Origin of the sequence: Bradyrhizobium sp. (genome assembly GCF_035484855.1) — a bacterium.
Taxonomy (GTDB): domain Bacteria; phylum Pseudomonadota; class Alphaproteobacteria; order Rhizobiales; family Xanthobacteraceae; genus Bradyrhizobium.
The window spans coordinates 1-54,699 of the sequence record NZ_DATHOP010000026.1 but is presented as its reverse complement, the minus strand read 5'-3'; the positions used below and the strand labels follow the sequence as shown (position 1 = coordinate 54,699).

52 protein-coding genes are annotated in these 54,699 nt (G+C 62.7%); 21 read left to right on the top strand and 31 right to left on the bottom strand.

Translation table 11 applies throughout. From position 1 onward, the window contains the following. Positions 1-1,547, bottom strand: a 1,547-nt coding sequence (locus tag VK804_RS03085; protein ID WP_325367706.1) for an acetate--CoA ligase family protein, incomplete at its 3' end; no start/stop codon positions are given. Positions 1,548-1,881: 334 nt separating this feature from the next. On the opposite strand from VK804_RS03085, the gene VK804_RS03080 reads away from it, so the two are divergent. From VK804_RS03080 to VK804_RS03040, 9 genes are all read left to right on the top strand, one after another. Then, positions 1,882-2,574, top strand: coding sequence for a GntR family transcriptional regulator (locus VK804_RS03080; protein WP_325367712.1), 693 nt, complete (start codon positions 1,882-1,884; stop codon positions 2,572-2,574). 83 nt (positions 2,575-2,657) lie between these two features. Next, a complete protein-coding gene (gene oxc / locus VK804_RS03075) occupies positions 2,658-4,388 on the top strand; it encodes an oxalyl-CoA decarboxylase (RefSeq protein WP_325367704.1) in 1,731 nt (576 codons plus the stop codon). Positions 4,389-4,468: 80 nt separating this feature from the next. Next, positions 4,469-5,746: a formyl-CoA transferase gene (gene frc, locus VK804_RS03070; protein ID WP_325367702.1), complete on the top strand. Its 1,278-nt coding sequence runs from the start codon at positions 4,469-4,471 to the stop codon at positions 5,744-5,746. A 309-nt stretch (positions 5,747-6,055) separates the two neighbouring features. After that, the gene (gene oxlT, locus VK804_RS03065; RefSeq protein WP_325367700.1) at positions 6,056-7,366 is read left to right on the top strand and encodes an oxalate/formate MFS antiporter; all 1,311 of its coding nucleotides are present in this window, start codon (positions 6,056-6,058) and stop codon (positions 7,364-7,366) included. A gap of 248 nt (positions 7,367-7,614) precedes the next feature. Next, the gene (locus VK804_RS03060) at positions 7,615-8,049 is read left to right on the top strand and encodes a CBS domain-containing protein (RefSeq protein WP_325367698.1); all 435 of its coding nucleotides are present in this window, start codon (positions 7,615-7,617) and stop codon (positions 8,047-8,049) included. A gap of 200 nt (positions 8,050-8,249) precedes the next feature. Next, the gene (locus VK804_RS03055; RefSeq protein WP_325367696.1) at positions 8,250-9,245 is read left to right on the top strand and encodes a nitronate monooxygenase family protein; all 996 of its coding nucleotides are present in this window, start codon (positions 8,250-8,252) and stop codon (positions 9,243-9,245) included. Positions 9,246-9,433: 188 nt separating this feature from the next. Further along, on the top strand, positions 9,434-10,402 hold the full coding sequence (locus tag VK804_RS03050) for a zinc-binding dehydrogenase (protein ID WP_325367693.1): 969 nt from the start codon (positions 9,434-9,436) through the stop codon (positions 10,400-10,402). 250 nt (positions 10,403-10,652) lie between these two features. Beyond that, complete coding sequence (locus VK804_RS03045; RefSeq protein WP_325367691.1) at positions 10,653-12,011, top strand: cation diffusion facilitator family transporter; 1,359 nt, start codon at positions 10,653-10,655, stop codon at positions 12,009-12,011. Between the two features lie 224 nt (positions 12,012-12,235). Then, a complete protein-coding gene (locus VK804_RS03040; RefSeq protein WP_325367689.1) occupies positions 12,236-14,560 on the top strand; it encodes a PAS domain-containing sensor histidine kinase in 2,325 nt (774 codons plus the stop codon). Here the strand turns inward: VK804_RS03040 and VK804_RS03035 are convergent. The 3 genes from VK804_RS03035 to VK804_RS03025 all read right to left on the bottom strand — a co-directional run bounded on the left by VK804_RS03035 (position 14,557) and on the right by VK804_RS03025 (position 20,659). Beyond that, positions 14,557-15,894: a (Fe-S)-binding protein gene (locus VK804_RS03035; protein ID WP_325367687.1), complete on the bottom strand. Its 1,338-nt coding sequence runs from the start codon at positions 15,892-15,894 to the stop codon at positions 14,557-14,559. The two genes, VK804_RS03040 and VK804_RS03035, sit on opposite strands and share 4 nt — an antisense overlap. A gap of 335 nt (positions 15,895-16,229) precedes the next feature. Beyond that, positions 16,230-19,196 (bottom strand): bifunctional [glutamine synthetase] adenylyltransferase/[glutamine synthetase]-adenylyl-L-tyrosine phosphorylase, encoded by a 2,967-nt coding sequence (locus VK804_RS03030; RefSeq protein WP_325367685.1) that lies wholly within the window; start codon positions 19,194-19,196, stop codon positions 16,230-16,232. After that, positions 19,193-20,659, bottom strand: a complete 1,467-nt coding sequence (locus VK804_RS03025; protein ID WP_325367683.1) for a sensor histidine kinase — start codon at positions 20,657-20,659, stop codon at positions 19,193-19,195. Before VK804_RS03025 ends, VK804_RS03030 begins: the two co-directional genes overlap by 4 nt. A gap of 213 nt (positions 20,660-20,872) precedes the next feature. Here VK804_RS03025 and VK804_RS03020 point away from each other — a divergent pair, with 213 nt between their 5' ends. Then, the gene (locus tag VK804_RS03020) at positions 20,873-21,109 is read left to right on the top strand and encodes a type II toxin-antitoxin system RelE/ParE family toxin (RefSeq protein WP_325367681.1); all 237 of its coding nucleotides are present in this window, start codon (positions 20,873-20,875) and stop codon (positions 21,107-21,109) included. Positions 21,110-21,120: 11 nt separating this feature from the next. Continuing rightward, positions 21,121-21,627, top strand: coding sequence for a helix-turn-helix transcriptional regulator (locus tag VK804_RS03015; RefSeq protein ID WP_325367679.1), 507 nt, complete (start codon positions 21,121-21,123; stop codon positions 21,625-21,627). Between the two features lie 39 nt (positions 21,628-21,666). On the opposite strand, the gene VK804_RS03010 is transcribed toward VK804_RS03015, so the two are convergent. From VK804_RS03010 to VK804_RS02960, 11 genes are all read right to left on the bottom strand, one after another. Beyond that, a complete protein-coding gene (locus tag VK804_RS03010; RefSeq protein ID WP_325367710.1) occupies positions 21,667-22,347 on the bottom strand; it encodes a response regulator transcription factor in 681 nt (226 codons plus the stop codon). Between the two features lie 267 nt (positions 22,348-22,614). Next, positions 22,615-24,195 (bottom strand): Do family serine endopeptidase, encoded by a 1,581-nt coding sequence (locus VK804_RS03005; protein ID WP_325367677.1) that lies wholly within the window; start codon positions 24,193-24,195, stop codon positions 22,615-22,617. A gap of 197 nt (positions 24,196-24,392) precedes the next feature. Then, entirely contained in the window at positions 24,393-24,857 is a 465-nt protein-coding gene (locus VK804_RS03000; RefSeq protein ID WP_414642701.1) for a cytochrome c-type biogenesis protein, read from the bottom strand. Between the two features lie 44 nt (positions 24,858-24,901). Then, positions 24,902-26,884 carry a heme lyase CcmF/NrfE family subunit gene (locus VK804_RS02995; protein ID WP_325367673.1) on the bottom strand — a complete coding sequence of 661 codons (1,983 nt, stop codon included), beginning with the start codon at positions 26,882-26,884 and terminating at the stop codon, positions 24,902-24,904. Continuing rightward, positions 26,881-27,372 carry a cytochrome c maturation protein CcmE gene (gene ccmE / locus VK804_RS02990; RefSeq protein WP_325367670.1) on the bottom strand — a complete coding sequence of 164 codons (492 nt, stop codon included), beginning with the start codon at positions 27,370-27,372 and terminating at the stop codon, positions 26,881-26,883. Before ccmE ends, VK804_RS02995 begins: the two co-directional genes overlap by 4 nt. A 45-nt stretch (positions 27,373-27,417) precedes the next feature. Further along, entirely contained in the window at positions 27,418-28,524 is a 1,107-nt protein-coding gene (gene ccmI, locus VK804_RS02985; RefSeq protein ID WP_325367668.1) for a c-type cytochrome biogenesis protein CcmI, read from the bottom strand. Between the two features lie 141 nt (positions 28,525-28,665). Next, positions 28,666-28,935, bottom strand: a complete 270-nt coding sequence (locus VK804_RS02980; RefSeq protein ID WP_325367666.1) for a hypothetical protein — start codon at positions 28,933-28,935, stop codon at positions 28,666-28,668. A 70-nt stretch (positions 28,936-29,005) separates the two neighbouring features. Continuing rightward, positions 29,006-30,400, bottom strand: coding sequence for a hypothetical protein (locus VK804_RS02975; protein ID WP_325367664.1), 1,395 nt, complete (start codon positions 30,398-30,400; stop codon positions 29,006-29,008). A gap of 164 nt (positions 30,401-30,564) precedes the next feature. Beyond that, on the bottom strand, positions 30,565-31,941 hold the full coding sequence (locus tag VK804_RS02970; protein WP_325367662.1) for an ATP-binding protein: 1,377 nt from the start codon (positions 31,939-31,941) through the stop codon (positions 30,565-30,567). A 73-nt stretch (positions 31,942-32,014) separates the two neighbouring features. Next, positions 32,015-32,686 carry a response regulator transcription factor gene (locus VK804_RS02965; protein WP_325367660.1) on the bottom strand — a complete coding sequence of 224 codons (672 nt, stop codon included), beginning with the start codon at positions 32,684-32,686 and terminating at the stop codon, positions 32,015-32,017. 340 nt (positions 32,687-33,026) lie between these two features. Next, positions 33,027-33,698 (bottom strand): metallophosphoesterase, encoded by a 672-nt coding sequence (locus VK804_RS02960; RefSeq protein WP_325367658.1) that lies wholly within the window; start codon positions 33,696-33,698, stop codon positions 33,027-33,029. Between the two features lie 50 nt (positions 33,699-33,748). Between VK804_RS02960 and VK804_RS02955 the strand changes: the two genes are divergently transcribed. Further along, positions 33,749-34,171, top strand: a complete 423-nt coding sequence (locus tag VK804_RS02955; RefSeq protein ID WP_325367656.1) for a VanZ family protein — start codon at positions 33,749-33,751, stop codon at positions 34,169-34,171. 73 nt (positions 34,172-34,244) lie between these two features. Here VK804_RS02955 and VK804_RS02950 read toward each other — a convergent pair whose 3' ends face one another. The 3 genes from VK804_RS02950 to VK804_RS02940 all read right to left on the bottom strand — a co-directional run bounded on the left by VK804_RS02950 (position 34,245) and on the right by VK804_RS02940 (position 35,656). Next, positions 34,245-34,526, bottom strand: a complete 282-nt coding sequence (locus VK804_RS02950) for a hypothetical protein (protein ID WP_325367654.1) — start codon at positions 34,524-34,526, stop codon at positions 34,245-34,247. A gap of 205 nt (positions 34,527-34,731) precedes the next feature. Next, positions 34,732-34,884 (bottom strand): hypothetical protein, encoded by a 153-nt coding sequence (locus tag VK804_RS02945; protein ID WP_325367652.1) that lies wholly within the window; start codon positions 34,882-34,884, stop codon positions 34,732-34,734. A gap of 190 nt (positions 34,885-35,074) precedes the next feature. Next, positions 35,075-35,656 (bottom strand): cupin domain-containing protein, encoded by a 582-nt coding sequence (locus VK804_RS02940; protein WP_325367650.1) that lies wholly within the window; start codon positions 35,654-35,656, stop codon positions 35,075-35,077. Between the two features lie 427 nt (positions 35,657-36,083). On the opposite strand from VK804_RS02940, the gene VK804_RS02935 reads away from it, so the two are divergent. Both VK804_RS02935 and VK804_RS02930 read left to right on the top strand, forming a co-directional pair. Continuing rightward, positions 36,084-36,302, top strand: coding sequence for a hypothetical protein (locus VK804_RS02935; protein ID WP_325367648.1), 219 nt, complete (start codon positions 36,084-36,086; stop codon positions 36,300-36,302). 105 nt (positions 36,303-36,407) lie between these two features. Next, a complete protein-coding gene (locus VK804_RS02930; protein ID WP_325367646.1) occupies positions 36,408-38,006 on the top strand; it encodes a metallophosphoesterase family protein in 1,599 nt (532 codons plus the stop codon). A gap of 187 nt (positions 38,007-38,193) precedes the next feature. Here VK804_RS02930 and VK804_RS02925 read toward each other — a convergent pair whose 3' ends face one another. After that, positions 38,194-39,393, bottom strand: a complete 1,200-nt coding sequence (locus VK804_RS02925) for an autotransporter outer membrane beta-barrel domain-containing protein (protein ID WP_325367708.1) — start codon at positions 39,391-39,393, stop codon at positions 38,194-38,196. Positions 39,394-39,786: 393 nt separating this feature from the next. Here VK804_RS02925 and VK804_RS02920 point away from each other — a divergent pair, with 393 nt between their 5' ends. After that, a complete protein-coding gene (locus tag VK804_RS02920) occupies positions 39,787-40,407 on the top strand; it encodes a hypothetical protein (RefSeq protein WP_325367644.1) in 621 nt (206 codons plus the stop codon). Between the two features lie 60 nt (positions 40,408-40,467). On the opposite strand, the gene VK804_RS02915 is transcribed toward VK804_RS02920, so the two are convergent. The 3 genes from VK804_RS02915 to VK804_RS02905 all read right to left on the bottom strand — a co-directional run bounded on the left by VK804_RS02915 (position 40,468) and on the right by VK804_RS02905 (position 44,496). Further along, positions 40,468-41,412, bottom strand: a complete 945-nt coding sequence (locus VK804_RS02915; RefSeq protein WP_325367642.1) for a peptidylprolyl isomerase — start codon at positions 41,410-41,412, stop codon at positions 40,468-40,470. Positions 41,413-41,481: 69 nt separating this feature from the next. Next, on the bottom strand, positions 41,482-42,777 hold the full coding sequence (locus tag VK804_RS02910; RefSeq protein WP_325367640.1) for a hypothetical protein: 1,296 nt from the start codon (positions 42,775-42,777) through the stop codon (positions 41,482-41,484). 456 nt (positions 42,778-43,233) lie between these two features. Continuing rightward, on the bottom strand, positions 43,234-44,496 hold the full coding sequence (locus tag VK804_RS02905; protein ID WP_325367638.1) for a hypothetical protein: 1,263 nt from the start codon (positions 44,494-44,496) through the stop codon (positions 43,234-43,236). 418 nt (positions 44,497-44,914) lie between these two features. Between VK804_RS02905 and VK804_RS02900 the strand changes: the two genes are divergently transcribed. Further along, positions 44,915-46,036 (top strand): helix-turn-helix transcriptional regulator, encoded by a 1,122-nt coding sequence (locus VK804_RS02900; protein WP_325367636.1) that lies wholly within the window; start codon positions 44,915-44,917, stop codon positions 46,034-46,036. Between the two features lie 104 nt (positions 46,037-46,140). On the opposite strand, the gene VK804_RS02895 is transcribed toward VK804_RS02900, so the two are convergent. From VK804_RS02895 to VK804_RS02885, 3 genes are all read right to left on the bottom strand, one after another. Next, complete coding sequence (locus VK804_RS02895; RefSeq protein ID WP_325367634.1) at positions 46,141-47,229, bottom strand: helix-turn-helix transcriptional regulator; 1,089 nt, start codon at positions 47,227-47,229, stop codon at positions 46,141-46,143. Positions 47,230-47,617: 388 nt separating this feature from the next. Continuing rightward, positions 47,618-48,532, bottom strand: a complete 915-nt coding sequence (locus VK804_RS02890; protein WP_325367632.1) for an alpha/beta hydrolase — start codon at positions 48,530-48,532, stop codon at positions 47,618-47,620. A gap of 105 nt (positions 48,533-48,637) precedes the next feature. After that, complete coding sequence (locus VK804_RS02885) at positions 48,638-49,093, bottom strand: VOC family protein (protein ID WP_325367630.1); 456 nt, start codon at positions 49,091-49,093, stop codon at positions 48,638-48,640. A gap of 236 nt (positions 49,094-49,329) precedes the next feature. Between VK804_RS02885 and VK804_RS02880 the strand changes: the two genes are divergently transcribed. Continuing rightward, positions 49,330-49,836 (top strand): hypothetical protein, encoded by a 507-nt coding sequence (locus VK804_RS02880; protein WP_325367628.1) that lies wholly within the window; start codon positions 49,330-49,332, stop codon positions 49,834-49,836. A gap of 242 nt (positions 49,837-50,078) precedes the next feature. Further along, on the top strand, positions 50,079-50,429 hold the full coding sequence (locus tag VK804_RS02875) for a cupin domain-containing protein (RefSeq protein WP_325367626.1): 351 nt from the start codon (positions 50,079-50,081) through the stop codon (positions 50,427-50,429). Between the two features lie 234 nt (positions 50,430-50,663). Here VK804_RS02875 and VK804_RS02870 read toward each other — a convergent pair whose 3' ends face one another. Together VK804_RS02870 and VK804_RS02865 are read right to left on the bottom strand one after the other, a co-directional pair. Further along, a complete protein-coding gene (locus VK804_RS02870) occupies positions 50,664-50,912 on the bottom strand; it encodes a PilZ domain-containing protein (RefSeq protein WP_325367624.1) in 249 nt (82 codons plus the stop codon). 240 nt (positions 50,913-51,152) lie between these two features. Further along, entirely contained in the window at positions 51,153-51,449 is a 297-nt protein-coding gene (locus VK804_RS02865) for a hypothetical protein (protein WP_325367622.1), read from the bottom strand. Between the two features lie 437 nt (positions 51,450-51,886). Between VK804_RS02865 and VK804_RS02860 the strand changes: the two genes are divergently transcribed. Continuing rightward, complete coding sequence (locus VK804_RS02860; RefSeq protein ID WP_325367620.1) at positions 51,887-52,057, top strand: hypothetical protein; 171 nt, start codon at positions 51,887-51,889, stop codon at positions 52,055-52,057. A 105-nt stretch (positions 52,058-52,162) separates the two neighbouring features. Here the strand turns inward: VK804_RS02860 and VK804_RS02855 are convergent, their stop codons facing one another. After that, the gene (locus VK804_RS02855; protein ID WP_325367618.1) at positions 52,163-52,402 is read right to left on the bottom strand and encodes a hypothetical protein; all 240 of its coding nucleotides are present in this window, start codon (positions 52,400-52,402) and stop codon (positions 52,163-52,165) included. Positions 52,403-52,512: 110 nt separating this feature from the next. Beyond that, positions 52,513-52,665 (bottom strand): hypothetical protein, encoded by a 153-nt coding sequence (locus VK804_RS02850; RefSeq protein ID WP_325367616.1) that lies wholly within the window; start codon positions 52,663-52,665, stop codon positions 52,513-52,515. Between the two features lie 221 nt (positions 52,666-52,886). Between VK804_RS02850 and VK804_RS02845 the strand changes: the two genes are divergently transcribed. Both VK804_RS02845 and VK804_RS02840 read left to right on the top strand, forming a co-directional pair. Further along, a complete protein-coding gene (locus VK804_RS02845) occupies positions 52,887-53,846 on the top strand; it encodes a Ku protein (RefSeq protein WP_325367614.1) in 960 nt (319 codons plus the stop codon). Between the two features lie 18 nt (positions 53,847-53,864). Continuing rightward, positions 53,865-54,101 (top strand): hypothetical protein, encoded by a 237-nt coding sequence (locus VK804_RS02840; protein ID WP_325367612.1) that lies wholly within the window; start codon positions 53,865-53,867, stop codon positions 54,099-54,101. A gap of 16 nt (positions 54,102-54,117) precedes the next feature. Here the strand turns inward: VK804_RS02840 and VK804_RS02835 are convergent, their stop codons facing one another. After that, the gene (locus tag VK804_RS02835) at positions 54,118-54,282 is read right to left on the bottom strand and encodes a Flp family type IVb pilin (RefSeq protein ID WP_325367610.1); all 165 of its coding nucleotides are present in this window, start codon (positions 54,280-54,282) and stop codon (positions 54,118-54,120) included. Between the two features lie 109 nt (positions 54,283-54,391). After that, a partial coding sequence (locus VK804_RS02830; RefSeq protein ID WP_325367608.1) for a hypothetical protein occupies positions 54,392-54,699 on the bottom strand: 308 nt, incomplete at its 5' end.

Here is a 54,699-nt window from a genome sequence, read left to right as displayed (position 1 = left end):
ACGTCCTCATAGATCTTGTCGTTGCCGGCGAGCGCGCCGGTATGCGAACTCGCGGCCTTGGCGCCCGCCGAGGTGCGGCCGGCCTTCAGAACCACGATCGGCTTCTTCTTCGAGACGCGCTTGGCGACCTCGGCAAAGGCGCGGCCGTCTTTCAAATCTTCACAATGCTGCGCGATGATCTTGGTGTTGTCGTCCTGCTCGAAGAACGTCAAGAGATCGTCCTCGTCGATGTCGGACTTGTTGCCGAGGCCGACGATCGCCGAGACGCCCATTTTCGCCGAGCGCGAAAACCCGATGATCGCCATGCCGATGCCGCCGGACTGCGACGACAGCGCGGCGCCGCCCTTGACGTCATAGGCGGTACAGAAGGTCGCGCACAGATTGGCGGGGGTGTAGTAGAAGCCGTAGATGTTCGGTCCCATCAGGCGGATGCCGTATTTCTGGCCGATCGCCTGGATTTCCTCCTGCCCCTTCACATTGCCGGTTTCGGCATAGCCCGAGGGAATCAGGATCGCGCCGACCACTTTCTTCTCGCCGCATTCGATCAGCGCGCCGGCAACGAGGCTTGCGGGGATCGCAAATACCGCGATATCGACCTCGCCGGGAATGTCCTTGACCGACTTGAAGACCTTCTTGCCCATGATCTCGTCGGCCTTGGGGTGGATCGGATAGATCTCGCCCTTGTAGCCGCCATTGATCAGGTTCTTCATCACGGAGTTGCCGATCTTGCCGGTCTCGGCGGAAGCGCCGATCACCGCCACGGCCTTCGGCTTCATGATCCGGTTCATCTGGCGCACGATGTCGTCATGGTTCGGACGCGGCCGCGGCGGCTTTGGTTCGAAATCCACGACGATTCGGACGTCGGCGGCGACAGCCGCATCCTTGGTCGCGAACACCGGGTTCAAGTCCATCTCGGCGATCTCAGGAAAATCCGTGATCAGTTTGGAGACGTTGACGATGATGGCGGCGATCGCATCGCGGTTGGCCGGATCGGAGCCGCGCACACCTTTCAGCATCTCGGCGGCCTGGATGCCGTCGAGCATCGAGAGTGCGTCCTCCTTCGTCGCCGGCGCGAGGCGGAAGGTGATATCCTTCAACACCTCGACCAGCACGCCGCCGAGGCCGAACGCCACCAGCTTGCCGAACGAGCCGTCGGTGACCGCGCCGACGATGACCTCCTGGCCGCCGATCAGCATCTGCTGCACCTGGATGCCTTCGATCTTGGCGTCGGCTTTGTATTTCTTGGCATTGGCCAGGATGGTGTCGTAATTCTTCTCGGCCTCGGCCGCATTCTTCACGCCCACCACCACGCCGCCGGCCTCGGTCTTGTGCAGGATGTCGGGCGAGACGATCTTCATCACCACCGGAAAACCCATGTCGGTCGCGATCTTCGCAGCTTCAGTGGCCGATTTCGCCACGCCCTCTTTCGGCACCGGAATACTATAGGCGTCACAGACCAGCTTGCCTTCCGGCGCCGTCAGGCTCGTGCGCTTGTCCGCTTTGACGGATTCTAAAATCTTGCGGACCGCATCTTTGGAATTCGACATTGGCTTCCTCCTTGGCGTCTGTTTTTAATTCGTGGCGCCGCCCGCGGCATCGCGCCGCGATCGCTTGCGTGGTGAGTGTTCCCGGGTGTGGCAGACGCGGGTCCGCGTCCGCCGCAACTTCGTTTGCGGCCGCTGATGGCTCGTTATGGCATTTGGTATGCCAGGAGCAAAGTTGTCAAGGTATGACAAGGGCCGAAGTACTGAAAACATGGGTAACTTGACATTCTGGCATTTGGCATGCCAAAAATTAAGCGGAATATTTTTCTGTTGAAGACGGCTCCCACGGAGGAGACCTGTCGTGCCCCCGCGGAAACAACCCAAGGCGCAGTCCACCATGGCCGAGGCCGAGATTGCAATCGTCCGGATTGCCCCGGAGACGAGCTTCAAGAACAAGGCCTATGAGGCCTTGAAGGAAGCCATTCTCAAGATGGACATCTATGCGACGCCGGAACCGGTGATGCTCGACGAGCGCGCTCTGTCCGAGCGCCTCGGCGTCAGCCGCACCCCTATCCGCGAAGCCATCGCGATGCTGGAACAGGACGGCTTTGTGAAGACCGTGCCGCGCCGCGGCATCGTCGTGGTCCGCCGCACCAAGGCCGAGATCGTCGACATGATCCGGGCCTGGGCCGCGCTGGAAAGCATGGCGGCGCGGCTGATCACGACCACCGCGCGCAAGAAGGACATTTCGGCGCTGCGCGACTTCTTCAGGGATTTTGGCCGCGATCGCCTGCCGCAGGACCATGTCGAGGAATATTCCAAGGCCAACATCGCCTTCCACCAGGCCCTGATCTCGCTTTCGGAGTCGCAGGTGCTGGTCGACATGACCAACGACATCCTGCTGCATGTGCGCGGCTATCGCCAGTTGACGATCGGACGCAAGGATCGCACCGCGACCTCGCTGCCCGAGCACATGGCGATCATCGAGGCGCTGGAAGCGCGCGACACCGAGCTTGCGGAGAAGCGCGCGCGCGACCACACGCTCGGCCTTGCCGCCTATGTGGAAGCCCACGGGCAGGAACTGTTTTAGCCAATAACAGCCCTTCAAACCGGGCGACGATTTGAAGAAGACGACGAACGCGTCTCGTCAAGAAAAATCAGGGAGGCCAGCCGATGCTGAACACCGCGACCAAGACCGAGGCGACGGACACCCAGCAGGAGCTGACGGATGGCTTTCATCTCGTCATCGATGCGCTGAAGCTCAACGGCATCCATACCATCTACGGCGTGCCGGGCATCCCGATCACCGATCTCGGCCGCATGATGCAGGCCGAAGGCATCCGCGTGCTGTCGTTCCGCCATGAGCAGAACGCGGGCTACGCGGCCGCCATCGCCGGTTTCTTGACCAAGAAACCCGGAATCTGCCTCACCGTCTCGGCCCCCGGCTTCCTTAACGGCCTGACCGCGCTGGCGCATGCCACCACCAACTGCTTCCCGATGATCCTGGTCTCCGGCTCCTCCGAGCGCGAGATCGTCGACCTGCAGCAGGGCGACTATGAGGAGATGGACCAGCTCGCGGTCGCAAAGCCGTTGTGCAAGGCGGCGTTCCGTGTGCTGCATGCGGCCGATATCGGCATCGGCTTCGCGCGCGCCATCCGCGCCGCCGTCTCCGGCCGTCCGGGCGGCGTCTATCTCGACCTGCCGGCAAAGCTTTTCGGTCAGGTCATGAATGCCGACGCAGGCGCAAAATCGCTGGTCAAGGTGATCGATCCCGCGCCGGCGCAGATCCCGGCCCCATCGGCAATCAAGCGGGCGCTCGATGTGCTGAAAAGCGCGAAACGCCCGCTGATCATCCTCGGCAAGGGCGCCGCCTACGCGCAGGCCGATGAGGCGATCAAGAATTTCGTCGAGAAGAGCGGCGCGCCGTTCCTGCCCATGAGCATGGCCAAGGGATTGCTGCCGGACCTGCATCCGCAATGCGCGGGCGCGGCGCGTTCGACCGTGCTGAAAGACGCCGACGTCGTGATGCTGATCGGCGCACGGCTGAACTGGCTGTTGTCGCACGGCAAGGGCAAGACCTGGGGCGAAGCGCCCAAGAAATTCATCCAGATCGACATCGAGCCCAAGGAAATGGACTCCAATGTCGAGATCGTGGCGCCCGTGGTCGGCGACATCGGCTCCTGCGTTGCCGCGCTGCTGGACGGCATGGGCGGCAGCTGGCCGGCGGCGCCCGCCGACTGGCTCAATTCGGTCAAGGCCAAGCGCGAAGAGAACGTCGCCAAGATGGCGCCGCGGCTGATGAACAACAACTCGCCGATGGACTATCACGGCGCGCTCGGCGTGCTGCGCACCATCATCAAGGAACGGCCCGACGCCATCCTGGTCAACGAGGGCGCCAACACGCTCGACCTCGCGCGCGGCGTCATCGACATGTACCAGCCGCGCAAGCGGCTCGACGTCGGCACCTGGGGTGTGATGGGCATCGGCATGGGCTCGGCCATCGCCGCTGCCGTCGAAACCGGCAAGCCGGTGCTCTGCGTCGAGGGCGACAGCGCGTTTGGATTTTCCGGGATGGAGGTCGAGACCATCTGCCGCTACAATTTGCCGGTCTGCGTCGTCATCTTCAACAACAACGGCATCTATCGCGGCACCGACGTCAATTCGGCGGGCAGCGATCCCGCAACGACGGTGTTCGTGAAGGGCTCGCGCTACGACAAGATGATGGAAGCCTTCGGCGGCACAGGCGTGAATGCGACGTCGCCGGACGAATTGAAGCGCGCCGTCAACGCGGCGATGGACTCCGGCAAGCCGACCCTCATCAACGCGGTGATCGATCCGGCCGCCGGCTCCGAGAGCGGCCGTATCGGCAACCTCAATCCGCAAAGCGTGCTGAAAAAGAAGTGAGCTGACAGTCCAACGAGCGTTATTTCCCGCACGAACGGGCTCGCGGGAATGACGATAACACTATTCCAAGGAGAGTACCGATGACCAAGGCGCTGACGGGTGTTCGAATCCTCGATTTCACCCACGTCCAGTCGGGACCGACCTGCACGCAATTGCTGGCCTGGTTCGGCGCCGACGTGATCAAGGTCGAGCGCCCCGGCGTCGGCGACATCACGCGCGGTCAATTGCAGGACATCCCGAATGTCGACAGCCTGTATTTCACCATGCTCAACCACAACAAGCGTTCGATCACGCTCGACACCAAGAACCCGAAGGGCAAGGAAGTCCTGACCGCGCTGATCAAGAGCTGCGACGTGCTGGTGGAGAATTTCGGGCCCGGCGTGCTCGATCGCATGGGCTTTCCCTGGGAGAAGATCCAGAGCATCAACCCGAAGATGATCGTGGCCTCGATCAAGGGCTTTGGGCCCGGTCCTTACGAAGACTGCAAGGTCTATGAGAACGTCGCGCAATGCACCGGAGGGGCGGCCTCGACCACCGGCTTCCGCGACGGCCTGCCGCTGGTCACCGGCGCGCAGATCGGCGACAGCGGCACCGGGCTGCATCTGGCGCTCGGCATCGTCACCGCGCTCTATCAGCGCACCGTCACCGGCAAGGGGCAACGCGTCACCGCCGCGATGCAGGACGGCGTCTTGAATCTGGCGCGCGTGAAACTACGCGACCAGCAGCGGCTCGCCCATGGCCCGCTCAAGGAGTACAGCCAGTTCGGCGAGGGCATTCCGTTCGGCGATGCGGTGCCGCGCGCCGGCAACGATTCCGGCGGCGGCCAGCCCGGCCGCATTCTCAAATGCAAGGGCTGGGAGAACGATCCCAACGCCTACATCTACTTCATCACCCAGGCGCCGGTCTGGGAGAAGATCTGCGACATCATCGGCGAGCCCGGCTGGAAGACCCATCCCGATTACGCCAAGCCCCCGGCCCGGCTGTCGCGGCTCAACGAAATCTTCGCCCGCATCGAGCAGTGGACGATGACCAAGACCAAATTCGAGGCGATGGAGATCCTCAACAAGGACGACATCCCCTGCGGCCCGATCCTGTCAATGAAGGAACTCGCCGAGGACCCGTCGCTGCGCGCCACCGGCACCGTGGTCGAGGTCGATCATCCCGAGCGAGGCAAGTATCTGTCGGTCGGCAATCCGATCAAACTGTCGGACAGCCCGTCGGATGTGGTGCGCTCGCCGCTGCTCGGCGAACATACCGACGAAATCCTCCGCCAGGTGCTCGGCTTCACCGACCATCAGGTCGCCGAAATCCACGATTCCGGCGCGCTCGATCCGCCGCGCAAGGTCGCTGCCGAGTAAGCGACGGTAGCGTCGAGACCGCTTGGAGCGGCGCCCGGTTGCCGGCGGCTTCCGGTTTTGCCGGCATCAGGTTGCCTGCGACAAATTGCACACGCCGGGCGCGCCAAAACGAACTTGCCCTTCGGCGCGGCGCGATCCCAAGATGCGATCGGCCGAGACTGCACGCGTTGCAACGCACAACAAACCGCCGACAACTCCTGCGGCAAATTCGGCCTTGCGCATTGGAATATAATATACCAGAATTTCCAACGTGCAGCGCCGGAGCGGCCTAACGGGCCAGTTCTCAAGAGCGCGCACTGGGAGGATACAATGGTCGCCAACGCAGCCACCGCGCCAGGTCAGGCACCGTCAAACGGCTACCGCTGGACGCAACTCATCGTCGGCGTCATCTGCATGGCGATGATCGCCAACCTGCAATATGGCTGGACCTACTTCGTCGCCCCGATGGCGAAAGCGAATAGCTGGGATGTCGCGGGCATCCAGGTGGCGTTCTCCATTTTCGTCGCATTGGAAACCTGGCTCACCCCGCTTGAAGGATGGATCGTCGACACGCTCGGTCCGCGCGGTCCGAGGTTGATGGTCGCGGCCGGCGGCGTTTTTGTCGCGCTCGGCTGGCTCATCAACGCCAAGGCCGGATCGCTCGAAATGCTCTATTTCGGCGCCGTGATATCCGGCATCGGCGCCGGCGGCATTTATGCGACCTGCGTCGGCAATGCCGTGAAATGGTTTCCCGATCGCCGCGGGCTCGCCGTCGGCCTGACGGCGGCCGGCTTTGGCGCCGGCGCGGCGGTCACCGTGATTCCGATTCAAAAGATGATTGCCTCGATCGGATATTCCGACACCTTCTTCTGGTTCGCGTTGGGTCAGGGCATCATCATCTTCGTGCTGGCGTGGCTGCTGCGCCCGCCGCTGCCGGGCGAGATTCCGTCCGGATCCGCCGTCAAGGTATTGCAGTCGAAGAATTCGAGCACGCCGGCCCAGATGCTGGCTTCGCCGGTGTTCTGGCTGCTCTATGTGATGTTCGTGCTGGTGTCGGCCAGCGGCCTGATGGTGACGGCGCAGATCGCGCTGATCGCCAAGGACTACGGCGTCGGGTCGACCGTGATCCTGTTCGGCTTCACCACCCTGATCGTATCCGGCGTGATCGACAATGTCGCCAATGGCGGCGCGCGGCCCTTCTTCGGCTGGGTGTCCGACCAGATCGGGCGCGAATACACCATGGCGATCGCGTTTACCGCCGGCGGCCTCGCCTACTGGCTGTTGGGAACCGCCGGCACCACGCCATGGACCTTCGTGATCTGCGCGGCGTTGATCTTCTTCACCTGGGGAGAGATCTTCAGCCTGTTTCCCTCGACCTGCACCGACATGTTCGGCCCGAAATACGCCACCACCAACACCAGCCTGCTCTATACCGCCAAGGGATTGTCGGCCTTCGTCGTGCCGCTGGCGAACCTCCTGAAGAACTACACCGGCGACTGGCACGCGGTGTTCGCGGTGGCCGCGATCATGAACTTCATCGTGGTGGCGTTGGCGCTGTTCGTGGTGCGGCCGTGGCGGCTCTCGATCAGCGCCTCGGAAGGCAACAAGGGCGCGGTCGGACAGGTACACCCGGCTGAATAAGGGCGGCGGCAAGCCGCGCATCCAGCTGCGCCCTGCTTTGCTGTAAAGTGCAAGCCCCATGCCGGCTCGCGCCAAATGAAACCTGCGCCGCCCGGGGGAGTTCTGGATTCGCTGCAACGTCAGTAGCGCTGCTGGTTTTTTTGCATTTGGTAGCGGATGATACTTGATCCCAAATTGACAATTGGCATAATGTATACCAGAGTAACTTTCGACTGAAGCGCCCTGCGGTTCACATCAAGGAGGTTGCGATGCAAGTCGGAGACATCCTGCGCAATAAAACGGCCCGCGTTGCGACGGTGCGAATGAACGAAACCGTCGGCATTGCCGCGCAATTGATGCGCGCCAGCAATATCAGCGCGCTGGTGGTCAAGGACGTGGTCCGCACCGAAGGCAATACGGCGGTCGGCATGTTCACCGAACGCGATGTGGTGCGCGCCATCGCCGAGCACGGCGCCGCCGGCGTCAATCTGAAGGTGTCGCAGCTGATCTCGGTGCAGCAGCTGGTGTCCTGCAGCTCGACCGATACGCTCGAACATGCGCGCCACCTGATGAACCGGAACCACATCCGCCATTTGCCCGTGATCGACAATTTCAGCCTGATCGGCGTCATCAGCATTCGCGACATCTCGACCGCGTTCGACGACGCCGCCAACGCGGCTGCGCCCTCGGTCTCCGCGGCCTGACTGTTCGCTCCAGTCGTTCGCCACCACTCCGGGCGAAACGCAAGCGGGCTGAAATTCCGTCACCCGAAACGGGCGCGAAGGTCCCTCGCCCGCGCGGCCATGGACATTTGCCGGCCGTGACGGCATCCTGCCCCTGAAAATTCGAAGAAATCAGAACGTGCGCGGGTTTGCCCGCGCCGGGGAAACAATCAGGGTTCAAGATGATCAAAACGCGATTTACCGAACTGGTCGGCGTCGAACATCCGATCGTGCAGGGCGGCATGCAATGGGTCGGCCGGGCCGAACTGGTCGCCGCCGTTGCGAACGCCGGCGCGCTCGGTTTCATCACCGCGCTGACGCAGCCGACGCCGGAGGATCTCACCAGGGAGATCGCGCGGTGTCGCTCCCTCACCGACAAGCCGTTCGGCGTCAACCTGACCATCCTGCCTTCCATCAAGCCGCCGCCCTATGCGGAATACCGCCAGGCCATCATCGAAAGCGGCATCAAGATCGTCGAGACCGCCGGCAACAAGCCGCAGGAACACGTCACCGAGTTCAAGAAGCACGGCATCGTGGTCGTGCACAAATGCACCAGCGTCCGCCATGCGCTGTCGGCGGAGCGCATGGGGGTCGACGCGATCTCGATCGACGGGTTTGAATGCGCCGGCCATCCCGGCGAGGACGACACGCCGGGCCTGATCCTGATTCCGGTCGCCGCCGACAAGGTCAAGATTCCGCTGATCGCTTCCGGCGGCTTTGGCGACGGCCGCGGCCTGGTGGCTGCGCTCGCGCTCGGCGCCGAGGGCATCAACATGGGCACCCGCTTCATGTGCACCAGGGAGAGCCCGATCCACCAGCTGATCAAGGAGAAGATCGTCGCCAATGACGAGCGCGAGACCGAATTGATCTTCCGCACCATGCGCAACACCTCGCGCGTCGCCAAAAACGCGGTGAGCACGAAAGTCGTCGCCATGGAGAAGGAGGGTGCCACCTTCGAACAGGTCCGCGACCTCGTCGCCGGCGCGCGCGGCAAGATGGTCTATGCGTCAGGCGACGCCGATGAGGGCATCTGGTCGGCGGGGCAAGTGCAGGGATTGATCCACGATATCCCCTCCTGCGCGGAACTGGTGTCGCGCATCATGCATGATGCCGAAACCATCATTCGCAGCCGGCTGGAAGGCATGAGGACCGGTGCGCGCCGCCAAGCCGCGGAATAGACGGCTTGGCTTTACCTCTCCCGCTTGCGGGGGGTCGACGCCAACGGGTCGCGCGAATGCGCGCCCGATGACAGGCTCCGCGCCGGGTGGGGGAAACTCTCTCCACACGAACAGTCTGACTCGCTGCGCCACCCCCACCCCAACCCTCCCCCGCAAGCGGGAGAGGGAGCAAAAAAGAGAATGAATTCATGAAGGCCTATGTTTACGGCGCCAACGGCGCTGAAATAACCGACGTTGCAAAACCCGTACCCAAGGGCACGCAAGTGCTGGTCAAGGTGCACGCCTGCGGGCTCAACCGCGCCGATCTCGGCATGACCAAGGGCCATGCCCATGGCAGCGCCGGCGGCGTCGGTACCGTGCTCGGCATCGAATGGGCGGGCGAGATCGCCGAACTCGGCCCGGAGGCCAGGGGCGTCAAGGTCGGCGACAAGATCATGGGCTCCGGCGGCGCCGCATTCGCCGAATATACCCTGGCCGATCACGGCCGGCTGTTCCGCGCGCCTTCGAACATGAATTTCGAGGAAGCCGCGACGCTGCCCGTCGCGCTCGCCACCATGCACAACGCGGTCGTCACCAATGGCGCGCTGCAGCCGGGCCAGACCGTCATGATCCAGGGCGCGAGCTCCGGCGTCGGCCTGATGGCGATGCAGATCGCAAAGCTCAAGGGCGCCAAGCTCGTGATCGGCTCCTCGACGGATGCGATGCGCCGCGGCCGCCTGAAGGAATTCGGCGCCGATCTCGCGGTCGATTCGTCCGATCCCGGCTGGGTCAAGCAGGTGCTGGATGCAACATCGGGCGAAGGCGTCGACCTGATCGTCGACCAGGTCTCGGGCAAGGTGGCGAGCCAGAACCTCGCCGCCACCAAGATCAAGGGCCGCATCGTCAATGTCGGCCGGCTCGGCGGCACCCGCGCCGAATTCAATTTCGATCTGCACGCCGCCCGCCGCATCCATTACATCGGCGTCACCTTCCGCACCCGCACCATCGAGGAAATCCGCGAGATTTTCGACGAGGTCCGCCGGGATATCTGGGGCGCGGTCGAATCGCGAAAGCTGCAATTGCCGATCGACAAGGTCTATGCCTTCGACGACATCGGCAAGGCATTCGAGCACATGGAAGCCAACAAGCACCTCGGCAAGATCGTGGTGACGCTGTAGCTAACCAACTCGGGCTTTGCCCTCACCACGCTGTTCGGCGCAACGCCCAATCTGCCGTCGATGCGTTAGCCGCATTTCCGTTGCTGCTGGTTTGCCGCCGAGGCCACCAAACGCGCGGGCCTCAGGAGCCTGGTGAAGGCGCAGCCTTTAATCGGAACAATTCGCAACAGCTCCTAATATCCTGTTCGGTGCTTTGATCTTGCATGACGGGCTGCTAAACCCCGCCGCCATGCGCCCTTCCGATCAAACGATGAAATCCCGCGTCGCGGCAATCTCGGTTTTTGCCAGCGCCGGCATGGCCGCGGCCAAATTCGCGGTCGGCATCGCCATCGGCTCGCTCGCGCTGATTTCCGAGGCGCTGCATTCCTCCGTCGACGTGGTCGCGACCGTCATCACCTGGATGGTGGTGCGGGTGTCCGGCCTCCCGGCCGACGAGGAACATCATTACGGCCACGGCAAGTTCGAGAGCGTGTCGGCGCTCGGCGTCATTGCCATGCTCTATGTGCTGGCCGGCGGCATCCTGGTCGAATCCTGGAGCCGGCTGAGCGAAGGCGCGCCGCCGCCGACCATCACCGCGATCCCGTTCATCGTGCTGCTGGTGGATATCGCTGTGAACTTCTGGCGGGCGCGCGCGCTGCACCGCGCGGCGCGCGACACCAGGAGCCAGGCGCTGGCCGCCGACGCCCTGCATTTTGCCTCCGACGTGCTGGGCTCGGTCGCCGTCATCATAGGCCTTGCGCTTTCCGGACTGGGCTATCGCTGGGGCGATGGCGCGGCCGCCATCGCGGTCGCGCTGATGATCGCCCTGCTCGGCCTTCGCATGGCGCGCTCCACCGTGGAAACCCTGCTCGACCGCGCACCCGTTGGCGCCGCGGAGAAGGCTGCCGCCGCGATCCGCTCGGTGCCCGGCGTGGTCGGCGTCGAACGGTTGCGGGCGCGCATGGTCGGCCCGACGCACTTCATCGACGCCATCGTCGAGGTTCCCCGCACCTTTCCGATCGACCGCGTCGAGGAGATCAAGCGCAAGGCGCAGGCCGCGGTGACAAAGGCGCTCGACGACGCCGACCTGACGTTTACCGCGGTGCCGGTGGCGCGCGACAATGAGAGCATCCGTGAGCGCATCATGGTGATCGCGCGCAATTCCGGTCTCGCCATCCATCATGTCACCGTGCACGATCTCGGCGGCAGGCTGACCGTCAGCATCGACCTCGAGGTCGACGGCGAGATGGCGCTGACCGCGGCCCACGACATCGCCCAGGAACTGGAGCGCAACATCCGCGACGAATTCGGCGAGGACGTCGAGGTCGACACCCACATCGAACCGCTGGAGCCGGAATTGCCGTTTGGCACCGACGCCGCCCCCGACCGCGTCGCGGCCGTCGAGGCCGCGCTGAAGAGCTTCGCCGCCGATACCGCAATCCACGACGTCCACAGCGTGCGGGTGCGCGATACCGACGCCGGCGAAATCGTCAACTTCCATTGCCGTGCCGCGCCCGCGATGAGCGTGATCAAGGTGCATGAGAACGTCGATGCGATCGAGCGCGCGCTGCGCCGCGCGTTCCCGACCATCAAGCGCGTCATCAGCCACGCCGAGCCGCCGAACGCCTGACGTGGGATGAACGTCGTCGTGCGCGTTCTACTTTTGGACTCACTTTGTCGGTAATTTTGCGGAGGTTTGGAGTCGGAATTCTCCGTTGGACAAGATTTATTTGAATTAACGAATCGTTGACTCTCGACAGCCTGCGAAAACTGGATTCAAATCGCCGTGATTCGGAACACGGACTGGGGTCGTTCCGGATCGGGTGCAAGAAGTCTTCCGAGGGGGCCAACGGCATGGCGCGTGCGCATGCGGCGAACGCGTGCGTCCAATCCGATTCGATCAAGGGATTGGCGCAGTCGATCGCGAAACCGGCCTATCACCGGCTGCTGTTGGCAGAGCCCGCACTGCGCCGCGCGGTTCCCACCCTGATCATTGCCTTCCTGATCACCATTTGCCTTGGCGCCTTCGTGCAGGTGGTCGATCAGAGCCGGCAGAAGCGTGTCGCGATGAAGCGCGACCTCGCAGCCATCGGCGACCTGCTCGCCGAGCGCATCGACCGCATCGCCTCCACCCGGCAGGATCGGTCCGCCACCTTCGAGCGCCTGCAACTGCTGCTGCCCGGCCTGATCCCGTCATGGGCGGTCGCCGCCGGGCGGCACGTGATCGTCACCGGCGCGGATCAGCGCGTGCTCGCCCGCATGCCGGTCGAGGCCGGCTTCGGCGACACCTCGAGCGTTCTCGACGTCATCAGCGCCACGCTGCCGCTGACCATGCCGGGACAGCAGGCCGGCATCAGCGACATCACCCTGCCGAACGGCTCCAGCGCGCTGGCGGTCCGCCATATCGTCCGCTCGCTGCCGGGCCAGGTCATCATCATCCAGGAGAATGTCGACTCGCTGTGGCGCTCAGACGCCGCATTGTCGGTGACGCTGTCCGCCACCACCGGATTCGTGGTGCTGATCCTGGGCTTTGCGTTCCACTGGCAATCGACCCGTGCCCGCGAGGGCGATCTGATCAACGACGCGGTGCGCGGCCGCATCGACACCGCGCTCAATCGCGGACGCTGCGGCCTGTGGGACTGGGACCTGTCGCGCGGCCGCATCTTCTGGTCGCAATCGATGTTCACCATGCTTGGGCTGGACACCCGCAGCGACTTGCTGACCTTCGGCGAGGTCAACGCCCTGGTGAAATCCGACGACATCGACCTGTTCGCGATCGCCGACCGGCTGATCTCCGGCAAGATCGACCACATCGACCAGACCTTTCGCATGCAGCATACCGACGGCCACTGGATCTGGCTCCGGGTGCGCTGCGAGCTCAGCCAGGGCGCCGCCGATTCCGGCCTGCACCTGATCGGCATCGCCGTCGACATCACCGAACAGAAGAGCCTCGCCGAGAAGACGGTCGAGGCCGATGTGCGGCTGCGCGACGCGATCGAGACCATTCCGGAAGCCTTCGTGCTGTGGGACGCCGGCGACCGCCTGGTGCTCTGCAACTCGCATTTCCAGCGCCTGCACAAACTGCCTGATTCAGCGGTGACACCGGGCACCTCCTACGAAACCGTGATCGAGGTCGGCAGCATGCCGGAGGTGCGCACCCGCCTGCATGAGGCCGGCAGCCAGGCGCCGGGCGCCCGCACCTTCGAGGCGCAGCTCGACGACGGCAAATGGCTGCATATCAGCGAGCGCCGCACCAAGGATGGCGGCTACGTCTCGGTCGGCACCGACATCACCCGCATCAAGGAGCACGAGCAGAAACTGGTCGACAACGATTTGCGGCTGCGCGCCAGCGTGATCGACCTGAAGCGCTCGCAAAGCGAGCTCGAGCGCCAGGCCATCGAACTCGCCGACCTCGCCGAGAAATATTCGCAGGAGAAGAACCGCGCCGAGGAAGCCAACCAGACCAAGTCCAAATTCCTCGCCAATATGAGCCACGAGCTGCGCACGCCGCTCAATGCCATCATCGGATTCTCCGAGATCATGGAAAGCGGCATGTTCGGCACGCTCGGCTCGGAAAAATACCAGGAATACTGCCACGACATCCTGACCAGCGGCCATTATCTGCTGGAGGTCATCAACGACATCCTCGACATGTCGAAGATCGAAGCCGGCCGCATGAAGCTCGACATGGAGCCGCTCGATCTGTCGAAGACGCTGGCGGAATCGCTGCGCGTGGTGTCCGGCCGCGCCGAGGACAAGAATCTGGTGCTGGATGCCAATATCGGCGGCAACATTCCGGTGGTGGCCGACCGCCGCGCCATCAAGCAGATCCTCGTCAACCTGTTGTCCAACGCGGTCAAATTCACGCCCGACGGCGGCAAGGTGGTGGTGCGCAGCCGGGAGCTGCCCGACTCCATCCGGCTGATGATCGCCGACACCGGCATCGGCATCGCACCGCAATCGCTGGCGCGGCTCGGCCGCCCCTTCGAGCAGGTCGAGAGCCAGCTCACCAAGACCTATCACGGCTCAGGGCTGGGGCTGGCTATCGCACGCTCGCTGACCAATCTGCACGGCGGCTCGATGAAGCTGCGCTCCACGCTCGGCAAGGGCACCGTGGTCTGCGTGACGCTGCCGCGCGACCCGAAAAAGGCGCAAGCGAAGATTTCGGCGGCGGCTTAAGCCGAGCCACCTCGCAGCGGCAGCGGCTGGTCGCCGAGCATCACCTTGACGACGACGTCGCGGGCGATGGCCTGGTCGAGCGAATGCCTTGCGATCAGGTCGCTGCATTCCGCGACGATCTGGTCGGCGTCCTGCATGATCTTGAGCTCCTTGAAACGATCGTGCCGGGACAGCCCCATGCTCTCGCCGATCACCTCGAGGATGTTGACGATGCGGAACGGCCAGTCGCGCTCGTGCGCACAAAGCTCGCGATGATCGGAGTGATAGACCGCAACCAGCGCGTCGATGCCGGCGTCGCTCGCCGCCTGCAGCTCGTTCAACTGCAATTCGCGCTTGAACGCGGGAAGTGCTGCGATATTGAAGCTTTGCAAGCCGACGGCGGGCTGCTTGAGGTCAACCAGTTCAAGGCCGGGAATGGCCGTCAATAGTTCGACGGCGGCCTCCACGACGCCGGCGACGCCGGGATGCCGGTGCAGCGCGACCCGCATCGGAACCGGTCGCTGCAAAAGCGGTTTCAACTGCGCCAGCCGGCCTCCCAGAAACCCCATGAACGGCGTCATCTCGAACGGCCGCGCGCCCTGCTGGCGTTCGAGCGTGGGCAGCGTGGTTTCGGTGAACTGGACAAAGCAGCTCGGGCACCAGGAAATCACCTCGCCGGATTTTGATTGCGACAGTTTCGCGATCGTGCTCGAGCCCATCCGCCCGGACATCTCGACGTCACCGGCGCGCAATTGCATGACGCCGCAGCAATGGCTCGGTCCACCCATCACCTGATAGGAGATGCCGAGCCCATCCATGATGTCGAGAGCAAGCAGCGCGATGTGCGGCGTCTTCAGCACATTGCAGCCGGTATAGAACACGAAGTCGGGCACCTCGGAAGGTGTTGCCACCGACGCCGATTTCTGGCCGAGCCGCTCCAGCACCTCGTCATCGAGCTGCAGCTGCGAGAGCACCGACACGTCGCGGCCCATCTCGCGGTATTTTTCCACACCCTGCCGGCGTCGTTCCGGCAGCTCGCGCGCGGCCTTCGTCATGCCAAGGCGCGCCATTGCCAGCAGGAAGCGCGGATTGACGCCGTAGTCGCACGCCTTGATGCATTCCCCGCTCAGCATGCAGGACGCCGCCCATTTGCGCGATGCCTCGGGGCCCGCGCCGGTTCGCACGAGCTCGAGCACGCCACCGATGATGTCCCGAGGGCTCGCATCCGCGATGCCGGCAGGCTTCACGCTCGGACAAACCTCGACGCACTTGCCGCATCGCGTGCAGGCATTGAGCATGTCCTCGACGCGCTCGCCCAAAACCGTCTCGAAAGAGATTGCATTCAATGGCTGCATGGCCGGCCCTCGGCCCCGCGGAAGCATCAAGGACGCGTGGCTCACGATGAGGCACACAGCCTAACCGACATGCACTGATGCGTAAATGGCAGATCGCGGCCGGCAAAATCGAAAGGTAAGACGGCTCGGGCTGCCGGTCGTCGGGCAAATCAGCATCGCGAGGGTCTTTTCGCTGCTGTTTGAAAATTTGATCCGAGGCGCAACTACCCTCCGTGTCGTCCCGGCTCGGAGGCCGGGACGACGTTGAGGGGTATGATGCAACCGAAAAGCCGCGGCGTACCGGGTCGCCCGGTCAAGCCGTGCGATGACGGCGGAGTGCAGGTCGCCACCGCGCGCTAACCCCGTCCCTCGACGATCTCGCGAAATACGCGCCGCACCTCGCCTGCGGTTTCCTCGAGGCGCGCCTGCAGCGAGGAGAAGTCCGGGGCGTCGCCGGCGCGCGCCAGGATGCGCTGCAGGTCCTCGCCTGCGCTTTCCGGCTTGAAGCGCTCGCTGACGCAGAGCCGGAGAATCTGCGTGAGGTCGTGATAGAGATGCGCGGCCGCACGCAGGATCTCGGCGGAAGCCTGCGGCAGCACGCCGAGGCGGGCCGCCTTGTCGAGCACGTCGAGCGTGGAGACGTCGAGAATGTCGGGCCGGTCGGCGGCATGGACGAGCTGCAGGTACTGGGCGATGAAGTCGATATCGAGCATGCCGCCGGCGGCGTATTTCAGGTCCCAGACGTCCTTGTCCCCCTTCTCCAGCGCGATCGCGCGGCGCATCTCGGCCACGTCCTTGGCGACCCCTGCCGGCTCGCGCCGCCGCGTCAGCGCCTCGCGGATGATGGTTTCGATTCGAGCGCGAAATTCCGGCGAGGCCGAGATCACGCGCGCGCGGGTCAGCGCCATATGTTCCCAGGTCCAGGCCTCGCGCTCCTGGTAGTCGGCAAACGAGTTCACATGCGAGGCCAGCGGCCCTGCCCGCCCCGAGGGACGCAGCCGCATGTCGATGTCGTAGAGCACGCCGTAATTGGTCCGTATCGTAAACGCGCTGATCAGCCGCTGCGTGAAGCGCGCGAAATATTGCGCGCCGTGCAGCGGGCGCGGCCCATCGGAATCCGGATGCTCGGGATCGAAATCATAGAGCAGGATCAGGTCGAGGTCGGATGACGCCGTCATCTCGCGGCTGCCGAGCCGGCCCATCGCGATGATCGCGGATTCCTGGCCTTTGATGCGGCCGTATTGCGCGGCGAACTGGTCGGTGACGAGACCATGGACGGTGTGAACGATGCCCTCGGCGACATCGGCGAAGGCAATACTGGCCTGCTGCGCAGATACCGTGCCAGAAAGAATGCGCGTGCCGATCAGGAACAGGCTTTCCTGGCCGAACAGCCGCAGGCGGTCGAGGAACTCCTCGTAGGAATTGGCGTCGGCAAGCGTCGCGGCGAGACGTGCGGACAGTTCGCGCTGGTCCGGCATCGCGCCGAAGAAGCGCGGATCGATCAGGCCGTCCATGATCTGCGGCTGGCGGGCCAGCATGTCGCCGAGCCGGGGTGCCGCGCCGAGGATCAGCGCCACCAGCGCAACGAGGTCGCGGTTCTGGCTGAGCAGCGAGATCAGCCGGCCGCCGCGCTGCAACGCCCCGAGGAAGCGGTCGAAGGCTGTGACCGCGCCGTCGGGCTCTTCGGCATGCGCCAGGCCGTCGATCAGCGCCGGCACGAACTCGACGAAGGCATTTCGCGTCGCCTCGCTGCGGAACACGCGGTAGTCGCCGGCCAACCATTGCTGCAGGGTCTCCGCCACCATGATCGGTTTCTTGAAGCCGAGCGTGGCGAGGCGTTCGAGCAGGCGCGGATCGTCGGGACCGGCGCCGTAATCCATCGCCGGCAGTTTCGCCGTGCCGGTCGGATCGCCCTCGAACAGCTTTTCGTAGTGGCCCTGCACGATGTTGAGATGGCGCAGCAAATCGTGCGCGAAGGAAGCACGGCTGTCATAGCCGAGGAAGCCCGCAAAACGCTCCACCGCCTCCGGCTCGTCGGGCAGCGAATGGGTCTGTTCGTCCGCCACCATCTGCAGGCGGTGCTCGACCCGGCGCAGGAACTGATAGGCCGCGGTCAATTGGTCGCGCGCCTCGAAGGTGATCCAGTTACTCGATGCCAGCACATCCAGCGCCTGCAGCGTCGGCCGCACCCGCAATTCCGGATGCCGGCCGCCGGCGATCAATTGCTGGGTCTGCGCGAAAAACTCGATCTCGCGGATGCCGCCGCGTCCGACCTTGACATTGTGGCCCTCGACCGCGATCTCGCTCTGGCCGCGATAGGTCTGCATCTGCCGCTTCATGTCGTGGACGTCGGCCAACGCCGCGAAATCCAGATGCTTGCGCCAGACGAACGGCGCGATCTCCGCCATCAGCGCCTCGCCCGCGACGAGGTCGCCGGCGCAGGGCCGCGCCTTGATCATGGCGGCGCGTTCCCAGGTCCGCCCTTCCCGCTCGTAATAATGCAGGGCGGATTCGGTCGAGATCGCCACCGGCGTCGAGGCCGGATCCGGCCGCAGCCGCAGATCGACCCGGAACACGTAGCCCTCGCCGCGGCGCTGTTGCAACAGCCGCGCCAGCGCTTGCGTGACGCGCACGAAAAACGGCTGCGGCTCGATATCGCTCGCGAGCGTCGGCGCCCTGGAATCGAAGAACACGATCAGGTCGATGTCGCTGGAAAAATTCAGCTCGTCCGCGCCCATCTTGCCCATGGCGAGCACGATCAGGCCGCTATTGCGCTCGGGCTCTTCGAGGCTCGCAGGCTGCAGCCGCCCGCGCGCCGCCTCCTGCCGCATCACATGGCGCAGCGCCGCCTGCACGGCTGTGACCGCAAGCTCGGTCAGCGCCGCGGTCACCCGCATCACCGGCCAGACGCCGCCGATATCGCACCATGCAATCAATAGCGCCGCTTCCGATTTCATCCGCCGCAACAGCCGCATCGCGTCGGCCTCGCCGACCGCGGCCGATACGTCGCGGCGCGTGTTTTCGATCAGCCCGGCAAGATGCCCCTCCGGATCGCAGCGCAACAGGCGCAGCGCGCGGGCGCCGTCGGCGCGCACCAGATCGAACAGATAGGGCGAGGCTTCCGCGATCCCGAGCAGGATGGTCTTGGCGCGGGGAAAGCGGGCGAGGAGATCGTCGAGCGCAGCGGACTGCTCCGGCGCCAGATCGGTCAGCCAGTCGGTCAGTCGCTGCTCGGCTTGATCGGGCGCGGACACATGGGGGCCGTCCACGAACCGCGCGGCCAGACAATGCCGGTCCGCGCCGTCGTCAGCGGATGAGGTCATGCCAGCTTCTGTGGCACATCATGCGTTTGAGCCGCAAGCCTGTCACCGACATCGGCGGCGGCCGGTATCGCCAGCGTCGCGGTCAGGCCCGGATGGGCATCGGCGAGGCGGAGTTCGCCGCCATGCAGGGTGGCCACCGCCGAGGCCAGACTCAATCCGAGGCCAGAACCGGGCTGGGTGCGGCTCGCTTCCAGCCGCACGAATCGCTCCACCGCGTGCTTGCGGTCGCCTTCGGGAATCCCCGGCCCATGGTCGGTGACGCTGAGCAGCACGGTATCGCCCTCTCGACGCGCCTCGATCAGGATTTCCCTGCTGTCGGGGCTCGCACCCGCGCTCAGCGGCTGCGCGATGGCCACGGGCTTGCCGTATTTGATGGCATTCTCGACCAGATTGGCCAGCGCCTGGCTGATCAATTCGCGGTTGCCGTGCAACGGCGTCGAGGCCGCCTTGACATGGAGCGTCATGCCATCGTCTTCCGCCAGCGGCTCATAGAGTTCGTGAATGCCGTTGGCGACGGCGGCAGCGTCGAAGTCATCCATGTTGCCGCGGGCCTGACCGGATTCGGCGCGCGCGATCATCAACAGCGCATTGAAGGTCCGGATCAGGCCATCGGATTCCTCGATAGTCCGTTCCAGGGCATTGCGGTACTCGGTCTCGCTGCCGGATTTCGCCAGCGCCTCTTCGGCGCGATTGCGCAGTCGCGTCAGGGGCGTCTTGAGGTCGTGGGCGATGTTGTCGGACACTTCCTTCAGGCCCATCATCAGGGCTTCGATCCGCTCCAGCATGGCGTTGAGATTTTCCGCCAGCCGATCGAGCTCGTCGCCGCTGCGCCCGACCGGCAGCCGCCCGGAGAGATCACCGGCCATGATGCGCTGGGTGGTGCCGGTCATGGCATCGATCCGGCGCAGCACCCGCCGCGCGACGAAAATGCCGCCGCCGAGCCCAAGTACGACGACGATCAGTACAGACCATTGCGCCGCCTTGGCGACGATTCCGAACAACCGCCGCCGCTCCTCCAGATCGCGCCCGATCAGGAGGCGGAAGCCGCCGGGCAGTTCGGTTACGCGCACCACGGCACGGTGGTCGGCATTGTCCTGCTCGTCGAGCCGGCGGTAGGCGGTCTCCGACCAGCCGGTGGTCGCCATCACCCCCGGCGCCAGCGAGCCGACATTGCCGGCAATGGCCTGCCCGGTCGGCGTGGTCACGAGGTAGAGATTGGCGCCGGGCCGCAGCGCCCGGTTCTCGATGTTGCGGACCAGGCCGAACAAGCCGCGGCGTCCGAAGATGTCGCTGAGTTCGCCGGTTTCCGCGTTCACCGTGGTGGCGATCTGCTCGGTGATCAGCCGGCGCGTGTTCCAGGCGAAATAGCCGAGCAGCGAGGCTGCAAACAACGCAAACAAAAACAGATAGACCAGCGTCAGGCGGAACGCGGTGGTTCGGATCAGCTTACCGAATGCCGTCACGGAGCGAGTAATCCTTGAATGCCGTTGCTTACATTATCACGGGTCACGGGAGCCTCAGAAGTGACAAAGCGTCCATGAACCCGATGACCGGAGCGCGACCTCTCGTTATCGGGCCGTTAGGCGTTGTCGAAACAAAAGCCCTCTATCTCTTTGAGAGATTTTTCATGGACATTGATATCTCTAATAGATATAATGAGCCAAATGAAAGCGGTCTTGTACACCAAAGTCGCGCTTCGGAGTCTTCAGGCTCACAGAAATCGCGCGAAGCAGATCCGCGCGAAGATTGAGCAATATGCGGCGGAACCCGCGGCCCTGGCGAACAATGTCATTCAGCTCAGGGGCAGCAGCGCAAAGCGGCTTCGCATCGCCGGCTTCCGGGTACTGTTCACCGAGACCGATACGACAATTACCGTTCTGGACGTAGGTCCGCGCGGCGAAATTTACGAATAGGAGAGCAGCATATGCCCGTCATGACAAAGACCCCACAGGGCGACGATATTGTGATCCTGTCGCGCGCCGAATACTACGCGTTGACTGCCGGTCGGAGCGATGAGGACACTGCGGACGCGGTATACGCCAACCGTATCCTGGCCGATATCGAGAGCGGCACTGAGGCGCTGTTGACCAATGAACAAGCGGACCAGTTGCTCAATGCCAAAACGCCGCTGGCATTCTGGCGCAAGCACCGCGGCATGACTCAAGAAGCATTGTCGAAATTGATCGGCGTCGCTCAGGGTTTTGTTTCCGAGATCGAGAGCGGAACAAAGACAGGCGATGTGCAGACGCTTGCGGCCATTGCGAGGGTATTGGCGATTTCCCTGGATGATTTGGTCATTGCCAAGCCAGTCAAGTCTGCGAAAAAGCGGCGCGTAAAAATGCGAAAAACCTTCACAAGCTCAAGCGGCAGGAAACGCTCACAGCGGCGCGCGACAAAACGAAGTTCGAAGGCGAAATCGGCATCAGCCTAGTCTAGCGTGAGAGAAACGCTCCCTCAGAAATCGGCTTCACTACCGAATGCCGTCACGGATCATGTATCCCGCGCCGCGAATGGTATGAAGCAGCGGCCGCTCGAATCCCTTGTCGATCTTGGAGCGCAGCCGCGAAATATGCACGTCGATGACGTTGGTCTGCGGATCGAAATGGTAGTCCCAGACATTTTCCAAGAGCATGGTGCGCGTCACCACCTGGCCGGCATGCTTCATCAGGTATTCCAACAGCCGGAACTCACGCGGCTGCAAGGTCAATTCGTCCTTGCCGCGCGCCACCCGGTGCGAAAGCCGGTCGAGCTCGAGGTCGCCGACGCGATAGGTGGTCTCCTCGGCCGGGCCGCCATGGCGGCGCGACAGCACCTCGACCCGCGCCAGCAATTCGGCGAACGAATAGGGTTTTGGCAGGTAATCGTCGCCGCCGGCGCGCAGGCCCTTGATGCGGTCGTCGACCTGTCCGAGCGCGGAGAGGATCAGCACCGGCGTGCGATTGCCCTTGTCGCGAAGCGAACCGATCAGCGACAGCCCGTCGCGCTTGGGCAGCATCCGGTCGACCACCAGCACGTCGTAGTCGCCGGTCTCTGCCAGCGCCAGCCCTTCGTCGCCATCGCCTGCGAGGTCGGCGACATAGCCGACTTCGCGAAACGCCTTGGCCAGATAGTCGGCCGATTCGCGGTCGTCTTCGATGATCAAGAGGCGCATATTCTGGTCGGTTACGGTCAAGTGGGCCAGCCTTCTCTCACCATGGCGCGGTCGGCATGCGCGTGCAAGGCGACCTGCCGCCTTCTTCCAAAAAAGCGGGCGGTGAAGCTGGGGGGACCTCACCGCCCTTTGAACCTTCCGACGGAGGGGGGCTTGTTCCACCGGAAGGTAACCAGCGGGAGCGGGTCTTCACCCGCTCCCCGGAAAGAGCCGTCGGCGGGGGCGACTAATGCCGGCGACACCCTCCATCTCGTAAACTCGGGGCGATCAGCCCTTCGCCAGCGGCACCGCCACGAAGTGCATCGAGCCGCCGCTCTTGACCCGCATCAGAACGCTGTTCTTGTTGTCGGCGCGCGCGGACTTGATCGCCTCGCTCACGTCTGCGACATTGCCAACCGTCTTGCCGGCGACTTCGAGAATGACGTCGCCTTCCTTGAAGCGCTCGGCGGCGACGCCCTTCGGATCGACCTCGGTCACCACGACGCCGTCCTTGCCGGCGCCGGCGACACTGTTGGCGGGCGCAAGCGTCAGGCCGAGTTTGGGCACGTCGGTGCCGCGGGTCACCCCGCCCTTGTCGTCGTTATCGGTGTCGGCCTTGGCTTCCAGCGTATTCGGCAACTGGCCGAGAGTCAGGTTGACGACCTTGTCCTCGCCCTTGTGCAGCACGTCGAGCTTCACTGCGGTGCCGGGCGAGAAACCGCCGATGGTGCGCGCGAGTTCGCGGGCATCCTTGACCGTCTCGCCGTTGACCTTGGTGATCACATCGCCGGATTCGATGCCGGCCTTGGCCGCCGGGCCGTTGGCCTGCGGTTCCGCTACCAGCGCGCCTTCGGCCTTCTTCAGCCCGAGGCTGTCGGCGATGTCGGGCGTGACCGGCTGGATCTGGACGCCGATCCAGCCGCGGCTGACCGAGCCCTTGTCCTTGAGCTGCGCAACCACATTCTTGACCGTCGAGGCGGGAATCGAGAACGCGATGCCGACGCTGCCGCCGGACGGCGAATAGATCGCGGTATTGACGCCCATCACTTCACCGGAAGTGTCGAACGCCGGACCGCCGGAGTTGCCCTTGTTCACGGGCGCGTCGATCTGGATGAAGTCGTCATACGGGCCGTTGCCGATGTCGCGGCCCCTCGCCGAGACGATGCCGGCCGTCACGGTGCCGCCGAGACCGAACGGATTGCCGACCGCCAGCACCCAGTCGCCGATCCGCGGCTTGCCGTCGGAAAGCTTGGCGAACGGGAAATTGGAACCGCCCTCGACCTTGATCAGCGCCAGATCGGTGCGCGCGTCGGTACCGATCACGCTGGCCTTGTAGACCTTGCCGTCGTCGGTCGTGACTTCGACCTTGTCGGCGCCGTCAACCACGTGGTTGTTGGTCACGGCGTAGCCATCGGCGGAAATGAAGAAGCCGGAACCCTGGCCTGTGATGACACCACGACCGCGGGGACGCAGGCCCGGGGGCAGGCCATCGGGTCCGCCAAAGCGGCGGAAGAAGCGTTCCATCGGCGAGCCCGGCTGGAACGGCGAATCGTCGTTGCCGGTGTTGTCGTCCTTGGCTACCTTCTCGTTGATGTTGACCTTGACCGAAATCACCGAGGGTTTGACGCGCTCGACGATGTCGGCAAAGCCGATCGGCTTCTCGACCTTGCTGACTTCATTGTTGACCTGCGCGTGCGCGGGGCTGCTGAAAAGATCGACCGGGCCGTGCGAGGGCGCAAATCCGTAGACCGCGACGCCGAGGCCGGCGACCACGGAGGCCATCAGCGCGAATTTGCGGGCCGAGAACAGCGAACGGCGGGGTGCCCGGAACGGCGGACGGGACGAAAGATCGGTCGGACGGTCGTGCATACGGAGATCTCCAGGGCCAGAATCTAGCGTGCGGGGCGAGCTGATTAGCTCGACCCAACATGGGTATTTCCGCCTTACGGCGCGCTGGCGGCGGAATTAAACTTTTGTAATGAAGGGCCGAATGAATGCGGCAGTTTATCGCAGGCGAAAACGGCTTATCACAGGGCGAAAACGGTTCATCGCAGGGCGAGGGCAGCTTATCGCAGGGGCTGGGCCGATTGTTCCCCGGACGCCTCGTCCGACATCAGCGCCGCCAGCCGCGCCTCCTCGTCGGGCGAAAGACTCGCCGTCGCTTCCGCCGCCAGGCCGGCGCGCCGCCGGCTGTGCAGCCACAGCGCGATCCCGCCACCGAAGAGCGCCAACGGCGGCAGCAGCCACAGCAGCAACGTCTGCCGCTCCAGCCGCGGCTTCAGCAGCACGAATTGACCGTAGCGGGCGACCAGGAAATCGATCACCTGGGAATCGCTGTCGCCGGCCGCAAGCCGCTCACGCACCAGCAAGCGCAAATCGCGCGCCAGCGGCGCCTCGGAATCGTCGATCGACTGGTTCTGGCACACCATGCAGCGCAATTCCTGCGACAACGCGCGCGCCCTCGCCTCCTTGACCGGATCGGCCATGATCTCGTCGGGCTGCACGGCCCAGGCGGCGGACGATGCCGCCATCACGGCAACGGCAAACACCAGGGCAAGGATTTTCCTCAATGCGATCACTCCGCCGCCTGCAAGCCGCGCAGCGCTCTCGCCGGCCTCGGCGCGCCGACGCGCAGCCGACGGTCCGACAGCGACAGCATGCCGCCGAACGCCATCAGCACCGGACCAAACCAGATCAGCAGCACCATCGGCTTGTGATAGATGCGCACCGCGATCGACCCATCGGCGGCAGGTTCGCCGAGCGAGATATAGAGCTGGCTTGCCCCGCGCGTCAGCAGCGCCGCCTCGGTGGTGGTGGCTCCCCGGGTGGTGAAATTGCGCTTCGAGGGTGTCATCACGCTGAGTCGCTTGCCATCCAGACTGGCGGTGAACTGCGCGACCATCTCGTTATAGTTCGGTCCCTGCTGCTGCCGGATGCCGTCGAGCGTCAACTCGTAACCGGCAATCCTGGCGACATCGCCGGGCTTCATCGATCCGATATATTCGCTGTTCCACGTCGTCTCGCACACGATCCCGATCAGGGCGATGCCGACGCCGGCATGGGCGAATACCGAGCCCCAGTTCGAGCGCGGCAATCCGCGCGCGCGCCGCATCGCAACCGAAAGCGGCATGCGGAACAGGCCGGTGCGCTCGGCAAGGTCGCTCAGCGCACCAGCAATGACGAATACGCCGAGCCCGATCGCAAGCGGCGCGAACGCGCTGCCGCTGGTCGTCCAGGCCCACAGCACGGCAATGGCGACGAGCGCGGCGACGCCGGCTGCGGTCAACCGTTGCGCCGCGCCGAGCAGGTCGCCGCGCTTCCACGCCAGCAGCGGTCCGAACGGCACCGCCACCAGCAGCGGCACGAACAGCGGTCCGAAGGTGAGGTTGAAAAATGGCGCGCCGACCGAGATTCTTTCACCGGTCAGGACTTCCAGCGCCAGCGGATACAGCGTTCCGATGAACACCGTGGCGCAGGCGGTGGTGAGGAACAGATTGTTGAGCACGAGTGCGCCTTCGCGCGAGATCGGCGCGAACAGGCCGCCCTGTTTCAGCGCCGAGGCGCGCCAGGCGAACAGCAAGAGACTGCCGCCGATGAAGAGGCACAGGATCAGCAGGATGAACACGCCCCGGGTCGGATCGGTCGCGAAGGCATGCACCGAGGTCAAAACGCCCGAGCGCACCAGGAATGTGCCGAGCAGCGACAGCGAGAACGCCAGGATCGAAAGCAGGATGGTCCAGACCTTCAGCGCGTTGCGCTTTTCCATCACCACCAGCGAATGCAAGAGCGCGGTGCCGGCGAGCCAGGGCATCAGCGAAGCGTTCTCGACCGGATCCCAGAACCACCAGCCGCCCCAGCCGAGTTCGTAATAGGCCCAATACGAACCCATCGCGATGCCGAGCGTGAGGAATATCCACGCCACCAGGGTCCAGGGCCGCACCCAACGCGCCCACGCCGCGTCGATCCGCCCCTCGATCAGGGCTGCGATTGCAAACGAGAATGAAATCGAGAAACCGACATAGCCGAGATAGAGCATCGGCGGATGCACGGCGAGCCCGATGTCCTGCAGCACCGGATTGAGGTCGCGGCCCTCGATCGGCGGATCGGCGATGCGCAGGAACGGATTCGAGGTGATCAGGATGAACAGATAGAACGCGCTGGCGATCCAGGCCTGCACCGCCAGCACATGTGCGCGCAGTGACAGCGGCAGATTATTGCCGAAGGCCGCGACGAGACCGCCGAACAATGCGAGGATCGATACCCATAACAGCATCGAGCCTTCGTGATTGCCCCATACGCCGGTGATCTTGTAGATCATCGGCTTCATGGAGTGCGAATTCTCGAACACGTTGACCACGGAGAAATCCGAGGTGACGTGCAGGGTGACGAGCGCCGCGAATGACGCCGCCACGAACAAGAGCTGCGCCAGCGCGGCCGAGCGCGCCACATTCATCAAGGCGGGATCGCGCAGACGTGCGCCGAGAATCGGCAGGGTGGACTGGATCAGCGCCAGCGCCAGCGCCAGCACCAGCGCGTAATGTCCGGCTTCGGCGATCATCGCGACGCTCCCTGAATGGCCGCAGGCTTCGCCTCGGCATCCGGCTTCTTGCCGTGTTCGTCGTTCCAGAGGCCTTGCTTCTTCAGCGCGTCCGCAAGGTCCCTCGGCATGTAGTTCTCGTCGTGCTTGGCCAGCACGGTGTCGGCCCTGAACACGCCGGAGGCGTCGAGCGCGCCCTCGGCGACGATGCCCTGACCTTCGCGAAACAGATCGGGCAGAATTCCCTTGTAGGAAACCGGCAGCGTGGCGCTGCCGTCGCCGACCTTGAAGCTGACGGCATGGTCGGCGGCGCGCATCACCGAGCCCTGCTCCACCAGGCCGCCGAGCCGGAAGCGCCGGCCCGCGGGCACATGCTTCTCGGCCACCATCGAAGGCGTCGAGAAAAACAGGATCGAATCGCGCATCGCGTTCAGCACCAGCGCGAGTGCCAGCGCAAACACTGCCAGCGAGCCGCCGATGACCGTCAAACGCCGCTGCTTGCGCGTCATGATTTGGCCTCTAGGTGCACCACCGCACGAGTTTCAGCATCATGCTCATCCATCGAGCCCGATATCCTTCAGGCCTTCATTGAGTTGCCTCAATCGCTCGGCGTTGTTGGCCACCGCCTGACGGGCATCCTTGAGCGCGCCTATCGCCTTGTCGCGGTCACCCAGCACCATATAGGCTCGCACCAGCCGTAGCCATCCCTCGACGTCGTCGCCGTTTTGCTTCAAGCGGCCGGCGAGGCGTTCGACCATGCCGCGAATCATGGCGTTGCGATCAGTCTCGTTCATGTCCTTTGCCGCCGCCATCTTGTCATCCGACAGTGCGGGGGCGGTCGAGCCGCCGCCGACCCGCGCCAGTGCGGAGCGGACCAGTGGACGCCACGGCGCGCCTTGCGGCGCCTTTTCGAGCATCGTGCGCCAGATCGATGCGGCGTCGGCAGCGCGGCCGTCCTGTTCGGCGGCAAGCCCGATGAAGTAGTTCGCTCTCGCCTCGTCCGCATTCAGCGCGATGGCGTGTTCGAATTCGGCCTTCGCCTCCGCGGTGACAACGCCGCCGGCGGCGTCGGCCAGCGCTTCGCCGAGCGCGGAGCGCCGCTCGGCACTGTCGCCATTATAGGTGATCGAATTGCGATAGGCGCGAGCCGCCTCGTCGAAACGGCCGAGCCTGGACAGCACCGGCGCGAGCACCTCCCAGCCGCGGCCGTCATCCGGATTCTTTTCCAGGTGCTGTTGAACCTGCGCCACCAGATTGTCGAGCGGCTGGTTGGCGCCGGGGGCTCGGATGCGTTCGGCAAGCGGAAAATCGCCGAGCTGCGGCGAGCCGAGCGGAACATAGAGCGCAATCGCCACGACCGGCAGCCCGACCAACGCGATTACCGCCGCCATGCGGCGCCAGCGGATATTCGAGGCACCAAGGGTATCGCGCTGGCTGTCGACCGCCGCCAGCAGGCGGCGGCTGATTTCAACGCGCGCAGCCTGCGCTTCCGACGGCCCGATCAGCTCGCTCGCCACGTCGCGGTCGATTTCAGCGAGCTGGTCCTTGTAGACCGCCGCCTCGTTGCCGTCGCGGGGCGGACCGCCGCCATGGCGCAGCGGCCAGAGCACGGCAAAGATGGCCGCGGCCGTCATCAGGGCGAACAAAAACCACAACGTCATCAAGTCGGTTCCGACCACGCGGCGCTCACGGGCGAAGCGCCGATGGGCCGCTTTACACCACGGGCGCCGATCGCGGCAAATAACAATTCCCGATTCGCCAATATGGCAAACAAAGCCCCAAGAATCCGGCAAAACGCGACGTCAGCCGACCTCGAACTCGGCGCTTTTCGCCGCATGTTCGCCGCGGCCGTTGAGCGCTCCGAGGAAATAGGTTCCCGGTTCGACCGACTCCGGCAGCCTGATCCTGAAAGCGCCCACAGGGGCCGGAGAGGCGATCGTGACCACCGGATCGGGCAATTGTTCGCCGCTGGTCTTGTTGACGACGACGACTTTCGCCCTCACCATCAGGTTTCGATAGGTCGCCGAGACAACCTGATTCTCGAGTTCGACGATATTGATCACTGCATTCATACCAAAAACGGTATGTTTCCCACGCGGCTCGGTCAACTACAACTTGTGAATGGAGCCTTGCACTATTTTTCTAACTGGCGCGCGAGGGCTTGCGTTCGCCGGTCACGGCATTTTCGGCGGCCCGGCTCATCAGCGAGGCGTAGTCGTGGCCAAACAGGACGTCGCAGAAGCGGATCGCCGCGGCGACCTGCATCTGCCGATAGGCGCGCGCCTTGGCGTCGCCGCCGCGCAGCGATTGCACCAGCGCCTCGGTGGAGTGCTCGACATATTGCTGCAGGTCCGAATAGGTGCGCAGCGTCACCTCGTTGATCGCCAGTTCGCTTGCATAGGTCCGGCACACCGCGACGAAATCGATCAGCGCGGCGGTCTCGTCGACCTCGCCGGCGTCGACCCTGGCACCGGGGGCAATGTCCTTGTCGGCGCGCTGACGTAAGAGGCGCCGGACACGGCCGGGTACGCTGTCGATCTCCGACTGCACGGCGTTTGAAATATCGGCGCGGATCGCCGCCAATTGCCTGCCCCAGATCGAATCGTTGCGCAGGTCGAGTTCGGTGCGCAAGCCACGCACGCCGTCATGGAGGGTTTTGAGCTGTTCGGCGACATTTTCGAAATGGCCGCGCTTGATATCGGTCCGCAGACTGGCCGCCAGGCAAGACAGATCGTGCAGCGCGATCGTGACGGCGATGCCGTAGGGCGTCGCGGCAACGCGGATTTCATCGTCGGACGCGGCCATCTTGATCGCAAGCCGGATGATTTGCCACGGCGCGGTCAGCCGCTGGACGATCAGCGACAGCGCAAACGGCAGCAGTTGCGGCGTTTGCAGCGCGGCAACATTGAGCGCGGTTCCGACCGAAGCAATCTGCGCTTCGGCGAAAACCCGCAAATAGCTGGGCACCCTGCTGCTGAAGGTGTCGAGCGCCTCGCGGGCGTGCAGCACCGAGCCGATCGGCAGCAGGTCCTCGATCACCTCGGGATGACCGACACGGGCGAGCGCGCGCTGCTTGTCGCCGCCGGGCGCGGTGATTTTGAAGATCGCATCGGCCGCGGCGCGCTGCAGCTTGCGGACCGCCACTTCGAGATCCTGCGAGGAACCGGTTTCCCGTATCCCGGCCAGCGTCGCGTCGAATTCGCGCGCCTGCTCCGGGGCGCCGTCGCGGTTCAGCCACTGCCACACCGGAAGCAGCGACGAGCGCCGTATCTGGCCTGGCCGTACCGGAACATTGCTTTCGACCAGAAACGCCTCGAGCGGCCGGAACAGCAACCGCGCCGGATCGTCGGTGCGCGGCCGCGCCTCCTCGTCGGCTCCACGCACGATCTTGCGCAATTGCTCGAGCGCGATGGTGGCAACCGTGGTGTCGTCGCCGCGCTCGATGGCACGCTCGAATTCCCGCATCAGCAGCGCCTGCGACTGCGGCGGAAGCTGCACGAGATAATCCCTCAGCCGCTCGATCGATGTCTGGCTCATGCGTCCGGAAAGCAGGCTTGTGTTGCGCGGGCGGCAAAACCGTCCACCCCCCATCATAAAAGCCCCGGCGTTAAGAAGTCGTTAGGAATAGCAAGATGGACGGACGCCACAGCGGAGCCGATGCCGGTCGGAAATCGTCCGTTGCGATGCGAGATGAGCGGCTCTCATACTCCCGGCAGCACCAGTTCCGCCCGTAATCCCCCGATCGGTGCGTTACCGAGGGTCAGGCTGCCGCCATAAAGCGCCGCCAGATCGATGACGATCGACAGTCCCAGCCCGGAACCCGGCTTGGTCTCGTCCAGCCGCTGGCCGCGGCGCGACACCTGCGCACGCTCGGCCTCCGACAACCCGCGTCCATCGTCATCGACGATGATCCGCAAGCTCGGGCCGGCGCCGGGCTCGCGCGGCGGTTCCGCCAGCACCTCGACGAACACCTGCGACGCCGCCCATTTGCAGCCGTTGTCGACGAGGTTGCCGGCCATTTCCTCGAGGTCCTGCCGCTCGCCGCGAAATTTTGCGCGCGGGTCGGCCTTGACTTCGATGGCGATGCCGCGGCCGCGGTGGATCTTCTCCATGGTCCGCCGCAATGCCTCGATGGCGGGCGCGACTTCGGTGACCGTGCCGATGATGGTCAGCCGCGCGGCGATGCGGGCGCGTTCCAGATGATGGGCGACCTGGTCGCGCATCACATCGGCCTGTTCCAGAACCTTGCTCGCAAAGGGATCGGCGGCATGCGTCGCAGCCTCGTTGACGATGACCGACAACGGCGTCTTGATGGCGTGGGCAAGATTGCCGACATGGGTGCGCGCGCGCTCGACGATTTCCCGGTTGGCGTCGAGCAACGCGTTGGTCTCGCGCGCCAGCGGCGCGATCTCGACCGGAAACTCGCCTTCCAGCCGCTCGGCGCGTCCGGAGCGGATATCGGCGATCGATTCCGAAATGCGCTTCAGCGGCGCGAGCCCGAAGCGGACCTGGAAGATCGTGGTCAGCACCAGCACGATCGACAACGCGGCGAAGGTGCCGCCGAGGTAATAGTCGAAGGTGCGGGTCTCGTCGAAGATCTCGCTGGCGTCGCCGGCCACGCTGACGAGATACTTGCCATCGGCGCCGAGATCGACCGGCCGCTCCACCATGCGCAAATTCTGGCCCTCGGGACCCTCGACATAGCCGAGGCGGATGCCGGCCGCGGTCAAGTCGGCGCCGTTATCCTCGAGTTTCGGCAGCTTCTTGTCCCACAGCGAACGCGAGGCGCGCACGTCCGGCTTTTCGGAATCGGTGCGGGTGATCTGCCAGTACCAGCCCGACAGCGGCAGTTCGAACAACGGCTCGCCGAGCGACTGGAACTGATGATCGGGCGGCTCGTCGGGGGTTGCGACTTCCGCGATCAGGGTGCGGAGATAGAGGTTGAGCCTTCGGTCGAAGGCGCGCTCGGTGGCGTCGCGGTATACCGACGACAGCACGATCCCGGTGATGAGCAGGATCACCACCACCCAGGCGGTCGCCGACAGGAACAGCCGGGTGGCGAGCGAGCTGGCGCGCATCAGGGATGCCGGGTTTCGGACAGGTTCATGCTCTTACAAGAGAACAAGACCGGCGCCCGATCAACAGCCTTGATCAGGTGCCGGGCGATGGCGGCGTCAGGAGATAGCCGAGCCCGCGCACCGTCTGGATGATATCGACATCCAGCTTCTTGCGGATACGGCCGACGAAAACCTCGATGGTGTTGGAGTCGCGGTCGAAGTCCTGGTCGTAGAGATGCTCGACCAACTCGGTGCGCGAGACCACGCGCCCGGTATGGTGCATCAGATAGGCGAGCAGCCGGTATTCGTGCGACGTCATCTTGATCGGATTGCCGGATACGCTGACCCGGCCGGTGCGGGTGTCGAGCGCGACCGGTCCGCAGGTCAGCTCGGACTGGGCATGGCCGGTGGACCGGCGCAGCAGCGCGCGGATGCGGGCCAGGATTTCCTCGAGGTGAAAGGGCTTTGCGACATAGTCGTCGGCGCCGGCATCGAAGCCCTGCACCTTGTCGCTCCAGCGGTCGCGCGCGGTCAGGATCAGGACCGGCATCGAACGCCCGTTGCGGCGCCAGGCCTCCAGCACCGAGATGCCGTCCATCTTGGGCAGGCCGATGTCGAGTACAACGGCGTCGTAGGGCTCGCTGTCGCCGAGATAGTGCCCCTCCTCGCCGTCGAAGGCGCGATCGACGACGTAGCCGGCATCCGTCAGCGCCGTGGTGAGTTGGCGGTTGAGATCGGGATCGTCTTCAACGACGAGCAGGCGCACCTTGGCCTCCGCAAATGAGCTGCAAGAATTCCGGCATCAAATGAGCCTTGCCGGCGTGAACGGGCTATGAACAGGCACACATCGCAATGTTACTTTTTCTCCATCACCGGTATTTCCGGCTGCTCGACCCTCGCCGCCGCACGACCCGGCGGCCGGCCGACCGAGAGACCTAACATGCCGAATCGGAGGCCCCAATAGCCGCGCAGGACTGCGGCTAGGGCCTTTTCCGTTTCGATGGAATCGAAACGGGGCTCTAGATTCTTGTTTTGACGCGTTTTCGTCACGCGAACCGGTGACCACCCCGCATCAAGTGCGGGGCAGGCTTTCGCTCGAAAACGCTCTAAGGTGCGGCCGGCCTGCCCCTGATCACCAGGAGATCGACGGGACCGCCGGGCTTGTCGTCGTCGAACACGCCGACCGTCAGCCGTCCCGTCCGCCAGGCCAGCGTGTCCAGATTGCTGCGGCCTTCGTAAAGCAGCGGGCCGTCCGGGAAATTATCATGACCATGGACGACGTGGAACTTGCCGAAGCCATCAGGATATCCTTTGGCATAGCGCTTCCACAGCAGCGTCGTTGCACTCTGCCGGTCCAGGGGAACTTGCGGATCGACGCCGGCATGAACGTAGAGACGGTGCGCATCGACATGGATCAGCTTGAGCCCGTCGAGCCAGGCGATGTGGGAGGGCGGCACGGCGGCGGGGTCCCCGCCATAGCAGGCGAGCGCCGCGTCGCCGCCCTTGTCCAGCCACGCCGCCATCTTCGAACGATCGCGTAGCGCCTCGACCATCATGGCATCATGGTTGCCTTTCAACGCAACCAGGCTGAAGTCGCCGATCGCACCCGGCAACAACCGATCGATCACGCCCTTGCTGTCCGGCCCCTTGTCGACATAGTCACCGATCGTGACGATGACGCCGGCCTGCCCGCGCGAACGCGCCGATATCTCCGCCAGGGCCTCGTCGAGCAGATCGCAGCGGCCATGAAGGTCGGGGATGACGTAGGTCAGGCTCATGGGGCGGCTTGCGTTGCTGACGCGAGGGTTAACGATGTTCGGTCATTTCGTTGCTGGAACCGCCGTGCCGGGCCCGCCAACAGGTTGAGGTCGATGGCGTTGTAGCCTATCAACCCGCGATGATCCAAAGGATATCCTCTGTTGCAGGCTGGCTGGCGCTCGCCTTCATTGTCTACGCGACGCTGTCCCCGATCAATCACCGTCCCGTCATTGCCGGCCCGCAGCTCGAGCGCTTCGCGGCCTTTGCCTTTGTCGGGATCGCGTTCGCGCTAGCGTATCCGAGGCGCCTGTTTCTGATTGCCGCCATCATCCTGACGGGTGCGTTCGGGCTGGAAGCATTGCAGCTGCTGACGCCTGATCGTCACGCCCGCCTGCTGGATGCGCTGGTCAAAGCGGCGGGCGGCATCTGCGGGATTTCCATCGGTCAGTTCGGACAACTGGTGCTGCGGGCAGAAACCGACCGCGCCGGATAACACGATTTGGTGCCGGCTGCGGGCGAAACAACGCCAAATCCCGCGCTGCGCCAACGCGCAAGCCAGACGACTTCTAAGCCGTCTCTCGGGACGCGCGGGAAAGGGCGAAGGTGGAGATCGCCAGCACAACCCACACCAGGCAAAGCACGGTCAGCGCGTTGAGGAACGTCCCGGTCAGGTGCTCGATGTGAAAGATCCAATAGATTTGCGCGGCGACAGGAAGCAGCAAGGTCAGCAGCGTCTGCCCTGCGCCGCCGGGATAAGCGATGTAGAGGGTGAAGAGGTGAATGGCGAGGAACAGAACTGCCATCGCCAGCCCGCAGAGGATCGCAAGAAACGCATAGTTTCGACGCATACCAGTACCCGGTTTTCGGACCGCCCCTCGAGAAGACCCGTGGTGGAAGCTGATTTTCCGTATCCCCGCCTTAGGCCGCGTCAGGCGCGGAATTCAGGCGAAGGGTAATGGGAACGATGATGGCACCGCCGGGCGGGATCAAACAGGCGGTCGGAGCAACAAACCCGATTCCGCAGATGCCGCCTCGACGAAGCCCTGGATAGGGTCACCACGGTTTCGCCGGCGTGTGCATGACCAGATAGAGCGCTGTGAGCGCGCCGGCGATCACAAGCGGCGCCAGCAACAGAAGCGCAATCTTCCTGAGGTCGAAGGCTGTCGCGACTTCATAATCTCGGTCCAACCAGGAATTCTTTTCCATACGCGACCTCCATCGAGTTCGATTGTCTCCCAACCGGAAGACGAGAGCAAGGCAATTTGGAGGCAAGGGTTACCCGTCCGTCAGTTGCAGGCATGCGGCAAGACGGTCCGCCATGTCGGCACTGCAACACGCACCCGACCTGCTCCCGCAGTGATCCGAACGGGAGCGGCGGCGGCGCGCCTTGGCCCTTTCAAGGCTCCTTCGAATCCATCAGCACGAACAGAATCCGGCACGGCACGGCGCCGTGATTGACCCATCCGTGATTGGTCGCCTGCTGCACGATCACATCCCCCTGCTTGAGGTGAACCGAAGTATCGTCCAGCATCATGTCGATCTCGCCCGAGAGGATGACGGCGTAGTCCAGCGTCCGGGTCCGATGCATCATCGGATGCTTGACCGGGATGCCCTTTTCCGGAGGGTGGCTGACACCCTTCATGATCATCTCCGGCGGCAATTTCGCCTCGGTCGCCGGATCGAGCGGGGCGAACTCGACGAGACGGAATTTCGTCCCGTTGTCGGGGGGCGAAACGCCGATCGGCCGGTTGGCCGTATCCTGTTTGGACAAGCTCGGCGGCGTGCTGTCGGTGATCCAGAAATTGGTGGATGAAAGCACCGGGCTATCCCGTTTCAGCGGGATGCGGCTGTCGAACAAGACCACCGCATGATTCCTCTCGTCCAGTCCGGTCACAACCCTGCGGACATCGTCGGCGCGCGCGCCGGAGCCGATCAAAATGGATACGACAGCCAAAGACAGGCAGACACTTCGATGCATTTCCATCCCCCTGGTTTGCCCACACTGTTTTTCAATGTCGGACCCGTGACGCTTCGCGCTTCTTCAAGCAACGCTACAACAACCGCTTCCGTACCGGAAGAGAGCAGCACGCCCGAGTTGAGCCCGAGACGCGCGAAAGCCCGTTCAACACCGTTGCAACAAATGCGGCGGTGGGTACTCTGCCGCGGGAGGACGCGACATGTCAGGGCTGAGCCAAGCGGGCCGTTGGATTGCATCGATACTTCTATTGGGAATGCTGGCTTGCCTTGGGGCGAGTGCAACCGCATTTGCCCAGGCCGGCTCGACCGGCGGCTCTGTCGCAAAGACCAACAAGTCGATTTCGGGCGACGCGGAGGCCGAGCCGCAAAGGCAGAAACCTCACCCTGCCCCCTCGCCGGCTGCCAGATCGAAGATCTTCGAAAACCCCATGATCGCCGGCATCCGGGTCGACGGCTGCATGAAATGGGGACCCGTCGATTGCGGCGCGCCGGCCGCCAATCACTGGTGCCGGTCACAGGGGTTCGAGCGGGCGGTCGAGTGGAACACCGAAAGGGTTCATCCCACCATTTTCCAGGATCCGCAGAGCTCCGTTAAGGTCTGCGACTATTTCTTCTGCGGCGCCTTTTCGCACATTGCGTGTCAATGAGCATCCGCGAGTTTGATCGCGAGCCTGTGGGCCGAAGACCGTTTTGTCGAACTGTCGTCAAGTTGCGATAGGCTCTCGCTGGCCCCCGTGGAGCAGCTTACCGCCATGACCGCGCAGCACCCCGAATTCAATCTCGAACTCAGCCGCCGCAGGCTGCTCGCCGCCGCGGGCATCGGAGGCGGGGCCGTAGTGGCGGCGTCGCTGATTGGAGGCGCATCAGCCGAGACCGCAGCCCCCTCAGCCCGATCGAGCGATCCGGTGGCGACGCCCCCGGTCGCCGGCCTGCATCTGCAATTCGGCGCGGATGCCTCCTCGGAGATGGTGGTGTCCTGGCATACGCTGCAACCCGTTCGCAATCCCCGTGTCCTGCTCGGACAGCTCGACGGCAAGCTCGAGCGAACGGTCGAAGCCAAGGCGGTCAGTTACACCGATGCCAAGTCCAAGCAGACAGTCTACGCCTACCATGCGAAGCTCGGCGCCTTGCAGGCCGACTTCGCCTATCTGTACGGGGCCATGCATGATGGCGCCGAGCCGGAATTCGCAACCTTCCGCACCTCGCCGCGCCGCCGCGCGCCATTCACCTTCACGAGCTTCGGCGATCAGGGCACGCCGACGCTTGGCAAGAAGTTCGTGCCGCCCGCCGGCGTCACCCTGGCGAATCCCCCGTTCGTGAATGACAATCTGGGCTCGCCGGCGGCGGGCGACACCACGCTCGGCGTGGAGCGGTTGCAGCCACTGTTTCATTTGTTCAACGGCGATCTCTGCTACGCCAATCTCGCCGACGATCGCGTGCGGACCTGGTGGGATTTCTGGGAGAACAACAGCCGCAGCGCCTCCAAGCGGCCCTGGATGCCGTCGGCCGGCAACCACGAGAACGAACTCGGCAACGGACCGATCGGGTATCAGGCCTACCAGACCTATTTCTCGGTGCCGGAGACGGCCGGCCAGACCGATGTGACGCGCGGGCTTTGGTACGCTTTCACCGCAGGTTCGGTGCGCGTGATCAGCATCGCCAACGACGACATCTGTTACCAGGACGGCGGCAACTCCTATGTCCGGGGCTATTCGGCAGGCGCCCAGAAGGCCTGGCTGGAAAAACAATTGGCTGCTGCGCGCAACGATCGCGACGTCGACTGGGTCGTGGTGTGCATGCACCAGGTCGCCATCTCCACGGCCGACCTGTTCAACGGCGCAGACCTCGGGATCCGGGAGGAATGGGTGCCGCTGTTCGACCAATACGGCGTCGACCTCGTGGTCTGCGGGCATGAACACCATTACGAGCGCTCGCACCCGCTTCGCGGCCGCCAATCCAACGCGACGCTAACCCCGCTCCCGGCGGCGACCGCCACCGACGTGATCGATACCACCAAGGGCACGGTGCACATGGTGATCGGCGGCGGCGGTACTTCCGCCCCCTCGAACCAGCTGTTCTTCAACCCGCCGCAATGCCGGGTGATCACCGCCGTGGGAGAGCCCGATCCCGCGACCGGCAAGCGTCCGCCTGTTTACGTCAAGGAGCTGGCGCCCTGGTTTGCGGTGCGCAACGCGGCTCATTCCTACGGTTTTGCGGCATTCGCCGTCGATCCGGGGTCACAGCCCGGCGGCATCAGCACGATCAAGGTCACCTATTACGACGTGGTGGGGCCGGACGGTCAGCTGGCCGCGTTCGAGAGTTTTACGTTGCAGCGGCCGCGGCGCGACTAGACCGGCTGCGTTCGCGGAAGGCGATCGAATTGCTACTGGCACTGGCAGCTCGTCAGCCAAACCAACGACCACGTGAGATCTTGCAATTTGAAACCCCAGCAGAGAGATTTAACGCCTGCGTTGCGGTTGCAACTTCGCTAATTTCGGCCACCACTCGCTTGGCTTTCATTGCCGAAATGAGAGAACTTCACCACTGCTTGCGGAAGTTGACGTTGGCCGAGCCACCGGTCATGCCCTCGCCGAAGCGGACACTGCCCGACAATGCCATCGAATAGCCTTGGCCAAAATCGAGATTGAGCGCGGGATCGAATTCGCCACGGATCTTGCCTTGATCGGTCGGCGCGTTCGGCGACATCGGATCGGCGGTCGTCGGCGAGCCGTCGGCGACGACATTGCTATAGACAAGCCCCTTGAGCGAGAACTCGGCGTTGACGGCGCCCATCACCCAGGAGACACCGGACCGTGCGCCGCCTTGCAAGCGCAGCGTGTTGCCGTCCGACAGGCCATTGAGGGCGGCATTGGCGCCATACATCGTCCGGGTGAAGGAATAGCCGGCGGTCGGCTCGACGAAGACGTTGGACGCTAGCTGCTGCTTGTATTGGATGTTGCCACTCGCGCCGGCATTGGTCAGGTTCACAGGCAAGGGCGGCGGAGCGCCGACCGTCTCCGTCGTCATCCGCAGGAAGTCGAACTTCACGGTCGTATCCACCGAGAAGCCGCCTTTCACATATGTTGCATAAACGCCAACCCCCGGTCCCTCCAGTCGGGTGTTGGTCGGCGTCCCGGCGTAGGTAACATGCGTGCCGGTCCAGCTCCCGACCACGCCTGCGACCAGCGCGTCATCGCCGGCCGCGAGTGCCTTCCAGGTCGCGTCGACGCCGATCTGGCTGGCGTAGGTCGAGCTGGAATGCGCGGAGTCGGTGGGCGAGGTTGGATCGTCGTGCTCCCAGTCGCCGAGCCCTTGCGTCCACGCGGCAAAGCTCGGACCACTTGTCGTCGGCGACGGCAATGGTGCGGCCTTGGTGTAGACAGGCGAGGCGAGCGGGTTGGACGATTGCGACTGGCTTGCATAGCCCATCGCTCCGAAAGGTCCATCGAATGCGGACTCGGAATAGCCGGTAATGGTTGAGGTTGTTCTCTGCCCGCCGAGCGTGCCCTGAAGCTGGTCGCGGCGGCCTTGCAGGACCTGCTCTACGCCGAAGAATGAAAGCTGCTGATCGCTCGCGGCGATGTGGTTGAAGCTTTGATTGAGATTGGCCCGGCAAGTGGCCGGAAACCGACCGACACCAATGGCGGAACAGATAGCCGGGCCTATCGGGACCGAGCCTGCCGGGCAGGTGCAGCCCGCGGCCAATTGTGCCGACGCCGGCGAGGGCGCGATGGCCACCAGCAAGGTCAAAACGCCGAGAGCGAAAAAGCTGCGAAATATGCCCCTGAGCAAGCAGTGCCCCCGCTGTGAAATGCGCTTTTGACGCAGAGGCGCGGAAACGACCCCACGTCGAACAGCTTTCTTCGGAAACATTGCGGCGGCCGGCATCACCCGTTCGGGTGAGAGCGTGCGATTCTCTCCCGGTGTGACTTTTCAACAAGCTGTCCCGGTCGCCTCGATTATCGTTGGTACCTCCGGGATCGGCGCGCCACCCGTGCCCTTACCGTCGACCTTCGTGGGCTTGTCGTTGTTGGTGTTATCGAGCTCCGTCCCTGGTTGGAAAGAAGAAAACAAATAGCCGCCGCCGGAATTTCGGTCCGCGTCTGCGGGCATCACTGGCCGGTATCGCCTATGGTTTTGGGGTTGTCCTTAGCGTTTGTGGTAGTTGTCGTCGTCGAGCCGGCGCTGTCCGTCGTCGTTCTGTCGCCCGATTTCGTGTCTGCTTGTTCGACAATTGACGACCGGGGCACCACCGGGAGAGCCACCTCCGCTGCTGCTGCTGACCGGGCCCGCGCCGTCTTTCGCGCCCTTCCCCGCCAGCAGCGTGTGAAAGGCGCCGTTTTCGTCAATATATCCGAAGGATCCATTTGGCCCCTCGACGAGCGTGCCGCCGCTATTGGCTACCTCGACGGCACCTTCGGTGTAAACGGGGCCGATGAGGCATCCGTTTCTGGTTGCGACCCCGGAGGGGGCCCACTGCCGGGTCCGGGGCCACCAGGCGGTGGCGGTGGTGGAAGCTGGTTATTTCCGTCGGTGTTGGCCTGTTTGACTTTGTTGAGGTTGAGCAAGCGATTGACGTTAGCGTGCGATAGCCGCGAACCGTTGACGGTTGGCCTCACCATTCCCGGCTTGACGACGACGACGTTCGATCTGTTCACGACCGAGGGCACCACCTTCGGCCGCACCACGGGCACCTCAACATGCACATTGGCGGCCGTGGCTGCGGAGGAAAGCAACAATGACAGCGCGTAGGTCGATAAAGTTGTCGACGTTAGAAGACCTTTGTAGCGCATCGTAGGCTCCTTCGGTTTGTCATTTCTTGTCGGTCTTCGTAGGGGAAGCTTTTGCGTCGGACGCGTCCTTCGATTGCGCGTTCGCGAGGTCGAAGAGCTCGATTTTGGCGCCCTCGTGCAACTTTGCCACGTATGCGGCCTGCGCCTTGCGGATAACGAAGGCTTCGAGTTGCGGCTTGATCTGATCGAAAGCTGGCATCTTTCTGTCCCGCTTTTCCTCGACCCGGACCACCTGCCAGCCGGCCTTGGTCTTTATCGGGTCGGAGATCTTTCCGACATCCAGGGCGAAAACCGCGTTGCCGATATCCGGATCGAGTTGCCCCCGGCTTACGAAGCCGAGGTCACCGCCCCTCACCGCGCTGCCGCCTTTTGACACTCTCTTGGCGATCGCTGCGAAATCGCCGCCCTTGTTCACCTCGTCGATCGCTTGCCTCGCCGCGTCTTCGGTCCCGACCAGAATATGGCGGATCCGCACTTCTTGCTGGCCGTTGGTCGCCTTGGTGGCATCTTCGTAAGCTTGCTTCAGGGCCGCGTCGGTTGTCGCGGCTTCGCTTTGCCTGGCGAGCAACGTATCCATCGAAAGGCGGTCGAGCGCGAAAGCTGCCTGCTTTTTGAACGTGTCGGTGCCCCGTAGTTTCTTGCCATCGGCGGCATTGGCGGCGAGTTTGAGATCGATCAGGAAGCCGATGATATTCTGACGCCTGGTTGAGGCGTCCGTCTGCGCGGCGGGAGCGCCGAGTTCCTCATTCGCCAACGCCACGTCGCTTTCATGGATCTCCGCGCCGTTCACCTTGGCGACGACGGGGTCCGTCGTCTCCGCCCGCAACGGCTGGATGGACAGTTGATGGGTCGCAAAAAAACAAAACGCGAGCGCGATCAGCGTCCGCATGTTGGCGGCTACGGGAAACAACGTCGGCTTGTACCTAGTCCAAGCGGTCGGCACCAAAAGAACCTTGTGTCGCATGGCACTACCTCAGGATTTTCAGTTTCTGTTTTCCGGACGCAAGCGAGGCACTGAGAGCTGCCACTTGTGCTAGTTCAACAAACGGCAGCTCTTTTGCGCATCGCCCAAGCTAATTCGATGACCAAATGGATAGTCCTTGCCAAACGCATCGCGCACGACGAAGTAGCGACGAAAAGCAGGCTCTCTGTCGCTGAGATGCGACAGAAATTCGAAGATCAGGTCTTCCTTGAGATAATAGCTTTTGTCGCGATACATTCCGCTCAAGATGCCGTCGAAAAACGACCACGAGCCTGGCTCAAGTGCCATGGACCAATCGGATCGATCAGAGCTTGCCTCTCTGGCTACTCGATCGATCTCCGAAATTTCGCGGGTGAGTTCGAGCTCCTGCATATTTACACGGCGTGGCCTGTCGTCTTGAGAACGAAGTCCAAGGCGTTCTAGGCGGCGAGCATTTTCCCATTCCAATTCGCTTCGAATAAGCCGCTCGGCTTCGGGATCAGGACCCGCAACGCCTTTGCATTCTAGAAGCTCGGCCAAGAGTTGCTTTTCCTTTGTCGCAAAATTGGCGCCGCTACTGAGTTTTCGATAGATCCGCTTTCGGTTGAGCTCCGTCAAGGCCATGCCCAAGCGTGCGTTGGGCAAAAAAGTCATAGTCCTATAGTCGATATTCAGCGTGCCCTTGCCGAGATTCCTCGGATCGAGATAAGGGCTTACGGGACTGCCCTCTGGAAATATCAAGTCTCGATATACTCCTGTGCGCCCAGAGGTCGCCAGGAAATGTCGGTAACGCCTGCCTTCCTCGGCGCCGCGGGGAAACGTGTCGAAAACCGAACCGTAGAAGCCTGGCCAAAGCGGATAAGAGTCGAAAATCGGTCGCGGATCCGAGCCATGGCATCGCGCGCAGTTTGTTGCTTCGGAAGCAAGCTGCTCGTTCCGGCGCTGGGCGATGGGAAGCAGGTAGGACTTCGGCTCAAACCTCGCGGTACGGTCGTCAAATGACAAGATTTCGAGCAGATCCGAACCTGGCTTTTGCTCGTCGCCCGTGAAAGTCAGAACCAATCGAGCGTCGTTTGTAAATAAAATAACGCGCGGATAGTCGGGAGATATACTGCCGTGGAATGGGCTGCGACTGTCGTAGACGAAGGTGAAATTCTTGCGCAGTTCGGCCGGCAGGAGCGGGATCAGTTCGCGAATTGAGTCGACAGGCCTGCCCGCTAGGGGTTTCGCCCGCAACAAATCCTCAAGCGCCGCTTCGCCGAAGTTTGCATCTCCTGCCGATGCAGTCCAGCACGCCAGACTCAACACGAACGCAAGAAGGATGAGCGCGCGATGACGTACCGGAAATCCTTGCCCGCGCACCATCATGATAAGGTTGCAATGGGTTACTTTGGCCCAGCGTTGTTCAACACGGGGTCCACGGGGCCTATGCCATTCACCATCGGCTTGCGACCCGCTGCCCTCCGATCTATCGACGACTTCGGGGTGCCGTTTCTCGGCGTGATTCCGTGTAACGTCGGTCCCATCCCCGTCTTCGGTGTCGTTGTGCTTATCTTTGGTGTCGTTACATTTGGCGTTGGCGTTGTTACCTTGACGACCGCCTTCAACAAATCAGGATTTGTCGACGGCTGCCCGAATCCACCGGGCATCGCCTGAACGTCCGCGACGCTCGCTGGTAGCAAGAAACAGATCGCCGAAACCATCGTCAATTTGCCGGACATGATTATTCTCCGCTGGTCTAATGAGTTGCTGCGTCAATTCAGTCCCAGGTCATCTTGGGAAGAGACCGGTGCTCACTCTTCCGAACCCGATATCCATCTGATGTCACTTGCCGGTGTCGCCTTCGGTCTTGGGGTTATCGTCAACACCTTCAGTAGTAGTTGTCGTCGTCGAGCCGGGGCTGTCCGCCGTCGCGCTGCCGCCCGATACCGTCTCTGCTTCTTCAACGGTATTTACGGGCGGGCCGCCACTGGGACCGCCACCTCCGCCTCCGCCTCCGCCTCCACCTCCGCCACCACCTTCGCCTTGGCTTGGAGCGGCGTGCCAGCCTGTGTCATCGACCCACGAACCGTCGGGAAGGACTTCCATCACGCTCTCGCTGGGCATGAACTGTTTTGATGATCCAGCGCCGCCGCCAGTGCTTCCACCAGTATCCGCAGGCTCATTATTGGCTGAAGTTGTACTCGCAGGCGCGTCGTTGGCGAGGCCCGATATAGTCGTTGCCTGCTCGGCGGTTAACGGCGTACCTAGATTGGATGTTGCAGGGCCGCCGCCAGAGCTACCGCCGTTCGGCGCGGGCGCACCAGCATCAAACGCCTCTGACCCAAGCTGAAGGCCGGCGTTAAGTTGTTTCTGAAATGCCGCCGTTTGCTTCTGAGATGCCGCCGCTTCCGCCTGATACTGGTCGTACTTTGCCGCTGCCAGATTGACCGTGTTTTCCATGCCGATCGGACCCATAATATAGCCTTCTTGATCGAGGTCTTGTAGGACGGTGTTCGCTGCTTTAGTGATCTTGAGGATGGGCCCAAAAACCGGAGCTGTCGCCTCGTGGACAAGGGTCTGAACGTCCGCCCACAATTTACCCTTGGGAAGCTTCGAAGCGCCTTCTTTATTGGAGCAGCGGACGTCTCGGCCGGTCGTATCGCACTGGGTCGGGGAACTCCAGTTCCGAAGGAGCCAATACGGCACCTGCTCGACACCAGTGCCTGCTTGTACTGTGGCCAGTGTTGGAGAGGAATTGCCGGCCTTCTCGCCGGCAGTCGCGACGGGCGGGCCGGCCTTTGCGCCATAAACCGCAACGCCCGGGGAAGATGACGGACTGCCGGCCTTGACGCCATAAACCGCAACGCCGGGAGATGGCGTATCGCTGGATTTGCCTTGCAGCACACGCCTGGTGTTATTGCGCAATACCGAACGGCTGGTGGTCGGCCTCATGACGACCGTTGGCTTGACCACGACGGAAGGGGGTTTGACACTAACGGTCGGCACTTGAACTTTGGTGTTGGCCCCAAGGCACGTCGAGGAAAGGAGCAGTGACAGCGCAAGTGCGGTCAGGGCAGTCGACACCAGATCCCGCTGTCCAGGCATGTGTCTTTCTCCTCTTTTTTAATCGATCCTCAGCGCCGCACGTCCCGGCAAATTCCCAAGCTTGCCTTTAACTTCGTCGATCGAGGCCGGATGTCGGTCCGTCAACTTCCCAGTGTGCCAGAGCATCTCTTCTTTTCCTGTTTTCAAATGACCCGCGTAGATCGAACCGATCTTGAAATGCGGCCCGATAATGGAAACAGAGCGGAAAATGCGCCGTTTTCGTCTTGATGGACTTGGACCATCACTTGCATCTTAAGCAGCGACCGTCATCACCCGTTCGGGTGAGAAGATTCGACCCCTGCGCGTGTATTGTGCGCGAGTCCCAGTTTTGGCCAGGCATCAGCTAGCCTGCGGATAGCAGACTGGCGATTTTCTAAAAACGCTTCCGGGCGAAAATGGAATTGTTGGGGGTTGCCTCATGTTAGAGTCGGAATCGCTGTCGATGGCGATCGGCTTGATTTACGACGCCGCCCTCGACTCCAGGCTCTGGCCGGCGGCCCTTGAGGGCATCCGGGATTTCGTCGGAGGCTTTGCCGCCAACTTCTTCTGGCAGGATGTGTCGAAGCAGGATGCCGGCACTTTTCATTGCGTCGGTATCGAGCAGTCCTATCTGACGTCGTATTTTTCAGAATACGCCAAGATCAATCCACTCTATCCGGCCGCGGCATTCCTCGACACCGGCCAGGTTTTCGAGGGCGACGATATCGTTCCTTGGCCAGAGATGGTGCAAACACGATTTTACAAGGAATGGATGCAACCGCAGGCCATCACCGGTTCGCTCGCGGTCAACCTCGAAAAAAGCGTCACCGCCGTTGCTGCGCTTGCGGTCCTGCGTTGTGAGCAGAACGGACCCATCGATCTGGATACCAAACGGCGAATGAACCTGATCGTCCCTCACATGATACGTGGGGCGTCGATCGGCCAATTGATCGGCCAGCGATCTCTTGAACGGGCAGTGCTGACCGATGCGTTCAACTCGCTTGCTTCGGCGGTGTTTCTGGTCGAGGCGAGCGGCCGTATCGTCTTTTCCAACGAGCCCGCGCTCAAGCTTTTGACGGCCGGTTTTGTCAAGGCGGTCGGCGGAATTCTGCGCTTCGCCGAGTCGGAGGCCAACCGCTTTCTTCGCCAGGCGTTGCTCAGTGCCGCAGAACAGGCGCGGCAGGACACGAACGGCACCGCTATCGTTCTAAATGTGCAGGAGAGCCGCCGATGGCTCGCACACGTGCTGCCTTTGACCTTCGAAGCCCGTCGCGCTTCCGGTCTGGCGGATTCAACCACCGCCGCGGTGTTCCTGCGAGAGGCTGCGTTGAATATCCCGTCTCCAATCGAGAACCTTTCAAGGTCTTACAATCTCACCGCAACCGAGACGAAGATCCTGTTGGCTGTCGTGGAGATTGGCGGTGTGCCGAAGATTGCCGCATCACTTGGAGTCTCGCAGCAGACTGTGAAGACTCACCTCAAGAAGGTATTCGGAAAAACGGGGACGAAGCGTCAGGCCGAGCTTGTGAAGCTTATGGCATCGTTCGCAAGTTCCTTGTAGCGGCGTGCGAGCAAAAGCTGATTTGGTGAGCGCTCGCTGGACGTTTTCGCTGTTCTCATGATCCCCAATACGCTCGGCCTCGGTGACGGCCGATCGCGCAGATATCAGGCGTCGTTCGCGAAGCCGGGCGGCCGGAGCCCATTCAGCAACGCGACCACGTCGGACTGCCGGCTATAGCCGGTCTTGGCCAGTACGGCATTGACGTGTGTGTGGACCGTGTTCGTAGATGTGCCGCTTTCCGCAGCTATGACCTTCACCGTTTGGCCGGCGGCCAAGCCGCGGGCGACGCGCGCCTCGGCGGGAGTTAAATCAAAAAGGGATCGTATCAGTTCGACCGACGGAGCCTCCGGCCTGGTCACGGGTGTGAGCATCAACATCGCGGCGCAGCGGGAAAATACGTCGCGCGCCGAACCTCGGATGGGCACAACATGCGCAATCATCGCGGAACTCTTATTGCGGAGGGGAAACGATCGCACACTCGGGGCGTCATCTTGATCCGTCATCGCGATGGCGTCGCGCAACAACGCGTCGGCGCACGCATCCATCAGCGCGATCTGGTCCTTCGCGCGCCACGCGATGAAGCCGCTCAGCGTTTCGATCAACTGGTTCGCTGCGAGGATTTTTCCATTATCTGCGAACACGAGCGCAGGAATGCCAAGCAGAGCGAATACCTGGCTGGCGGCCCGGGCTCGCTCCAATTGCATGCGAGCCGCGACAAACGAGGCCCTGGCCAAATGACAGTGCACCTCGTTGAGGGTCTCAAGCACCGCGGGCGAGGCCGATCCTTGATCATATGCCCGTTCCAACGCGATCACCATGTCATCGCCTGTCGGCAGCGCTATCGCGGTCGCTGAGGCCCACCCCATACCGCGGGGGTGCAACAGGTCCCTGTAGGCCGGATCACTGCGCCTTTCTTCAGGCGTATAGAGGATGCTGTCGGATATGAAGCCAGTCTGTTCCGCGCGCAGTAGCCGGTTGAAGCGTTCCGATCGTGTGATCCATCCGCTCTCCATCAAGGGCCTCAAATCATTTCGCGCCTCCTTGCTTGAAGCGGACCAGTGAACGGCGCTTCCGTTCGAGATACATAACCAGCCGGACAGCGCGCCGCCGAGGTGGGCCAGTTCCGCGAGAATCTCCGGCCAAAGGTCAGGTACAAAAGCGCATTCGTAAATTCGGTCAACTAAGCGGGACATTGCATACCCTGTTCCGCTCCTCTGACCGTCCTTACGGCAAGGACAATAGTGCAAAGCGTGCACGACAGGAATCTCGACCAACAGCCCAGCCTATCATCCAACTTCGACATTGCAATACGGACACCCGCATCTCTGATGACGGTCAAAGACTAAAGACATTGAAAACCAGGGGTTGTCTGCTTCGGGTCGAAACGCTGACTTCAGGGCGTATCCGAGCCAGGTCCGTTCTTTCCCCAACAACAGAGATGCGGAGACATGTCCGAAAGGCGCCCAACAGCGGTAGTCGCGAAATTATTCGATGACCTCATCGACTTGGGCGAGCAACGTCGCGGGCACCATGAGGCCGAACGCGAGTCAGCTCAAGCGCGTGGCACAAGGTACGGATTTGTCAGTCCGAGTGTCTGGCCAAGAAGGTGAGAATGAGCCCTGCAATCTCGTCGTTCTTCTCATCCAAAGCGAAATGGCCGGCATCGAGCAGATGGATCTCGGCATTTGGCAGATCGCGCTTGAAAGCCTCTGCCCCAGGAGCAATGAACGAGGGATCGTTCCGTCCCCAGATCACCAAAGTCGGCGGCTTGTGCTGGCGCAACCACGCTTGCCACGCCGGATATGAGGCGACGTTCGTCCGGTAATCGTAGAGCAGAGCGGCCTGGATCTCGTGTTGCCCGGGTTTCGACAGATGGGCGTATTCGTCAGTCCAGGTATCGGGGTTGTAGCGGTCGGGGTGCGAGGTGCCCAGCGTGTGACGCTGTTCGGTCGCGGCTCGCGATACAAAGGCATCGAATACTTCAGGATGCGCTGTTGGATCGGCCCAATACTGCGCGATGCCAGCCCACTTTGCGCCCAGGCCTTCCTGATAGACGTTGGCATTCTGGACGATGAGAGCCTGCACCCGCTCCGGATGCGCCAAAATGATGCGGAAGCCGACCGGCCCGCCGTAATCATGGAGGTAGTAGCTGCATTTGCCGATCTTCAGTTGCTCGAGGAGATCACCAATCGTCTTCGCCAACTGGTCAAAGGTGTAAACATAAGAGGATGGTGGCGGGGCGTCACTCTGACCGAAGCCTGGGAAGTCCGGCGCTATCAGATGATAATGTGTGGCGAGCAAGGGAATGAGCGTGTCGAACTCGCGCGAGGAGGAGGGAAACCCGTGTAACAGGACCAGCGTCGGCGCGTCTTTCGGGCCGGCTTCCCGATAGAAGACCCCGACGCCATCAATCCTCATGCTGTAATAGGTCGTTGTAACAGATGTGGACTCAAGCGAAGCAGCCTGCGCAGCATCACCGACGATTGGAGTTTTCATCACCCTCCCCGCATTCCCGTAACTACAGTCGTGAAGCGACTGCTTTGGTATGTTCGTTCGGTGCCAACAACGGAAGTCGCGAGGGTATTCGATCACCTCGTCGGTTTAGCCGTAAGCGACGCCCGTCCTGCTTTGCCCAACTTCTATAATATAGCCATCTGGATCGCGAATGTAGCAGCGCGTCTCGCCGTACTTGTCCTTTGGCTCCGTGATAAACTCGGCTCCCCGGCTTCGCCATAGATCATAGCAGGCTTGAATATCGGCAACGCGGATATTCATGAAGCTGTTGACTGAATCGGGGTTGGCGGGGACGCTGAGCGTTACCGATGGCTTGTCGGGCGTCGGGCCGCCCCCGACGTTGACAATGAGCCACGTGTTCGCGATCTGGATGTAACCCGGCGCGCCCTTGCTATCGCCTCTGCTCAGAATGGGACTACCGAAGACCGTTTCGTAAAATCGAAGCGATCGCTCGATGTCGGCGACGGTGAGAAAGTGTGCGACGGTAATGCCCTCCTGCGGCGGCATCTGATAGCTTTTCTGCTCGACCTGTACTTGGTTCATGGATGACTCCAATTCGGACATGGCAAATGAACTGAGGGAGGCAGGTGGGGAAGTCGTCCCGCGCTCACCAAGACGCGGGACGGCAATTCCATCCTGCAACGCAGGATATCACGTTCCGATGCGAATTTGGGCCGCTGCGAAAATCAAATCAGGCCACCGGGGGATGGAGTGGGCCATGACTTCCGGTCTGGATTATTGCAGAATTGACAAAAGCGACTTCATCGGAGGATCCGGTCATGCGGGCGCAAATCTGCTTTAATGTCAGCATCGTCTTCAGTTTCGTTGCTTGGGGCGTCGTTGCCGGCAGCGTGATCTGGCCGGACCTGCGCCGCCGAGGCCGCAACGAAGCCTTGCGGCCGCTGCTCATGTTTCATTCCTTCCGCTTCGTCGGCCTGTCGTTCCTGGTCCCCGGCGTCGTGTCCCCCGATTTGCCGGCGATGTTCGCCGAAAGCGCCGCCTACGGCGATATCGTCGCCGCGGCGCTCGCGCTGTTGACGCTGGCCTTGCTGCCCAGCAAGCCTGGCATCGTCGCGGCCTGGGTATTCAACCTGTGGGGCCTCGCCGATATCATTCATGCCAATTACGAAGGCATTCGTTTGGGCGTCGAGGCCGGTCAATTGGGCGCTGCCTACTTTCTCCCAACCTTTATCGTGCCGCTCTTTGTGATCACGCACGGACGCATGTTCTGGCTTCTACTGCGAAACGAAAACGCCGTGCCGGCAGCGCCCGCGCGGCTCGCCTGAACCAACAAGCTGAGAGGGTCATCAAAGCGCGACGGGGTGCTGCCGGGCCAGGGCTAACGTCCGTTCAGGGGTCAACGACGGTCCTGCCGACCCCGAAACGCGACTTCCGTTCTACCCCCGAGACCGGGCATCGCCGACCAAGCCGGCCATGTGTGCCAACATCGGAAGAACACCGTTCACGTTGCGATGCGTCGCAGCGTGGGATTTACTGGCGGCCGCGGCAGTTATTGAGGGAGGTCGATATGAGCCAAGGGCAGTCAATTCGGGACGCCAGTCATCTTTACGAAGTGGAGCGTCGCGTTCAGCACGCCGCGCGCCCCGGTTTTCGCATTATGGAGTTGCAGCTCTCGCCGACGCAGACGGTGCCGTGGCACAGCCACACCAATATCACCGATACTTTTTACGTTTTGGAAGGCCACATGAGGCTGTTCTTGCACGACCCGAAAGAGGAAGTGAATCTGAAGCCCGGCGAAACCCACGCAGTCAGGGCAGCGCGACCTCATCTAGTGACCAACGGCGGCACCAAGTCACTCACGTTTTTGGTTCTTCAGGGAATCGGTGACTACGATTATGTTCCTCTCACATCACGTTAGGCGCCTCGCCTAATGCGCCACCCATTTCCGAAACTTAAGGCTATGCCCAATCCTGAAAGCATCATGCTCTAGCTGTCCGATATCGGCCAGACTTGCTGGCGCCTGCGGTCGAGTTCGTCCAGGTATCGGCTGTGGCGCCTGCCGGCGAAAACGATCATTCCACATGCCGATAAAATGGCCAGGCCCCAGATCATGACCCTGTTCCCCAAAAATATCGATCGCGCCCTTGACGCGTCAGCCCTGAAAGATCGCACCGATGTAGCGGCCGCGTGACCACTTCACCTGGCAGGTCTGGACGTTCTTGAAATTGTCGAGCGTAATCTTGAAGGTGGAGGCGATGACGTCCTGGTCGTTCAGCCTGAGGCCAACGCCGGCGTCGCTGACGTCGCGCAAGGCGCAGGTCAGGATACCGCGCTGCTGATCGGAGAAGATCAGCGCCCCGCTCGTGGTCTTCAACCGCTCTACCTGCCGTCGCTCAGCCATCGGCGTTTCCGCTCCATCGGGGACAAGAGCACCGCAAGCAAAATCGGCGATCCGATTACGCAATTGGCCCTGTCCGATCGGAGATTAACGAGTGCTGAATTTTCTTCAACGAAAGCTGCCCGTTAAGCTGAACGATCAAGCTTAACACGGGCCCTTCCCGGCTGACGGACGCACGCCGACGCGGCCGGTCCGGCAGCGCCCAGGCAGCCGGGAAGATGCGACGGTCCTCGATTGGCGGTGTCAGCGAGTCGTTGCGCCCGGTGAAAAAATCATCGCGATATCGACGACCTTCAGGGCAGCCCAACGTTCGGCCGTAAGCTGAGCCGAAGCGCGCTGAAACATCAGTCCTGGCAGCCAGCCATTATCATCGCACAGGCAAGACCCGGTGAAGGCCATCGGCGCCGGCGTCTCGAACCTGATGTGCTGGATCGCCGCATGGAGTTCCATCGGCATCCCCAACAATCCGGCACTGGCTCCCTGGAAACCGGCGATCAGTGCCGCGACGGCCACGGCCGCCAGAATCGAAATTTTACGCATGTTGATCCCCCCTGATCCCGAAGGAAGCTAAAGGCCAGGATTTGAAATTTCGAACGGTTTTGTCGTTCAAATCGATTCAAATGCCGCAGGTACTGGAGATGAATCGTTTACCATGCTGGCCATGTTGCGAGGCGATGGACAGGGACCTCCGTCAATACTGGATTCATGAGCGGCGATCTTGTTTGATCCCCGTCGGCCAGACTAAATCGTTCGCTTGCGCCTATTCTCCTTCAGGGAAACTCCCATTTTCAGGGCCTTCTTCCGGATCGTCGATACCGGCCGCCTCAACTTGGCGGCGGCGGTTTCAATGGAGGCTCGTTCCGAGGCCATTTGCAGGAGCAGCCGTTCCTCCTTGAAGGAAAACCGGCCTGCCTTTTGACGCTTCACCATTCGATCGCTCCCGAGCCAGCCGTCGAACGGTCGAAGGAAAGTCCAATATGGAGGTTCATGAAAATGATTGTTCAACGTTATTGCGGCCCGACCTCAAATACGAGCCGGAAATGCAGCTGATGATCAAACCCGAAAGCTATTTTCTCGTTTTCGTCGAGACGGTAACCGTGCGATCTGCCCAGAATGTGGACGATCGCACAAAACAAAGCGCCCGCTAAAACCGATTCAAACCCAACTTTTCGCCATTATGCCTGGAAAAAACGACGGCATAGCCGGCCTTGCTGATCGCCCATTAAAACCCGGCTCGTTCGGATAAACAAGCTTCATTTCAGAATTTCAGACGGAAGCGACATCTCTGGCACGCGTACGTTCTTCCTCGCAACTTCTGCTGGTGCGACGCCGTGCAGCGCGAAAACTTCCAGCCAGTGCGACGCCGCTGAAATAATCACTGCGAAAAGTGGCGTTGCGCGCGTGCTATCGTCGAACGTGAACTCGTTTGCGGCCTCCGAAGCAGCCAGCTGAGCCAACGTCTTGAGAGCTTCGATGCGGCGCCACGAATGCAAACTTACCTTCGAGCAAAGTCGTCAAATCGCTGGGTTCCAATCCGGAACCGAAGACCTGACAAAATTGGCTGTTGCACAACCCTGCGCCGACCTTCCGGCCTGTTCGTCCCTCAGACGCGGAAGAACACGAACCAGACCACCCCCAGGATCAGAATAGCGAGCCCGGTCGAGACGGTGAGCAAGGCAAGCACCGACGGCCCGGGCTCGGCCTGGCGTGCCTCCGTCGGGGTTTCGACGATCTGGTCGTGCCGCCTGGTAGCCATGGTGCCCTCGATTTCCCTGGATGTTCGCAAACGCCTCTGGCGTATCCGACAACGCGTGAGTTCTCTCGATGTTCCGGATTTGCCCGATATCACGGTGCCTTGCCCACCCATGGCCGCGTTACGGTTAACGCCGTTTCGAGATTCCCCGCCCCGTCAGCTTTGAAACCTCCTTGCCCGGTGGTATTCTTGATGGTCGTCTGTTGCGTCAGCCGGAGTATCCCATGGCCCCCCGCGCCAACTGGAAGGGCTTTTTGCGCCTTTCGCTCGTGACCTGTCCGGTCGCCCTTTTTCCGGCGACCTCGGATACCGAAAAGGTCTCCTTCAACCAGATCAACCGCAAGACCGGCCACCGCATCAAATACGCCAAGGTCGATGCCGACACCGGCGAGGAAGTCGCCAACGAAGACATCATGAAGGGCTACAAGGTCGACACCGACACCTATATCGAGGTGACCAAGGACGAACTCGACGACATCGCGCTGGAATCGACCCACACCATCGACATCGACGAATTCGTGCCGAAGACCGAAATCGACAGCCGCTACCTGATCCGCCCCTATTACCTGGTGCCCGACGGCAAGGTCGGCCACGACGCCTTCGCGGTGATCCGCGAAACCATCCGCAGCATGAACAAGGTCGCAATCGGCCGCGTGGTGCTGACCAACCGCGAGCACATCGTGGCGCTGGAGCCGCTCGGCAAGGGCCTGATGGGAACGCTGCTGCGCTACCCCTATGAGGTGCGCAGCGAGAACGAATATTTCGACGACATCCAGGACATCAAGATCACCAAGGACATGCTGGATCTCGCCAAGCACATCGTCGAGCAGAAGTCCGGCGAATTCGAGCCGGAAAAGTTCGAGGATCACTACGAATCCGCGCTGACCGATCTGATCAACCAGAAGCGCGCCGGCATTCGCCCGGCGGCGAAGGCAGCCCCAAAGACCGGCGGCAACGTCATCAACCTGATGGACGCGCTGAAGAAGAGCCTCGCCAACGAACGGCAATCCGCGCCTGACGCCAAGGCAAAGGGCAAGAAGCCGCGCAAGGCCGCCGCCGGCCAGCGCGAGATGCTGCTGCCGATCAGCGGCAAGCGCGCGGCCAAGGAAGAGACCAGGGTGCAGGAGCCGAAGAAGGCGGCGAAGCCGATACGCGCGCCTGCCCGATCGAAGAAGGCCGGATAGTGCCAGCCGCCGCCTGAGATGCCCTGGTCGGCGCCGTTCGGCGAACCGATCCGCCTGCGCGGCGGCCGCAGCCTCTCAACGCTGCAGGATGCCGCCGACTACATCATGAAACTGCCTGACGACGCGCAGCGGCAGGAGCGCTGGCAGGTCGCGGTCGAGAACCTGATCAACGCCGCGGAGACCGGCGGCGGATGGCTGATGTTCGCACGGATCGCGGTGCTGCGGGCGCTGAACGGAGATGACCGGGCGCGATGACCGCGGCTCCCCGCCGCTATTTCAGCGACGAATTCACCGAGGTGAATTTGCCGTTCAGCGTGGTGCCGATCCCGTTGACGGCGACGACGATCACGATGCTGATGCCGGCCGCGATCAGGCAATATTCGATCGCGGTAGCGCCGGATTGATCCGCCAGGAAGTTTGAGAACAGCCGTCGCATCCGAAAACTCCTGTCGAGGCTTTCTGGGGGATTCTCCCGCGCCCGTTCCGTGTGCGCAACCTAAATCGGATTGGTTGCCGGCGCGTCGACAAACAGGCTGAATGTTCGGTTAAGCCGGCCATCCGCCCTGGTCGGTCTTGCCGGGCGGCCGACGCGCCGGCGCGAGCCCCTCGCGGGGCCGGATGGGGGTTACGCGCCCCCGGATTGCTGATTGAGATGCAAAACCGTATGGCAGAGCTTCCGGGAAATACCCCGCGCCAGCTTTACCAACCATCCGATTCCTGTTCCAACTAGCCCCGCATAGGCCGAGCCCAACATCGGCCATTTCCTGGGAGGGATCGGCATGAAGCTCGGCACCGCGATCGCGGAAATCATGAAACGCGAGGGTATCGAAATCCTCTGCGGCTATCCGGTCAA

Excerpts from the sequence above, each read along its gene's own strand:
- VK804_RS03080 (WP_325367712.1), top strand. The coding sequence starts at position 1,882 with ATGGCCGAGGCCGAGATTGCAATCGTCCGGATTGCCCCGGAGACGAGC.
- oxc (WP_325367704.1), top strand. The coding sequence starts at position 2,658 with ATGCTGAACACCGCGACCAAGACCGAGGCGACGGACACCCAGCAGGAG.
- frc (WP_325367702.1), top strand. The coding sequence starts at position 4,469 with ATGACCAAGGCGCTGACGGGTGTTCGAATCCTCGATTTCACCCACGTC.
- oxlT (WP_325367700.1), top strand. The coding sequence starts at position 6,056 with ATGGTCGCCAACGCAGCCACCGCGCCAGGTCAGGCACCGTCAAACGGC.
- VK804_RS03060 (WP_325367698.1), top strand. The coding sequence starts at position 7,615 with ATGCAAGTCGGAGACATCCTGCGCAATAAAACGGCCCGCGTTGCGACG.
- VK804_RS03055 (WP_325367696.1), top strand. The coding sequence starts at position 8,250 with ATGATCAAAACGCGATTTACCGAACTGGTCGGCGTCGAACATCCGATC.
- VK804_RS03050 (WP_325367693.1), top strand. The coding sequence starts at position 9,434 with ATGAAGGCCTATGTTTACGGCGCCAACGGCGCTGAAATAACCGACGTT.
- VK804_RS03045 (WP_325367691.1), top strand. The coding sequence starts at position 10,653 with ATGAAATCCCGCGTCGCGGCAATCTCGGTTTTTGCCAGCGCCGGCATG.
- VK804_RS03040 (WP_325367689.1), top strand. The coding sequence starts at position 12,236 with ATGGCGCGTGCGCATGCGGCGAACGCGTGCGTCCAATCCGATTCGATC.
- VK804_RS03035 (WP_325367687.1), bottom strand. The coding sequence starts at position 15,894 with ATGCAGCCATTGAATGCAATCTCTTTCGAGACGGTTTTGGGCGAGCGC.
- VK804_RS03030 (WP_325367685.1), bottom strand. The coding sequence starts at position 19,196 with ATGACCTCATCCGCTGACGACGGCGCGGACCGGCATTGTCTGGCCGCG.
- VK804_RS03015 (WP_325367679.1), top strand. The coding sequence starts at position 21,121 with ATGCCCGTCATGACAAAGACCCCACAGGGCGACGATATTGTGATCCTG.
- VK804_RS03010 (WP_325367710.1), bottom strand. The coding sequence starts at position 22,347 with ATGCGCCTCTTGATCATCGAAGACGACCGCGAATCGGCCGACTATCTG.
- VK804_RS03005 (WP_325367677.1), bottom strand. The coding sequence starts at position 24,195 with ATGCACGACCGTCCGACCGATCTTTCGTCCCGTCCGCCGTTCCGGGCA.
- VK804_RS03000 (WP_414642701.1), bottom strand. The coding sequence starts at position 24,857 with ATGGCGGCATCGTCCGCCGCCTGGGCCGTGCAGCCCGACGAGATCATG.
- VK804_RS02995 (WP_325367673.1), bottom strand. The coding sequence starts at position 26,884 with ATGATCGCCGAAGCCGGACATTACGCGCTGGTGCTGGCGCTGGCGCTG.
- ccmE (WP_325367670.1), bottom strand. The coding sequence starts at position 27,372 with ATGACGCGCAAGCAGCGGCGTTTGACGGTCATCGGCGGCTCGCTGGCA.
- ccmI (WP_325367668.1), bottom strand. The coding sequence starts at position 28,524 with ATGACGTTGTGGTTTTTGTTCGCCCTGATGACGGCCGCGGCCATCTTT.
- VK804_RS02980 (WP_325367666.1), bottom strand. The coding sequence starts at position 28,935 with ATGAATGCAGTGATCAATATCGTCGAACTCGAGAATCAGGTTGTCTCG.
- VK804_RS02975 (WP_325367664.1), bottom strand. The coding sequence starts at position 30,400 with ATGAGCCAGACATCGATCGAGCGGCTGAGGGATTATCTCGTGCAGCTT.
- VK804_RS02970 (WP_325367662.1), bottom strand. The coding sequence starts at position 31,941 with ATGCGCGCCAGCTCGCTCGCCACCCGGCTGTTCCTGTCGGCGACCGCC.
- VK804_RS02960 (WP_325367658.1), bottom strand. The coding sequence starts at position 33,698 with ATGAGCCTGACCTACGTCATCCCCGACCTTCATGGCCGCTGCGATCTG.
- VK804_RS02950 (WP_325367654.1), bottom strand. The coding sequence starts at position 34,526 with ATGCGTCGAAACTATGCGTTTCTTGCGATCCTCTGCGGGCTGGCGATG.
- VK804_RS02945 (WP_325367652.1), bottom strand. The coding sequence starts at position 34,884 with ATGGAAAAGAATTCCTGGTTGGACCGAGATTATGAAGTCGCGACAGCC.
- VK804_RS02940 (WP_325367650.1), bottom strand. The coding sequence starts at position 35,656 with ATGCATCGAAGTGTCTGCCTGTCTTTGGCTGTCGTATCCATTTTGATC.
- VK804_RS02935 (WP_325367648.1), top strand. The coding sequence starts at position 36,084 with ATGATCGCCGGCATCCGGGTCGACGGCTGCATGAAATGGGGACCCGTC.
- VK804_RS02930 (WP_325367646.1), top strand. The coding sequence starts at position 36,408 with ATGACCGCGCAGCACCCCGAATTCAATCTCGAACTCAGCCGCCGCAGG.
- VK804_RS02920 (WP_325367644.1), top strand. The coding sequence starts at position 39,787 with ATGGTTTTGGGGTTGTCCTTAGCGTTTGTGGTAGTTGTCGTCGTCGAG.
- VK804_RS02915 (WP_325367642.1), bottom strand. The coding sequence starts at position 41,412 with ATGCGACACAAGGTTCTTTTGGTGCCGACCGCTTGGACTAGGTACAAG.
- VK804_RS02910 (WP_325367640.1), bottom strand. The coding sequence starts at position 42,777 with ATGATGGTGCGCGGGCAAGGATTTCCGGTACGTCATCGCGCGCTCATC.
- VK804_RS02905 (WP_325367638.1), bottom strand. The coding sequence starts at position 44,496 with ATGCCTGGACAGCGGGATCTGGTGTCGACTGCCCTGACCGCACTTGCG.
- VK804_RS02900 (WP_325367636.1), top strand. The coding sequence starts at position 44,915 with ATGTTAGAGTCGGAATCGCTGTCGATGGCGATCGGCTTGATTTACGAC.
- VK804_RS02895 (WP_325367634.1), bottom strand. The coding sequence starts at position 47,229 with ATGTCCCGCTTAGTTGACCGAATTTACGAATGCGCTTTTGTACCTGAC.
- VK804_RS02890 (WP_325367632.1), bottom strand. The coding sequence starts at position 48,532 with ATGAAAACTCCAATCGTCGGTGATGCTGCGCAGGCTGCTTCGCTTGAG.
- VK804_RS02885 (WP_325367630.1), bottom strand. The coding sequence starts at position 49,093 with ATGAACCAAGTACAGGTCGAGCAGAAAAGCTATCAGATGCCGCCGCAG.
- VK804_RS02880 (WP_325367628.1), top strand. The coding sequence starts at position 49,330 with ATGCGGGCGCAAATCTGCTTTAATGTCAGCATCGTCTTCAGTTTCGTT.
- VK804_RS02875 (WP_325367626.1), top strand. The coding sequence starts at position 50,079 with ATGAGCCAAGGGCAGTCAATTCGGGACGCCAGTCATCTTTACGAAGTG.
- VK804_RS02870 (WP_325367624.1), bottom strand. The coding sequence starts at position 50,912 with ATGGCTGAGCGACGGCAGGTAGAGCGGTTGAAGACCACGAGCGGGGCG.
- VK804_RS02865 (WP_325367622.1), bottom strand. The coding sequence starts at position 51,449 with ATGCGTAAAATTTCGATTCTGGCGGCCGTGGCCGTCGCGGCACTGATC.
- VK804_RS02860 (WP_325367620.1), top strand. The coding sequence starts at position 51,887 with ATGGAGGTTCATGAAAATGATTGTTCAACGTTATTGCGGCCCGACCTC.
- VK804_RS02850 (WP_325367616.1), bottom strand. The coding sequence starts at position 52,665 with ATGGCTACCAGGCGGCACGACCAGATCGTCGAAACCCCGACGGAGGCA.
- VK804_RS02845 (WP_325367614.1), top strand. The coding sequence starts at position 52,887 with ATGGCCCCCCGCGCCAACTGGAAGGGCTTTTTGCGCCTTTCGCTCGTG.
- VK804_RS02840 (WP_325367612.1), top strand. The coding sequence starts at position 53,865 with ATGCCCTGGTCGGCGCCGTTCGGCGAACCGATCCGCCTGCGCGGCGGC.
- VK804_RS02835 (WP_325367610.1), bottom strand. The coding sequence starts at position 54,282 with ATGCGACGGCTGTTCTCAAACTTCCTGGCGGATCAATCCGGCGCTACC.